The organism is Novosphingobium sp., from assembly GCF_031417815.1.
In the GTDB taxonomy this organism is placed as follows: domain Bacteria; phylum Pseudomonadota; class Alphaproteobacteria; order Sphingomonadales; family Sphingomonadaceae; genus Novosphingobium.
Window position 1 is genome coordinate 110769 of record NZ_JANOWI010000001.1, and the last position, 56013, is coordinate 166781.

Below are 56013 nucleotides of genomic sequence, written 5' to 3' on the forward strand. Positions count from 1 at the left end.
CGAAATCGGCGAGGCGATGAAGGGCTGGCTGGCCATGCCGCCGCCCAGCATGCGCGAGGCGCTGACCGAATGGGCCGAGGCGCGCGGCATGGAAATCGATTGAAGACCTGCGCCGAAGCACTCGCCTGAAATCCGGCCCGCCTTGTCGCAGACGCCCGCAAAATCGCCAATTTGCGTTGACTTTGCCGCCTTTCCCGGCACTGATCGACGCGGAACAGGGTAAAAGCCCACATAACCATTGGCTGGGGTCGGCATGTCGGATGAAATTACGGAGGCGGCGGCGGTAGAGCTGCCGCTGGAAACGGTTGGTTCGAGATTGCGCCGAACGCGCGAAGCCGCCGGGCTGAGCCTGGCTCAGGTGGCGGCCGAAACCCGCATCGGCGAACGCCAGCTCAAAGCGATCGAAGACGGCAACTATGCCGCGCTGCCGGGGCGCACTTATGCGATCGGCTTTTCGCGCGCCTTTGCAAGGATGCTTGGCCTGAACGAGATCGAGGTGACCGATGCGGTGCGGCGCGAGCTGGCCGAACACCTGGCCGATGAACCCCGCCGCCACGTCCAGACTTTCGAGCCCGGTGATCCGGCACGGCTGCCGTCTGCGCGGCTGGCCTGGCTGGCGGCGGGCCTGATTGTGCTGGCGGTGATCAGCGCGCTGTTCGTCTGGCCGACGATCTTTGCCCCCGCTGGCGATCTGGGCACGCAGGAAACCGAAGCGGCGCCCGCCACCGCTGCCGCCGCCGATGCGGCAGGCGCGGCGGTAGCTGTGCCGCAAGGGCCGGTGGTCTTTGCCGCGCTGGTCCCGGCGGTCTGGGTCAAGTTAACCGACGATGCGGGCAATCAGGTGTTCCAGAAGGAACTGGCCCAGGGCGAAACCTTCACCGTCCCGACCGACAAGGGTGAGGTGTATCTGCGCACCGCCCGGCCCGAAGCGCTGGCGATCACCATCGGCGGCCAGCCGGTGCCCAAGATTTCTGACCTGCAGCAGACCGTCAGCCAGGTGCCGGTCAGCGCTGCTGCTCTGCTCGCGCGGGGCAGCGGTGCCGCGCCGGCCAGCCCTGCTGCGGTGATCGCCGACGCGCCCACCGGATCGACCAATGCCGCTGCTGCTACGCGACCGCAGCCGCGCCGCAGCGCCGCGCCGCGCGATACCCAGCGGACCCCGCGCCCGCGCGTGGAAGCGTCCCCTGCGCCGGCCGATCTGCCGGTCAACGCGCCGGCCACGTCGGCAACGGCCCCGGCACCCGGCGCTACCTGATCTGCGAAAAACCTTTCAGCGCCGCTCGACAGGCTGGTCCGCGCCGCGCTATTTGCATGGTTAAGCGAAGGTTATGCTTGGGCTTGGCAAAGCTGAGCCAACCATCTGGATGGAAATGCGAAACATGAAGCACCTCTTTTCGAACAAGCGTTCGCTGGCCGCTGCCATCGCACTGGTTATCGCTGCCCCGGCGCTGGCGCAGACCACGCCCGATACCGATGCCCGGCTGCGCAAGCTGGAAGCCGAAGTGGCGGCGCTGCAGCGTCAGGTTTTCCCGGGCGGCGATCCGCGCTTTTTCCCGCAGCTGCAACCCGGCCAGCCCGCCTCCAGCGCGCCGGGCACCCCGGCCACCACCCCGGGGGCCGATATGCTGACCCGGATGGATGCGCTCGAAGGCCAGATCGCGCGGCTGACCGCGACGGTTGAGGAGCAGCAGAACCGGCTTGAAAAGATGGAAGCGCGGCTGGCCGTGCTGGAAGCAGGCAGCAAGCCGGTTGCCGCCCCGGCCACCGGCAGCGCCAACCAGACCAACCTCACGGCCATGAACGGCACGGCTGCTCCTGCGCCAGCCTCGACAACGGCCCCCACGGTCACCCGCGGCGCTGCGCCCAAGCCGGTCGCCACTGGCAGCGATGCCGCAGCCAAACGCGTGGCGGCGGTGCGGGCGATCGAAAAGCCCAAATCGAACGATCCGGGGGAAGACGAATACAGTTATGGCTATCGCTTGTTTGACGCCAAACTCTTTCCCGAAAGCCAGCAACAGCTGAAACTGTTCCTGCAGAAATACCCCAAGCACAAGCGCAGCAGCTATGCCCGCAACCTTTTGGGCCGCGCCTATATGGAAGATGGCAACCCGCGTGAGGCGGCGGGCTGGTTCCTGCAGAATTACAAGACCGCGCCGAAGGGCGATCGCGCGCCCGACAGCCTGCTCAATCTGGCCGAATCGATGCGCCAGCTGAACGACAACGACCGGGCCTGTGTGGCGCTCGATTCGTTTGCACGTGAATATCCGGCTGAAGCGGCGGGGCGGCTCAAGACCCAGTACGACGGCACCCGCGCCCGGCTGAAGTGCAATTGATAGGCCGCCGCCGCCAGAATTGATCGAGCGGTTTTCCGCCGCGCTGGCTGCGCTGCGCTTCGGCGAGGGACGGCTGGGGCTGGCGGTTTCGGGCGGGCCAGACAGTCTCGCGCTGCTGCTGCTGGCCCACGCTTTGCTTCCCGGGCGAATTGCGGCTGCTACGGTCGATCACGGACTGCGGCCTGAAAGCGCGGGCGAGGCGGAGCACGTCGCGCGGCTCTGCGGCGGGCTGGATGTGCCGCATGCAACGCTCGCCGTCGTGGTCGATCCCGGCAATGTGCAAAGCGCCGCGCGGGCCGCGCGCTATGCCGCGCTGGGCGATTGGATCCAGCGCGAAGGAATTGTCGCGCTTGCCACCGCGCATCATGCCGATGATCAGGCCGAAACGCTGCTTATGCGGCTGGGCCGCGCCAGCGGGGTGGCCGGGCTGGCCGGGGTGCGCGCACGTGGGACGCTGCCGGGAACGCGGCTGGCGCTGCTGCGTCCGCTGCTCGGCTTTCGCCGGGCTGAGCTGGCTGCGGTGGTGGCCGCAGCCGGGTGGCAGGCGGTCGACGATCCATCGAACCGTGACGACCGGTTTGATCGCGCGCGAGTCAGAAAGGCGCTGGCCGGGGCCGACTGGCTTGATGTGCCAGCGCTCGCCGCCAGCGCGGCGCACCTCGGCGATGCCGATGCCGCGATCGATTGGGCGGCGGCGCGCGAATGGCAGGACTGCGTGGTCAAAGCACCGCTGGGCCTGATCTATCGCCCCCAGGCGCCCCGCGCTGTGGCGCTGCGCGTGATTGCCCGGATCGTGGCTGAACTGGACGGCGAGGAGCCGCGCGGCGGCGCCGTGGCGCGGGTGTTCGAGGCGTTGCTGGCGGGGCAACCGGCCTCGATCGGAAACCTGGTGGCGCGGGCCGGGCCCGATGGGTGGAGTTTTACGAAAGCGCCGGCGCGGCGGTCTTAACGCCCAACCATCCCCTTTTGCTGCATCCGCCAGACCAGCTGGCCATAGCGGTCCTGGCCGAAAAACGGCTCGCCATCATAGACCATCAGCGGCACGCCATAGTGGCCGCCGGCGCGCTGGTCGGCCTCGTTTTGGGTGATCGCCGCGTCGAGCCGATCGGCCTCGGCGGCCTGCACCGTGTCCATTTCGGCCAGATCGCAGCCCACTGCCGCGAAAGCCTGCGCCAGGTGATCGCCCTCGTGCCAGCCATCGACCTCGCCCGACCAGATCAGGTGGCTGACGGCGCGCAAAATGCCAAGGCCGTGGCCGCGTTCAGCGGCCAGTTGGCCAAGCCGGGTCAGGCGGTGGATATGCGGCTGGTCTTTGGGATTGGTCCGCGCGGCGAAATCCATCACCACCGGATCAGGCCGCGGCCAGCGCAGCGGCAGCCCGGCGAATTCTGCGCTGCGCGCACAATCGCGCATCAGGTAGCTGAACCACAGCGGATCCGAATTGGCGAAGAATTCGGGCTGGCGCACCGCGATCGGCAGCACCGGTTTGACGTTCACCTTCGCATCGAAATCACGCTCCAGCTCAAGCAGCCGGGGCACCACGATATAGGAATAGGGGCTGCGGAAGCTCCAGTAGAGATCGACGCTGTGGGTCACAGCGTGGCCATATCGATCACGAAGCGGTATTTCACGTCGGCTTTCTCCATGCGTTCGTAAGCGTGATTGATTTCATCGATCCGGATCATTTCGATCTCCGAGACGATCCCCTTCTCGGCGCAGAAATCGAGCATTTCCTGCGTTTGCGCGATCCCGCCCACGCCCGATCCGGCGACCGCCTTCTGTCCGCCCAGCAGCAGTCCTGAATGGAACCCTGGCACCATGTCGATCATGCCCACCAGGCACAGCACGCCCTTACGGTCGAGCAGGAACAGGTAAGGCGTAACATCGTGCTGCACCGGGATCGTATCGAGCAGGAAATCGAAGCTGCGCGTGGCGGCCTTCATCGCTGCCTTGTCGGTCGAAACCAGCACATGATCGGCACCCAGTTTCTTCGCGTCATCGCCTTTGGCGGGCGAGGTGGTGATCATGGTCACTTCCGCGCCCAGCGCTTTGGCAAATTTGACCCCCATGTGGCCAAGACCGCCGAGGCCGACCACGCCAACCTTGCTGCCCGGCCCGACGTTCCAGTTCTTGAGCGGCGACCAGGTGGTGATCCCGGCGCACAGCAGCGGCGCGGCGGCGGCCATGTCAAGACTGTCAGGCAGGCGCAGCACATAGGGTTCGGCCACCACGATGCTGGCGCAATAGCCGCCATAGGTCGGGCTGCCATCGATCCGGTCTTTGCTGTTGTAGGTGCCGGTCACCCCTTCGCGGCAGTAGTTCTCTTCACCGTCCTCGCATGCATCGCACGTGCGGCAGCTGTCGACCACGGTGCCGATCGCCACCCGGTCACCCACCTTGAACCGCGTTACACCCTTGCCGACATCGCGCACCGTGCCGACAATCTCGTGCCCCGGAACGAACGGATAGCTGCTGCGGCCCCAGTCGTTGCGCGCCACGTGAAGGTCCGAATGGCACACCCCGCAATAGGCGATATCGATCGCCACGTCCTCGTCGCGCAGATCGCGCCGATCGATTGAGAGCAGGTTCAGGCCCGAATCGGGGGCAGTTGCACCCCAGGCTGCAGTTGCGGTCATGACTTCTCTCCCGTCGTGTTCGCACCATGCTGGAATTGTGCTTGCCGCTGGTCAAGCCTCGCGGCATTAATCGCGCGATTAAAAATGGGAGAGCGCGCCATGAAGATCGATTCGTCCACCGCCGCCGTGGTCACTGGCGGCGCATCGGGGCTGGGGCAGGCCACGGCCGAGGCGCTGGCCGCAGCCGGGGTCAAAGTGGCGATTTTCGATGTCAACGAAGCCAAAGGACAGGAGGTCGCGAGCGCGATCGGCGGGCTATTCTGCAACGTCGATATCACGGCTGAGGAATCGGTGGTGGCCGGCTTTGCCAAGGCGCGCGCGGCGCATGGGACCGAACGCATCACGGTGCACTGCGCGATGACCAGCCGCCGCGGCAAGACGCTGGCCTATGACAAGGAAGCTGGCGGGCTCAAGCGGCTCTCGACCGAGGATTATATTTACGGGGTGCAGGGCATCCTGGTCGCCAGCTATCGGATTGCCTCGCTTTCGGCGGAAGGGATGGCGAGCCTTGAACCGCTCGAAGATGGCGAACGCGGCTGCATTACGCTGACCGCTTCGGTCGCGGCGCAAGACGGCCAGATCGGCCAGATCATCTATGGCTCGGCCAAGGCCGGGGTCAACGGACTGGTGCTGCCGATGGCGCGCGATCTGTCGGACCTCGGCATCCGGGTCAATGCGATTATGCCGGGGATCTTTGCCACCCCGCTGATGCTGGGGGCCAAGCCGCAAGTGCTCGAAAGTCTGGCCGCTTCGGTGCCGTTCCCCAAGCGGCTCGGCAAGCCGGAAGAATTTGGCAGCCTGGCGATGGAGCTTGCCCGCAATTCCTATTTCAACGGCCAGTGCATCCGCCTCGACGGCGCGATCCGCATGGCCCCGCGTTAGAAACGATCCTCCCCAGTTTTGGCGAAGGCCACAGCTGGGGAGGTGGATGGGCCACCAGGCCCAGACGGAGGGGTTTTGGACCCTTGCGTCATCACCCCTCCGTCAGTTCCTTTGGAACTGCCACCTCCCCATTTGGCTTCGCAAAATGGAGAGGATCTAAGAAAGGACTAGTATGACCCAATCCCCATTCCGTGACGGCCTGTTCGAAGGCAAGGTCGTGTTCGTGGCTGGCGGCACCAGCGGCATCAATCTGGGCATCGCCAAGCGCTTTGCCGCACTCGGCGCGAAAGTGGCAGTGCTTGGCCGCAATCCCGAAAAGGCCGCCAACGCCGCCGCCGAGATCGGCCATGACGCGATCGGCCTGACCGCCGATGTCCGCGACTATGGCGCGATTGTCGCCGCCATGACGCAGACGCGCGACAAATTCGGTCCGCTCGATGTGGTGGTTTCGGGCGCGGCGGGCAATTTCCTCGCCCCAGTGCTGGGGATGAGCGCAAATGCGTTCAAGACCGTGGTCGATATCGACCTCCTCGGCACGTTCAACGTGTTCCGCGGCTGCCATGATCTGTTGGCTGCAAACGCCTCGCTGATCGCGATCACTGCGGGGCAGGCGGTCAACCCGATGCAGCTGCAGGCTCACGCCTGCGCGGCCAAGGCCGGGATCAACCAGCTGGTCCGCGTGCTCGCGCTGGAATGGGGGCCGCAAGTTCGGGTCAACGGCATTTCGCCCGGCCCGATCGAGGGCACCGAAGGCATGGCCCGGCTGGCCCCCGATGCCTCGACCAAGCAGAAGCATTTCGAACGGATCGCGATGAAGCGCTGGGGCTTTATCGACGAGATTGCCGAAGGCGCGGTGTTCCTGTGCTCGGATGCTGCGAAATATGTCACCGGCACGATCCTCGATATCGACGGCGGCAGCTCGCTGGGCGATGCCACGCAGCGTCAGTTGGACAAGGGGCTGGCGTGATTTGATCCTCTCCATTTTTGGCGAATGCCACAAATGGGGAGGTGGCATTTGCGCCAGCAAATGACGGAGGGGTCTCTGCCCTTGCGCCATTACCCCTCCGTCAGTCGCTGCGCGACTGCCACCTCCCCTTTTGCGCTACGCGAAAAAGGAGAGGACCTCTATCCTACCAGACTGTCCCCGTGCTTCGCGGTCTTGCCGCGGGTCACGTAAACCTTGGTGCCCACCGGCACGATTGCGAAGACCTTCTTCGCGAACGGCGTCGGCACGCCGATGCAGCCGTGGCTGGCATAGCCCTTTTCCACCGTGGTGCCGTGGATCGCGACGCCGTCCTCGGTCAGGTTCATGGTGAAGGGCATCGGTGCCCGATCATAGGTTGAGGAAAAGTGCACGGCGTCCTTCCACTTGACCGGGAAGACGCCCAGCGGGGTCGGCTTTTCGCTGGTCCCCAGCAGAACTGCGGTGGCGCCGATTTCATAGCCGCCCTTGAAGACCGACAGCACCCGTGCATCAAGATCGACGGTGATCACCATCGGTCCATCGGGCACGCCCTGTTCGTTCCAGTGCCATTCCCCGTACTTGATCGGCCCGGTGATCGGCAGGATCCGCTTGATCACGAAGCGCTCATCCTTGGGCGGCGCAGGCAGCGCTGCCGGGCGCGCGTCAGCTGCAGGCTTGGCCACCAATTCGGGATCGGGGCCGGGCAGCAGCGCATTGCGCGCGGTCTCCGGCGCGGCCAGCAACAGCGCCCCGCCGCCCAGCAATCCTGCGCCGAACAGCCCGCCAAGGAGGAACAAGGGGTTGAAAGTCATCGCTTCACGTCCACCAGATTTCGCGTTCAGCCTTGCATGCCAAGCACTTGACCTCAAGACCAGCGCCCATTTGCACGCGTTTCGCTGCGGGACTGCCTAGCAGCGAAAGGTTAAGGCAGCGATTTAGCCGTGCGCGCCGAACAGGTTGGCGACGGCGGTGGCAATGCGCAGCGCCAGCGCCTGGGCCTCGGCAATCGGCTCGATGCTGTCGTGGTGGATCGCCTGATAGCCGACCGCGGCCTCGTCCGGGTAATCGCTCGGCGCGGTGACGCTGAAATCATCCAGCCTGGGCAGGCTGACCGGGAAAGCGCGGCGCAATTGCGCCAGCGCCTCATCGATCCGCAGCGTGAAGACCATTTCCAGCACGTCTTCGCGCGCGATATCGTTTGCGCGGCTGAACGCCGGCACTGATACCGCGCGCAGGAACATGTGCTGAAACAGGGCCAGACGCAGCGCCTGCATGATGCCCAGCAAACGCCGGGTATGCTCGCGGCCTTCAAGCGGGGCCGCGTCGGGGACCAGATCGAGCAGGCGGTGCAGCTTGAGGGCATCGACCCTGAGGCGTGAGGCCATGCGGCGGAACACGCCGGTGCGGTCATCGGTGGTCAGATGTTCTGCCAGGGCCAGGCAGGCGTCGGCAATCCCGGCCTCGCCCCCGCGATAAGGCCGGCTGGCCCAATAGGCCGAGTTGAACAGCTCGCCGAACGCGGCCACCGTCTTGATCGAGGCGAGCGCGTTCGAGGCGCGGACCAGCCGTACCAGCTGCTGCCCGCGCGCGCTGGTGCTGAGCAGTTCGGCCAAGGCCTCGTAATTGCCTTCGGCTGCGGTGCCAAACCCGCCGATCACGTTGACCGGATAGCCCAGCTGCTGCAGCACCGCATTGTGCGGGATCGCGCGGATCTGGCGCAGGCTCATTTCACGGTCGGCGGCGAGATCGCTCTGGCGGCGGCTCTTGCGGCTGCCAGTATCGTTGAGCATGCCCAGGCCGAACGCGGTGACCGCACGCGGATAAGTCCGGCTGGCCAGCTGGGCGGCCTGAAAGCGCCGGATCGCGCGGTAGAAATCAAGGCTCAGATCGGTCCGGCGATAGAACGGATCAGTCGGTGCATCGGTGTCGGCCTCGGCCGGGCGCACTTCGGCAAAGCGGGTCAGCGTTGCGAGCGCCAGCTCGGGCGTGCCGAAGAACAGGTAGCCATCGCCGCCCTGAAAGCTGACTTCGGGTTCCAGCCTGATCCCCGCGCGCACAAACCGTCGCCGCGCCCAGGGCGAAAGCGGCCATTCGGTGCGGTCGGCAAAGCTCGATGGATGTGCGCCGCGGCCCATGCCTTCGCCGTGGGTGTTGAACACCAGCGCCGAGACATCACCAAGCCCGTTTGCGGCCATGGCTTCGGCAAGGCGGCCCTGCAGCCGCTCGATCGCCAGGGCCGCCGGGATCTGGCCAACGAACCGCCCGGCGTCGGAAAAGCCGGTCTGGATCGCCACGCGGCCACGCTGACGGGCGTAATCGCGGTAGGCTTCTTCGGCCAGTAGCGCATCAAGGAACCGCCCGCCGTGTTCGAGCGCAGACTCGGTTTCGAACAGCGGCGAGACATCGACCTTGTGCTCGATCCCGAACAGTTTGGCGAAATAGAGCGCGGCCAGCATGGTGGTCGGCTGTTCGCATTCGGCCACCAGCATGCGGATTGGCGCGTCGGCATCGACATGCTCAAGGATCTGCACCATCGCCAGGAACTGGCGCACCGCAGTGCTGCTTTCGATCGCCAGCGCGGCCATGTTGGCGCGCAGCGGCCGAACTTCGGCGAGCAGCTCGCGCATCCGCACCAGCGCTGCCTGGCTGGCAAGATCGAGCTTGCCGTCTGGATCGATCCGGCGGCGAATCGCGTTCTGCAGCTGGCTGGCGTTCACCCGGAAATGGATCCAGCCCATGCCAAGTCCGTCGGCGCGCATTGCCGCCAGCGCGGTCAGCAAGGTTTCGGCGGTGGCATCGTCGGCAGCGGTGGCCAGCACCTCAAGCGCGGCAATCACCGGGGTCAGGCTGATCAGCTTGAACGGATGATCGGCGGCAAGGGCGTTGGCGGTGATCGACAGCGCGGCGGGATCGGCCGGATCAGTGGCTTCGAGGCGTTCTGCCTGCAACGCGGCATAGTCCGCCGCCGCGCGCAGGGTTCCGGCCTGATCGGGCGCCGCCGCAGCCAGCGCGGCGGCATAGGAGCGCAGCCGCTCGGCCTTTTCGCCCAGCCGGTAACTGAGCGAGGTGACCCACGAGATATCGGTGCGCCCGTCCATGTCATAACCGACCCAGCTGGCAAAGCGCAGCGGCAGCGGGGCGAGTTCGCGCCACCGATCAGGCCAGCGCTTGCGCGCCTCGGCATAAAGTGCACGGACCATCAGGTCGCGCGCGGCCTGCCCCCGTGCAATTGCGGCCATGGCATCGGCGTGTTCGCTGTCCAAGGTGATCGGATCGCGTTCGTGCGGGGCGATGCACGCGGTTCCGGCTTCGATCGTGCCTTGGGTGGCTGCAGCTGCAACAGCCTGCGCTTGGCGCCGGGTGAGCAGAAACGTAGGGTGCGCGGTGAACACCACGTGGAGCAGCGGATTGCGCCAGCGCGCCGCAAATGCCTCGAAGCTATCGGCATTGTCTGCGACGAGACTGGTCAGGTTGGCTTCTGGATCAAGCGGGGCGACCAGCCGTTCAAGCCGCTCGGCGCGGGCCAGCAGGCCGTCGCATTCCAGCTCGGCGACCAGATTGGCGACCGCGCTCAGTGGCAGTTCGCCGCTTTCGATCTGCCGTGACAGCTCGAGGCTGAGCTGGAACACCGGGTTGAACAGCGGGGTTTCGGCGGTGTGCTGGTGCAGCGCGTTAAGACGGGCGTCAAGGTCTGCGAGCAGGGTCATCCCGCCAGTGCCTTGGCAGCGCGCGCCGCTGCCTCAATTGCGGCCAGATCGGGCGTGCCCTTCCCCACCAGCCACGAACCACCGCAGCACAGCACCGCGTCAAGCGCGAGCCAGGCGGGCGCGGAGGCCTGGGTAATCCCGCCGGTCGGGCAGAACCGCGCCATGCCGAACGGCGCGGCGATAGCCTTCAGCGCGGGGATCCCGCCATTGGCTTCGGCGGGGAAGAACTTGAACCGGTCAAGCCCCAGATCAAGCCCGCGCATCACGTCGCTGGCGGTGGCAATACCGGGCAGCAGCGGCGCATCAAGCGTGCGGGCGGCCTTGACCAGACTGTCGGTCAGCCCGGGTGAGACAATGAATTCGCTGCCCGCTTCCAGCGCATCGTCGAGCGCAAGTTCGTTGAGCACGGTGCCCGCGCCGACAATCGCGCCGGGGACCTGCTTCATCTCGCGGATCACATCGAGCGCGGCGGCGGTGCGCAGCGTGACTTCCAGCACGGGCAGCCCGCCCGCAACCAGCGCTGCGGCAATCGGCGCGGCGTGGGCGGCGTCTTCGATCACCAGCACCGGGATCACCGGGGCCATGCGCATGATGTCTTCAATACGGCTCACGACAGATGTTCCTTGGCAAATGCCGCCGCGGCCCCGAACAGGCCCGGCTGGGGATGGGTGATAAGCTTGACCGGCAGGCTGCCCATCAGTTCGGCAAAGCGGCCCTTGGCGGTGAAGCGGTTGGCAAAGCCAGACTTCAGCAGCGTGTCCTTGATCCGCAGGCCAAGCCCCCCGGCGATCACCACGCCGCTGCCGCCCTGGGCCAGCGCGACATCGCCCGCGAAAGAACCCAGCGAGAGGCAGAACCGGTCAACCGCGGCGGCGGCCAGGCTGTCTTCACCGCTGGTGCCGCGCTGCCACAGCACCTTGTCGTCGACCGGATGGATCGCGCGTCCTTCGAGCAGCGCTAGGGCTTCGTAGATATCGACCAGCCCCGGGCCCGAAACCACCCGCTCGGCCGAAACCCGGCGATAGCGCTGGCGCAGCCGGGCAAGGATCGCGTCCTCGATGGTATCGAGCGGGGCATAGTCGACATGCCCGCCTTCAGTCGCTTGCACGCGGTAATCGCCCACGCCGCTGCGCCAGACATGCGCCACGCCAAGGCCTGTGCCGGGGCCGACCAGGCTGATCGTGCCAGAGGGTGGGAGCGGTACGTCGGGTCCGGCCAGGTGGATGAAATGTTCGGTCCCCGCACAGGCCACCGCATGACCCACCGCGCCGAAATCGTTGATCACGGTGTAGCGGCTGGCGCCAAGCTTTTCGGGGATCAGCGCCGGGCGGATCACCCACGGGTTGTTGGTGAAGCGGATCACATCTCCGCCGACCGGGCCGGCCATCGCGATCGCGACCGCATCGGGCAGCACGCCGCCCTGCATCTGCGCAAAATCTTCCCATGCGGTCTGGAAGCTGGCGTGATCCATGGTGTGGAGCGTGGCCGGTTCGCCCAGCGTGATCGCGCCGTCATCTGCGATTTGAGCCAGCGCAAACCGGGCGTGAGTGCCGCCGATATCGACGGTGACAAGCGCGGTGCTCACAGTCCGCCCTCCGCCAGCATTGCTGATCCGCCCTGTTCGGCGCCATCGGCGTGGCGACGCAGCATGGCGAACAGTTCGCGGCCCATACCTTGCATGGATTCGCTCTGCTGCGCCGGGGTGCGGCCAGCCAGATCGGCCTTCACTTCGAGCAGGCCCTGTTCGGCGCAAAGTTTGATCACATCGCCGTCCTGCACCATGGCCAGCGGACCGCCGCCCAGCGCTTCGGGGGTGACGTGGATCGCGGCGGGAACCTTGCCCGATGCGCCGCTCATCCGCCCGTCGGTAACCAGCGCGACCTTGAATCCCTTGTCCTGCAGCACACCCAAAGGCGGGGTCAGCTTATGCAGTTCGGGCATGCCGTTGGCGCGGGGTCCCTGGAACCGCACCACCACGATCACATCGCGGTCAAGCTCGCCCGCCTTGAACGCGGCCTGCACCGCTTCCTGGCTTTCGAACACGCGGGCCGGAGCCTCGATCGCATAGCGTTCGGGATCGACCGCGCTGGTCTTGAAGGTACCGCGGCCGAGGTTGCCCTCGACCAGCCGCATCCCGCCATCGGGATGGAACGGCGCGGTTACCGGGGCGAGGATCGCGGGGTCGAGGCTGGTTGTGGGCGCGGCCTGCCAGACAAGCGCAGCGCCATCCAGCGCAGGCTCCTGCGCAAAGGCCCGCATTCCGCCATCGGCGATGGTCAGCACGTCTTCGTGCGCCAGCCCGGCATCGAGCAGTTCGCGCACCACATAGCCGATGCCCCCGGCGGCGTGGAAATGGTTCACATCGGCCGCGCCGTTTGGATAGACCCGCGCGATCAGCGGCACTGCCGCGCTGAGTTCGTCAAGATCCTGCCAGTCGATGCTGATGCCGGCGGCGCGGGCCATGGCCGGGATGTGGATCGCATGGTTGGTCGAACCACCCGTGGCGAGCAGGCCCACCGCGGCATTGATGATTGCCTTTTCATCCACCACCCGCGCCATCGGGCGATAGTCCCCGCCGTCACGCCCGATTTCGGCCAGGCGGTGCACCGCCTTGCGGGTCAGCGCGCTGCGCAGCGGGGTGTTTGGCGGCACAAAGGCCGCGCCGGGCACGTGCAGCCCCATCATTTCCATCATCATCTGGTTGGAATTGGCGGTGCCATAGAAGGTGCAGGTGCCGGGCGAATGATAACTGGCGCTTTCGCTTTCGAGCAGATCGGCGCGGGTCGCCTTGCCCTCTGCGTAAAGCTGGCGGACCTTCTGCTTTTCCTTGTTGGCCAGCCCCGAAGGCATCGGCCCCGAGGGGATGAAAATCGCTGGCAGATAGCCAAAGCGCAACGCGCCGATCACGAGGCCCGGGACGATCTTGTCGCAAATGCCGAGCAGCGCCATCCCGTCGAACATCGCGTGGCTCATCGCGATCGCGGTGCTGAGCGCGATCACGTCGCGGCTGAACAGCGATAGCTCCATGCCGTCCTGCCCCTGGGTCACCCCGTCGCACATCGCCGGGACGCCGCCCGCGACCTGCGCGGTGGCACCCACTTCGCGGGCGTAGAGCTTCATCGCTTCGGGATAACGGGCATAGGGCTGATGCGCCGAAAGCATGTCGTTGTAGGCGGTGACCAGCGCAAGGTTGGCGCTGCGGCCGCTTTTGATCGCGCTCTTGTCTTCCAGTGCAGCAGCAAAACCGTGAGCCAGATTGCTGCACGACAGCGCATTGCGGTTGGGAAAGCGCTCCGCCTCGCGCTCCATCAGATCGAGATAGCGGCGGCGGCTGTCCCGCGATCTATCGATGATCCGCTGGGTGACGCGTTCGACGGTGGGGTTAAGGCTGGTCATTTCGGCCCCTCATTGTAGTCGGCGAAAGACCCACCCCCGGCCCCTCCCGCAAGCGGGAGGGGGGAGCAAGGCGCAACACGGTCTCCCTCCCGCTTGCGGGAGGGGTTAGGGGTGGGCCAGTGTGCGATTTCAATCATGCCACGAAGCTCCATCGCGTTCGGTCAATGCAATCGCCGCCGATGGCCCCCATGATCCAGCGGTGTAGCGTTTGGGGGTCTGGCCGTGTTCGGCCCAGCCGGCCCGGATTGCATCGATCCAGGTCCACTGTGCTTCCACTTCGTCGCGGCGCACGAACAGGGTCTGTTCGCCTTCGATCAGATCGAGCAGCAGGCGTTCATAGGCGATCCGCTTTTTAGGCCCGGCAAAGGCATCGTCCATCGCGATGTCGAGCGGCACCGGGCGCAGGCGGATCCCGTCGCGGTCCAGCCCCGGCACCTTGGCCATCAGCGAAAGCTGGATGTTTTCTTCGGGCTGGATCCCTATCACCAGCCGGTTGGCCACCGCCTTGGCCCCGCGTGAGGCAAAGATCGAATGCGGAACGGCACGGAACTGGATGACGATTTCGGTCTTGCGTCCGGGCATCCGCTTGCCGGTGCGCAAGTAGAACGGCACCCCCTGCCAGCGCCAGTTATCAAGGTGGGCCTTGATCGCGACGAAGGTCTCGGTGTCGCTGTCATGGCCCAATTCATCGTCATAGCCGGGCACCGCTGCACCATCGATCGCGCCTTTGGCATATTGCCCGGTGACCGTTTCGGCCGGGGCAACAGTGCGCAGCGCGCGCAGCACTTTGACCTTTTCGTCGCGGATTGCGGTGGCATCGAAATTGGCGGGCGGCTCCATCGCCACCAGGGCCAGCAATTGCAGCATGTGGTTCTGCACCATGTCGCGCAGCGCCCCGGCGCCGTCATAATAACCGGCGCGGCTTTCCAGCCCGACCGTTTCGGCGATGGTAATCTGGACGTGCTCGATATGCGCCGCGTTCCACAGCGGTTCGAACATGATGTTGGCAAAGCGCAGCGCCAGCAGGTTCTGCACCGTCTCCTTGCCCAGATAATGATCGATCCGGTAAATCCGGTCTTCGGAAAACACCCGCGAGACCGCGACGTTGATTTCCTGGCTTGAGCCGAGCGAGGTGCCAAGCGGCTTTTCAAGCCCGATGCGGACCTTGTCGCCGGTCAGCCCGGCTTGCTCAAGCCCGGCAATCGTTGGTTCGAACAGGCTGGGTGCGGTCGACAGGAAAATCGCCATGCCTTGGTCGATGGTGCCGATCTCGTCGGCCAGGGTGACGAAATGATCGGGCTGGGTTGCATCGAGCGTCTGATACTTGAGCCGCCCGAGAAATCCGTCGATCGCGCCTTTGCGGATGTCCGGCAGGTACTTGTCCAGCGCTTCGCGCGCGAAATTGCGGTAGCTGTCGTCGTCAAAATCCGACCGCGCGGTGCCGATGATGGCCAGTCCGGGCGCGATCAGATGATCGTCGTGCAGCGCGCACAGCGAGGGCAGCAGCATCCGCTGGGACAGATCGCCGGTGGCGCCGAACAGCAGCAGGCGATCGGCAGTGAAGCTCATTAAGGCACTCCCAGCAGCGGATCGCCGTCAAAATCGGCAGTCCGGACCGGGAAAAGCTAGCAGCCGGGCCGGGTCCGCGCCAGCCCGGTGCAAACCAATTCAGGCGGTACTTCAGGCGCGTTTGCGCTTTGAATACGTCTGCGAAGGATGGCGGCTGCGAATGCTGCCGATCGTGGCAGAGCGGCGGCGCGGCTCGGGCAGTGTCGCGGCGGGGTGCCACACCTCGCTCGGCTCGGCCTTGCCGAACAGCCAGCCTTGCACCATCCGGCAGCCCTGTTCGCGCAAGGCATCCAGTTGTTCGCGTTCCTCAACCCCTTCGGCCAGCGTGCACATCCCCAGCCGGTTGGCGAGCGTGATCACCGATGCGACGATCGCCCGCGATTCCTCGCGCGTGCTGAGCCCTGCAACAAAGCTGCGGTCGATCTTGATCTTGTCGAACGGGAAGGTCAGCAGATAGTTGAGCGAGGCATAGCCGGTGCCGAAATCGTCGAGCGCGATCTTGAGGCCCAGCGACTGCATCCGGCACAGCATGTCGATATTGGCCTCCGAATTGTGGAGCAGCACGCCTTCGGTGATCTCGAATTCGACGCGGCCCGGTTCAAGCCCGCTGTCCCCCAGGGCATTGACGATCACTGGCAGCAGGTTGGGACAGGCAAATTGCAGCGGCGAGAGGTTGATCGCGATGGTTTCCTTACCCGGCCAGCGGGCGGCTTCGGCAAAGGCCTCGCGGATCACCCATTCGCCGATCTGCACGATCTGGCCGGTTTCCTCGGCAATCGGGATGAAGGTGTCGGGCGGGACCATGCCGCGCACCGGATGGTCCCAGCGCAGCAGCGCTTCGTATCCGGTCTTGGCTTCGCTGGCGACGTCAACCAGCGGCTGAAGGAACAGCTTCAATTCGCCGCGCGGGATCGCGTGGCGCAGATCGCGGGCCAGCGCGTGGCGGGCGTGGAGCGCCTCGTCCATGCCCGGTTCGAACATTTCCCACGTCCCGCGCCCGCCCTTCTTGGCGGCGGACAGGGCGATATCGGCATAGCTTTGCAACTGGCCCTGCTGCCCGGTGTGGTGCGGCGCCAGCGCGATGCCGAGGCTGATTGCACAGGGCAGCTCCAGCCCTTCGATCTCGATCGGATCGGCCAGCGCGATCACCAGCAATTCGGCCAGCCGCACCGCATGATCGCAGGCATCGCCGCCGCTGACCGCGATGGCGAATTCGTCGGACCCGAGCCGCGCGATGGTTGGCTGGGTGCCGCCCAGCCCGGTCATTGCCACGGCATGGCTCAGCCGCCTGGCGAAGGCCTTGAGAAAGCTATCGCCGACGGGGTGGCCGTGCATATCGTTGATGGTCTTGAAGTGATCGATATCCAGCAGCAGCAGGGCTAGCTGCTCTGACCCGCTGCGCCCGGCCAGCATCGCGCCCAGCGTCTGGTTGAAATTGGCGCGGTTGGGCAATTCGGTCAGCGCATCGAACAAGGCCATCTTGTGCGCGCGGTTTTCAGCCCGGCGCTGCTCGGTCACGTCAGAAATCACCCCGCGGTAGGAAACCCCGTCGCCGGCGTGGCTGGGCCGGCCGCTGATCGACCACCAGCGCGGTTCGCCCGCGCTGGTGCCGTCCAGCGCCACCACCTCGCCCCGCAAAGGGCGCCCGGCGCGCAGCGCGGCGGCAATCGCCCCGCGACCAGGATCTTCGGCAAACAGGCTTTCAAGGCAGCGACCGTTCAGCGTTTCGGCACCCTCGCCAGTCGCTTCGACAAAGCGCCTGGAGACCCCGACCAGGCGGTGCTGCGCGTCAAGTTCGAACAGCCAGTCCGCGCCGCTTTCCTCATAGGCATTGAGCAGCAATTTGACCGTGCGCGACGCCGTGCCAAGATCGCGGTCGGACATGATCCGGGTGACGAACAGATCGTGGGCGGTGTGCGCCATGTGAACCAGCAGCGCGCTGGCCACAGCCACCACCAGGATCGCGCCTTCGGCCGGCCGCGAGCCCAATTGCGCCAGTCCCAGTGACAGCCCCATCGCCTGCGCGGCAATATAGATCATCGCTGCTAGCGGCAGAGTGCGCACGGAGTATGCTGCCGAAGCGATCTGGCCGAACGCGGCGATCGCCAGCAGCAACTGGATACCGGGCGAAACCTGCGGCATGTGCACCGCCACGCAGACCCCCAAAGTCAAACCCAGCCACATTGAATTGAGCTGAAACGCCAGCTTCATCTTGCCAGCACGGCGGATCCGGCGGCCGCGTTCGATCCCTTCGGCCAGCCACAGCCGATGCAGGCATGCGGCCAGGGTCGAGGCGAGGAACAGCGCCGGAAGTTGCGAGGAAATTTCGGTGACGAGTGCCGCCGTTATCACGATCGCGTTGAGCAGGGTGCCCAGCACCAGCGCGCGGACCATGCGGATATGCGCCGAGACCAGCCGGTTATCGACCCAGTCGCGCAGCTCTGGCGGAACGGTGACGCGCAGCGCCGCCTGCTTGCTAACCATATGTGATTTGCGACCCCTCGCTTCCCGAACAGCACAGACATATTCACTGACCGGTTAATTTTCGGTTGGGACGGCGCTTGGCCATGGCGCGCAAGGCAGGCTAAGCATTGCCAAAGAGGAGATTCGCCGATGCGCCGCACCTATCCCATGCTTGCCCTTGCTCTTGCCGCTGGTGTTGCCGCGCCGCAGCTGATCGCCAAACCGGCCAAGCTTAAAGGCCATCCCGCCGCCGAAGCGCAGACGCTTGACCTTGCCAAACAGCTGATCGCGCTGCGCTCGGTCCAGGGGCCGGACAACAAGACCCCGCAAGCGCTGGGGGTGATCAAGGGCGCGCTGCTGGCCGCCGGCTGGCAGGATAGCGCCGTGGAAATCACGCCATTCCGCGATACCGCCTATATGATCGCCACCTGGCCGGGCAGCGATCCCAGCCTCAAGCCGCTGGTCATTTCGGGCCACATGGACGTGGTTGAGGCCAAGCCTGAAGACTGGCAGCGCGATCCGTTCACCCCCGTGGTGGAAAATGGCTACCTGTTTGGCCGCGGCGCCAGCGACATGAAATTCGATGCTGCGCTCGCCACCTCGAGCCTGATCGAGCTGCGCCGCGCGGGCTACAAACCCAAGCGCACGATCATCCTGCAATTCTCGGGCGATGAAGAAACCACAATGGCCTCCAGCCGGGTGATTGCGCAGCGGCTCAGACACGCCGAACTGGTGATCAACATCGATGGCGGCGGCGGAACGCTCGACGAAGCCAGCGGCAAGCCGCTCTACTGGACCTGGCAAGGCGCCGAAAAGACCTATGACGATTACCAGCTCGAAGTGACCAATGCCGGCGGGCACAGCTCTGCCCCGCGGCCCGAAAACGCGATCGTGCAACTGGCCCAGGCGGTCGAAAAGGTCGGGGCCTATCACTTTCAGCCAGAACTGAGCCCTTTGACCAAGGCCTATTTCGAAAAGGCTGCAGCCTTTGAAAAGGATCCCAGGCTGGCCGCCGCGATGCGCGACTTTGCCGCCAATCCGAACGATGCCGAAGCCGCCGCGACGCTGCGCTCCAGCCCGGCCTATGTCGGCAAGATCGGCACGACTTGTGTGACCACGATGATCACCGGCGGCCATGCCCAGAACGCGCTGCCGCAGCGCGCCACCGCGAACGTCAATTGCCGCGTTTTCCCCGGCCACAGCCGCGAGGAGATCCGCCAGCAGCTGGTCCAGGTGATCGGCATGCCGATGATCAAGGTGACCGCGACCAGCGGCGAGGATTCGATTGCCGCCCCGGCATCGCCGATGCGGCCCGATTTCATCGGCGCGGCCGAAAAGGCGATGCACCTGATCAATCCGGGACTGGCGGTGTTCCCCAGCCAGGCTTCGGGGGCATCGGATTCGATGTGGTACCGCGCGCTTGGCGTGCCCAGCTATGGCGCCAGCCCGACCTTTTCGAAAGACAGCGAGGATTTCGCTCACGGCCTCAACGAACGCGTGCCACTGTCGAATATCGCGCCGGGGATCACGTATTACCTGAGCCTGTTTACCGATCTGTCTGCGCGCTGAGGGGGAATGGCGGCAACGCGGACGGGTTGACAGCAACCCGCGGACGAATCGGCGCTAGGCGCTGAGCAATCCCAGCCAGTTTTCCCCCAACACCGAGGCAAGCGGTACGCCTGACTGCGCATCGAGCGAGCGATAACGCGCCTGCAATTCGCGCAGGCATTTGATCTGGTATTTGAACGCGGCCTGTTCGTAGGGCAGCCCCATCGCTGTCATCCGGAACGTTGCCGCGCCAGCTTCGGCGGCCTCGGCATTCGCGCGCAGGAACGGCACGTAAACCTCTCCGGCGATCCGCACCAGTTCGGTTACCACGGGCGCGAAGCCTGGTTCCCAATCGCCCCCAAACCCGCTCATATCATCAACATGCGCCAGCCAGCGGTAGGTATAGGGATAGTCGGCGCGCATCATCACCTGCGCCGTGGGATCGGTGCCGAGCTGCGAAAGCTGGCCGAAGATCCCGAATTCGGCGAGGCTTGGCCGGGTGCCGAACAGCGAATGGCGGTTCACCACATGGGCTTCCAATGCGGCCAGCACCGCGCGGGTGCTGGCCTCGATCAGCGCGAAGTTTTCGGCGGTGCAGCCAACCAGCGCCATGCGCGAAACCTGACGCTGGCGAAACATCGCGGCAAATTTCTGGCTGGCTTCAAGCCCGCCGCCCTTAAGCGCGTCAAAGGCCAGCCAGCGGCTCATCTGGACCTGATCGACCTCTTCCAGCCAGCGATAGCCGAACATCGCCTTGGTCAGCCATTCGTCAGCGAAGTCCTCCAGCAGGTGCGCGATGAAGGCCTGCGCCGGATCGGGCGGGACCACTGATCGCTGGTCATGGCGCGCTTCAAGATCATAGATCAGCGGGGTCGAATCGTTGTCGAAATGCCCGTCAGGATATTGCAGCACCGGGATCACCGGCGCGCGGACCTGCGCGAGTGCTTCCCGGGCGGCGCTGCCATCGATCCACAGGTGCGGGATTCGGCGATAGCGCAGCAGCGCCCGCATCTTCATCGAATAGGGCGAACCGAGCGCCCCGTAGAGTTTATACATCACTGCACCCGTTCACAGCGGCTCGATCCGCACTGGGACTGAGGTGAAACCGTGCAGGAACGGGCTGGCCAGCCGCGTCGGTGTGCCTTGCGGGACCAACCTGATCTTGCGGTCAACGATCTCGCCGATCAAAGTGGCGAGCTGATCTTCGGCCAGCTTCGCGCCGACGCAGCGGTGGATGCCATGGCCAAAGCCCAGGTGACGGCGGGCGTTGGTCCGGCCGACATCGAAGCGTTCGGCATCAGCGAACACCTTTTCGTCGCGGTTGGCGCTGATGTACCACATCACCACCTTTTCGCCCGCCTTGATGGCCTGACCGCCAAGCTCGGTATCTGCCAGCGCGGTGCGGCGCATATGCGTCACCGGGCTCTGCCAGCGGACGATTTCCTGTGCGGCGTTGGGGATCAATTTGGGATCGGCGCGCAGCCGTTCGAGCTCTTCGGGATAGGTGTCGAACGCCTCCACCAAGGCCGACATCGAATTGCGGGTGGTATCGTTGCCGCCCACGATCAGCAGCGCGATATTGGCGATCCGTTCGATCGGTTCCATCTGGCCCATCGCCTCGGAATGGACCATCCGGCTGAGCAGATCGTCGGTCGGTTCCTTGCCCCGCCGGTCTTCCAGTTCGCGGTCGAACCGGGCCAGCATTTCGCCCATCTGCGCCATGAACTGGGCGAAATATTCCTCGTTGAGGTTGTCGGCCGAAACCCCGCTGGCCCAATCCGACCAGCGCTTGATATCGCGCCATTCCGCAAACGGCATGTCGAACAGGATGCACAGCATCCCCAGCGTCTGCGGGATCGAGACGCGTTCAACCCAGTCGAATGTTTCGCCGATCGGCAGCTCGTCCAGCAGCTCCCTGGTCCGGGCCTTGACCTGTTTGTCCAGCTTGAGCATCTGGCTGGGCGAGAAGGCCGGGGCGATTACCCGGCGCTGCGCGGTGTGGATCGGCTGGTCTTGCGCGATGAAATTGGGAAAGCCCTGGCCGTTGATTGATTCGGCGATGGTGATGTTGCCCTTGTCCCAGCGCGACGAAAACACATCGTGGCGCAGCTCGACCTCGGACACCAGATCGTGGCTTACCGCCGACCAATAGGGGCCGAACGGGCTTTCCTCGCGCCATGACAGCGGCATGGTGTCGCGCAGCATGGCAAAGGGTTCGCGCCAGCGGTTCTCGACATAAAGCGCGTCCTGACTGACATCGATCGGATTGAGCGGGCGGGTCATGCGGTCTCCAGTTGCTTGGCGGTCAGCGGCGGGTGATTGCCCGCAAATTTGGCGCGCTTGGCACCTTGCGCCAGTTCCTTGGTCAACGCGCGGACGTAGTGATCGAAATCGAGCTGGATGGTGTGGCGCCGCGCGGCGTAATATTGCCCGGTGTAATAGTCCTCGTCGGCCTTGATCACGCGTTCCATCTCGGGCGCAGGCGGGGGCAGATATTGCCCGGCCAGGAATGCCCCGACCAGTTTTGATTGCTGCTCGGCAAAGTTGACCAGCGTCGGCAGCGGCTGGGCCAGGCCCATGTAGAACAGGTCCGAAACGCCCGGCTTCATGATCCGTTTGTAAAGCGGCGGCGGGCGGTTGTCGGCATCGGCGAGGAAGGCCGGATCATTGAAGAACGGGAACGCAATATCATAGCCGGTGGCCCAGACGATCACGTCGATCGCCTCGCGGCTGCCATCGGCGAACACCACGTCCTGGCCGTCGAGCCGCTCGATCCCGCCTTTCATCGTGATATCGCCCGATCCGGCGCGGACCAGGAATTCGCCCGAGACGGTGCCGTGGCTTTCGAACGGGCCGATCTCGGGTTCGGGCAGGCCGTAATCGCTCATCTTGCCGACCAGCCCCTTGATCATCCGCGCGCCGAGCCACTGCTTGATACCTTTGGGCAGCCAGGCCGGGGCGGGGTTCTTGTCGAGCGGCTGGCCCTTGTAATACTTGGGGAAAATCCACACCCCGTGCCGCGCCGAGACGAACAGCTTGTCGGCGATCGGGCGCTGCGCAAGCTCGCTGGCGACATCCATCGCGCTATTGCCAAGGCCCACCACCAGTACCCGCTTTCCGATGCAATTCACCGGTTCGAACGGGCTGCGATAGTTGTGGCTGTGGATCTGCGTGCCATCGAAGTGCCCCGGATATTCCGGGATTCGCGCGGCCCAGTGGTGGCCGTTCGCCACGCACAGCGCGTCGTAATGCTTGACCTCGCCGGTCGAGAGCGTGATCGCCCAGCCGCCCTCGGCCTGCCGCTCGGCGTTTTCGACGCGGGTGTTGAAGCGGATGTGTTCGCGCAAGCCGAAGTGATCGACGTAATCGCGGAAATAGCCCAGCAGCAGCGAATGGTGCGGGTAATCGGGCCAGTCGGCCGGAACCGGATAGTCCTCGAACGCCAGCCGCCATTTGGACGTATCGATGTGCAGGCTTTGATAGCAGGCGCTCATCCCGTTGGGATTGCCGTAGTACCAGGTGCCGCCGATGTCGTCCGACGCCTCATAGACATCGAACGGGATGCCGTAGTCCTTGAGCCGCTTGGCGGTGGTGAACCCGCTGCAGCCCGCGCCGATGATGCAAACTTTGGGCTTGGCAGTCATTTGGGCCATCAGAATCGCCTCTCCCGCGTGTTGTCGCCGGACTATGTTTAACCGCGCGATTAATGTCCAGCGCTGATCATGACTGGACAAGCACACAACCCCGGCGCATTCTGGGCTTCGTCGATATCTACGGCCAGTTCTGGCTGCTCAGCCGGACCCACATGCACTGCGGTTAGGCCTGCTTGCGCGCGCAAGCGTCTGAGAGACAGTCACGCATGGTCCGCGCGATGCCAATACTTCCTATCGACAGCAGTCGCTACATGAGAGATAGTGAGGCAGGGAAATTCAGCGCTGGTGGAGACTGAGTTATGAACAAGCTGTTACTAGCATCGATCGCTACCTTTTCATTGTCCGTCTCGACCCCGATTTCGGCGGCGCCTATCAGTTGCGCGACAATGATAAGCGGGCACATCAGCTGGATGGCTGGCAATCCGCACCGGCGGATCGGTGCCAAATTTGCCAGAGTGAAGATCACTTCGGGCGGACCCGCAGCATCGGACACCAAGTGGGGTCACATCAGCGTCTCGGAGGGTGCGTTCGGCTGGCACGGAACCGACATGCAAGGCCGGTTCATGGTCGCGTTCAACGATCGCAATTTCGATGCCAACCGGCGTGACATTACCGACATCACATTATGGGCCGACGGGCGAGGTCAAATGATGCTGCGCAGTTGGGGCAATGCTGTTCTGCCGTTGGGTGATATGCGCTGCGACAGCGCAGGCTTCCTGACTGCGATCGAGCGCGAAGGCAATGGAGCCTCCATGATCACGCTCTCGTTTCGTCGCGAAACCTTCTAGACGTCCCGTATCCCTGGGCGCATAGCTGAGGACGAATAGGGCTGCACCAGCTCCTGCGCCCGGTCCCACCCGCCATTCAGCCATTGCCGCCACGCTTCGGGATCAGGCGGCAGGATCGCTGGCATCCGTTCTGCGCCAAGTCCGTGCAGGACAGCGTTGGGTTCGCAGGTCAGCAGCGCAAAGCTGGGCACTTCGCTATCCTTCCACACCCCGGCAAAGGCGAACAGTGGCTGGTCGGTGCAGGAAATCCAGCGTGGCACCCGCTTACCCGCGGCGTCCACTCCTTTGCTCCAGACCATGAATGCGGTTGCCGGAATCAGGCAGCGAAACTCGCTGTTGCGCAGATTGCCGATCCAGAATGGGCTTTCCAGATTACGCACCGATAGCACCGCCCCGCCGCGCTCACCCGCGCCGGGCGGCGGCGGCACACCCCACAGCCGCGGCACCATGCGGCGCGGCTGGTGCGGCTGGCGCGGCCCGGCAATCGCTTCGCGTCCGGCAGTGATCACCGGGGCGAACTGGCCGGGGCTGACCAGACCGCCGGCCCACGGATCGGTGCCCGCCGCCGCGCCAAACTGCGCGGCGATCTGCGCGGCGGGGTAATCGAGGCGGTAAACGACGGTCATGCGCACAGGCCTAACCGCAACTCAGCGCCGGGCCAAGCAGCGGGCATATTTGCGGCGATGTGATCACCGTCACACTCGGTTTGCCCGATCCGTGGTGGGATGGCCGCGCTGATCCTTGCCTCCGGGCCAGGATCGCAGGGTCGGCAACCGGGAGAAGCCACATGAAAATCAGGACCATGATCATAGCCGCGCTGTCCACCGCCGTGGTGCCCGTCGCGGTGCCGCTGCCGGCCTATACCGCGGCGGCCAATGCCAACCAGTGCATGGATCAGGACCAGCGGCTGGTGCAGGTCGTCAATCTCAACAAGCCGCCGCAAAGCGCCAGCACCATCGTCCAGCTGACCAATCTGCTTTATGTGCTGGATGCGGCACTCAGCACGCTTGACCGGCTGTGCGCGGACGAGCCCGATTTCCAGATGGTCCGCGGCGACTATCAGAACGTCCGCGACCAGACCTACAAGACCTGCACCCAGCTCGCGACGTCCGAATCGGTCTGCCGGCCGGTGCCTTACACGCAAGCCTATTGACCCGCGCGGTTCAGGCCACTGTCTGGACTGCCGTTCCGGGCCGGGAACCTCCATTCCCGGCCCGGCTTTGCGTGCAGACAAGTGGCTGGGCGCTGGACGGTGCAAAGCGCAAGCGCCATAGTGCCGCGCAAGGGCTTGAACGAAGGGATGAAAGCGGATGGCAGGGGCGCGCTGGTGGGTGGTTTTCATGGTCGGCATTCTGGGCCTGGCGCAGGCCGCGATGGCCGATGCTGAGTTCGAAGCCGCGCAAGCCGCCTTTGAGCGCGAGGATTATAAAGTCGCTGCCGACCTGTGGGAGAAAGCCTGCAACGGCGGTGATGGCCGCGCCTGTGCGCGCGCCGGCGATCTTTACTCTGATGGCCCCGGGGTGGCCAACGACGACGCGCGCGGAGCAGAATTCTATCGCCGCGGCTGTGTGCTCAAGGATGGCGGCGCTTGCGCGGCGCTGGGCTATTCGTATCAGAAGGGCGAAGGGCTGGAGGCGGATCTGACCAAGGCCGCGCAGTTCTACATCCGGTCCTGCGATCTCGGCAATGCGACCGGATGCTATGATCTGGGCCTGCTTTACGACAACGGCAATGGCGTGCCCAAGGATCAGGCGCGCGCCGCCGCATTCTATCGCCAGGGCTGCGATGGCGGCGAGGAATCGGCCTGTTTCAGCCTTGGCCTGCTGTATCAGGACGGCAGCGGGGTGGCCGCCGATCCGGGACGCGCCGCCGGGTTGTTCCGCAAAAGCTGCGATTTCGGCGAACATTCGGCCTGCGGCAATCTCGCTTACCTGTACGAGACCGGCACCGGCGTGGGCAAGGATCCGGCCCGCGCAGCCGAACTTTACGAGCTGGCCTGCGATGGGCGCGACTATGCCTTCTGCGGTAGTCTTGCCGGGCTCTACAGCGACGGGCTGGGGGTTGAAAAGAACCCCGAACGCGCCGCGCGCTATTATCGCCGCGGCTGCGATGGCGGTTCGATGAGCGCCTGCGTTGGCCTGGCGATCCTCTATGAAGACGGCAAGGGCGTGACCAAGGATGCGGCGCGCGCCGCCACGCTCTATCGCCGCGCCTGCGACAAGGACTATGCGCTGGGCTGCTACAATCTGGCGCTGCTGTACCGTGCGGGCACCGGGGTGGAAAAGGATAACGCCCGCGCCGCGCGGCTTTATCGCAAGGCCTGCACCGGGGGTGAGGCGGCGGCCTGCACCAACCTTGGCGTGCTGTACGAAAGCGGGATCGGCGTCGATATCGATCCGGCCGAGGCGGTGCGGTTCTATACCCGGGGCTGCGACGGTGCCAACACGCTGGGTTGCGCCAACCTTGGTTCGCTCTACGAAGAAGGCAAGGGCGTGACCAAGGACCTGCCCCGCGCCACTGCGCTCTACACCGCGGCCTGCGACAAGGGTGAGGGGCTGGGCTGCCACAACCTGGCGCTGCTTTTCGACAACGGTACCGGCGTGGCGGTGGACGATGCCAGGGCGCTGGTGCTGTACCAGAAGGCCTGCACACTGGGCGAAGCGCTGGCCTGCAACAATGCCGGGGTGATGTTCGATGACGGGGAAGGCGTGGCCGAAAACAATCCCCGCGCTGCCGACCTGTTCCGTCAGGCCTGCGACGGCGATAATGCCCTGGGCTGCACCAACCTCGCCACGCTGTACGAGAACGGCGAAGGCGTGGCCAAGGACACCGGCAAGGCGCTGACGCTTTACCGCAAGACGCTGACCCTCGATCCCGAAGCCAGGCTGCGCGACAAGGCGGTGGCCGCGATCGAACGGCTGAGCGCGAAGTAGTCAGCCGCGCCAGCCGGGCCCTCTGACAAACCGGCCCGGGGTGGCCCCGGTGTGTTCGCCGCCGCGCAGCACGGCCTTGCCGCCAACCAGCACCTCGGAAACCCCGGTTGCATACTGGTGCGGTTTGGCGAAAGTGGCGTGATCGGTGATAGCAGCCGGATCGAACACCACCACATCGGCGGCATAGTTCACCGCCAAGCGTCCGCGCTCCTTGAGCCCCATCTGCTGGATCGGAAGCGAGGTGAGGCGGCGGATGCCTTCCGCCAGCGGCATTACTTTTTCATCGCGGACATATTTGCCAAGGAACCGGGCAAAATTGCCATAGGCGCGCGGATGCGTGCTTTTGAGCAGGAACGTGCCTTCGGGCGCCATGCTCGCCGAATCCGAACCCAGCATGGTCCAGCCCCACTTCAGGTTCTTCTTTAGGTTCTCCTCGCTCATCAGGAAATAGGCGGTATCGACCCGGCTGCCGTCCTCGATCACCAGATCGATGATCGTGTCTTCGGGGCTGGTGCCGCGCATCGCCGATACTTCGGCCAGCGTCTTGCCGGTCAGCGGCTTGAGCGCGGGGTTATTGAACCCGATCAGCAACACGTTGTCGGGCGTTCCGGCGGCCTGATAAAGGCTTTCCCAACCGACCGCCGGGGCGCGCATTTCGGCCAGCACGCGGGCGCGGATCGCGGGGTCTTTCAGCCGTGCGATCCACGCATCGCGCCCGCCCTGCTGCACCCACAGCGGCATCGCCGCATCCAGTCCGGTGGCACCGGCGGTGTAGGTGTAGACGTTGGCCGAAACGTCGATTCCGCTTTTGCGCGCGGCATTCAATTTGGCGATCCCGGCGTCGGCCTTGTGCCAATTGGCCTGGCCGCCCGGCTTCATGTGATACATCTGCACCCGCGCCTTGGCCCGCCGCCCGATCTCGAGCAGTTCGTCGATCGCCTCAAGATAGCGGCCGCCCTCGCTGCGCATGTGGCTGATATAGCCGCCGCCGAATTCCGCTGCGGCCTGCGTCAGCGCAATCAGCTCGTCGGTATTGGCGAAATTATCAGGCGCGTAGATCAGCGACGATCCTATCCCCAGCGCCCCGCCGCGCATTTCGGTGCGGACAAGGTCCTGCATTGCCCGCAGCTGCGCCGGACTGGCGCGCACGTCGTCATAGCCCACTTCGTGCGCGCGCAAGGTGCCCGCGCCGATAAACGAGGCGACATTGCAGCTCACCCCTGTGTGCTCAAGAAAACCAAGGTATTCGGACAGCGACGTCCAGGTCACGGGGTAGTGGATATCGCCTTGTTCGCGCACCGTGCGCGCCTTCATCTCGGCGTTGAGCGGCCCCATCGAACTGCCTTCGCCCATCACCTCCAGCGTCACGCCCTGGCGGATATCGCCTTGCGAACGGCCATCCTCGATCAGGCTTTCGTTAGACCAGCTTAGCATGTTGACGAAGCCCGGGGCGACCGCCTTGCCCCGCGCGTCCACTTCCAGCGCGGCGCGCCGCCCCGCCAGCTTGCCGATCGCGGCGATCCGGCCCCCGGCGATCCCCACGTCGGCTTCGACCGGCGCATTGCCGAGCCCATCGAACACCATGCCGCCGCGCACGATCGCATCATAGCTGCCTGTGCGGCGGGCGAAGGCGACTTGCGGCGCCAAGGCGCTCGCGGCGATGCCGCCCAGAAAGGCGCGGCGGGTGGTGTTCATGGCCATGGGCTGGACTGTGCGAGGGGAGCAGCCTATTGTCCAGCCATCCCCGGGGAGTCTTGTGACTGAGAGGGGCTGGTAACGCAGCCCGACCCGTTGAACCTGAACCCGTTAGCACGGGCGGAGGGAGGGTCTGCCAAGGCGCCCCCGGTCCGTCCATCAAAGGACTTTGCGCACATGGCCGACATCAACAGCAAGCTCGAAATCGGCGTCACCACCGGGCCGATCCGGGGCTCCACCAAGGTCCATGTCGGCCCGTTCAAGGTGGCGATGCGCGAGATCAATCTTGAGCCTTCGTGCGGCGAGCCACCGGTGCGGGTCTATGACACTTCGGGCCCCTATACCGACGCTGCCATGCAGATCGATATCGCAGCTGGCCTGCCCGAACTGCGCAGCGAATGGATTCGCGGACGCGGTGATGTCGAGGAAGTCACCCAGCGCGAGGTACGGCCCGAAGACAACGGCCAGCTCGGCCCCGATCGCTCGGGCGGCGTCCCCGCCTTCCCCAACGTGCGGCGCACCGTGCTGCGCGCCAAGGCCGGGCAGAACGTCAGCCAGATGCACTACGCCCGCCAAGGCATCGTTACCCCCGAGATGGAATATGTCGCCACGCGCGAGAACCTCGGCCGCGAACAGATCATCGGCCACATTCGCGATGGGCAGGATTGGGGCGCGGAAATCCCCGATTACGTCACCGGTGAATGGGTCCGCCAGGAAGTGGCGCGCGGCCGGGCGATCATCCCCAACAACATCAACCACCCCGAGAGCGAGCCGATGGCAATCGGCCGCAATTTTCTCGTCAAGATCAACGCCAATATCGGCAACTCGGCAGTGGCATCGGACGTCGCGGCCGAAGTAGACAAGATGGTCTGGTCGATCCGCTGGGGCGCGGACACCGTGATGGACCTTTCGACCGGGCGCAACATCCACGACACCCGCGAATGGATCATCCGCAACAGCCCCGTGCCGATCGGCACCGTGCCGATCTATCAGGCGCTCGAAAAGGTTGGCGGGGTGGCCGAGGACCTGAGCTGGGAAGTGTTCCGCGATACCCTGATCGAACAGGCCGAACAGGGGGTCGATTACTTCACGATCCACGCCGGGGTGCGCCTGCCCTACATCCCGATGACCGCCAAACGCGTTACCGGGATCGTCAGCCGCGGCGGCAGCATCATGGCCAAATGGTGCCTCAGCCACCACAAGGAAAGCTTCCTCTACGAACGGTTCGACGAGATCACCGAGATCATGAAGGCCTATGACATCGCTTATTCACTGGGCGATGGCCTGCGCCCCGGATCGATCGCCGATGCCAACGACGAAGCCCAGTTCGCCGAGCTTTACACCTTGGGCGAGCTGACCAAGCGCGCCTGGGCACAGGACGTGCAGGTGATGATCGAGGGCCCCGGCCACGTGCCGATGCACAAGATCAAGGAGAACATGGACAAGCAGCTCAAAGCCTGCGGCGAAGCCCCGTTCTACACGCTCGGGCCCTTGGTGACCGACATTGCGCCGGGCTATGACCACATCACCAGCGGGATCGGCGCGGCGATGATCGGCTGGTTCGGCACGGCGATGCTGTGCTACGTCACCCCCAAGGAACACCTCGGCCTGCCCGACCGCGATGACGTCAAAGTCGGCGTGGTCACCTACAAGCTGGCCGCCCACGCCGCCGATCTGGCCAAGGGGCATCCAGCCGCCAAGGTCCGCGACGATGCGCTAAGCCGCGCCCGCTTCGAATTCCGCTGGCGCGACCAGTTCAACCTGTCTTTGGACCCGGACACGGCGGAGCAATACCACGACCAGACCTTGCCAGCCGAAGGCGCCAAAACCGCGCACTTCTGCTCAATGTGCGGCCCCAAGTTCTGCAGCATGAAGATCACTCAGGAAGTTCGCGATTTCGCGGCGAAGCAGAATGCCGGGGTGGAGACGTTTGTCGCCGCCGAGGACGCGGAAAAGGGGATGGAAGAAATGAGCCGGGTCTACAACGAAGGCGGGCGGGAGTTGTATATCGGGGCTGGGGACCGGGAGCACGATTGAACCGGAGCGGAGGCATCGGATATTGCCTTCTCGGCCTTGACGGCATACGTTACTAGTAACGGAGGCCAGAGATGGGCGTGCACGAAAACCTGACCGGAGCGCAGCGCGCCGCCCGCTACCGCGCCGCCAAGCGCGCGCAGGGGCTACGGCTCAAGCAGATATGGGTGCCCGATCTGCGCGATCCCAAGGTGCGCGAAGCGATTCGTCGTAGCGCGGCCGAAATCAACCGCCGTGACCATGCTGATGGAACGATGGACTATCTCGAATCGCTCTATGACGAAACGATGGATGGACTGCCTCGGGCTGGGTCTGGCGAAAACGCGGGTTCGTGAAGCGCGGCGAAGTCTGGACCCAGGCGGGCGGCCCCAGCTACGCGGGCAAACCGCGCCCCGCGCTGATCGTGCAATCGGACTTGCTGGCCGAAACGGACTCGGTCGTCACCTGTCTATTCACCACGCACGATAACACAGCGATCCCCTCACGCGTGGCCTTCACCGCCAGTGCAGACAACGGCTTGCTCGAGGATTCGGATCTGATGGCGGACAAGGTGATGGCCATCCCGCGGGGCAAGCTGGGCCGTCGGCTCGGTGCGATTGGCCCGTCAGACATGGCGCGGGTTGAGGCTGCGCTAACGCTGGTGCTGGGGTTTGAGGAGTGAGTTTGAGGATGTTTCGTCCGCCACTAGAATCCACCGTTGTTCCTCTCACAGTACTCCACAATTAGGAAATCGGGAGATCAAGATGAGTGACAAAATGAGTCAACGTCTAGCCCGCATCGTGAGTGAATTACGTGATCTCATGCCGCGCTTTGTGGCAGCCATCGCGCGATTCGATGAGAGGGCAAGGGCCGTCGAAGAATCGAAGGACATGGACGATCTGGAGCGAGGCGCGGATTTCTGGGTCGCTACCGCTTACCGCAACGCGCTGATCCGCCTCCGGTTGATTCTAGAGAACAATTTCTTCCACCTAGAAACGCTGAACGTGCTGGCCACCACACGCTATGTCTTCGAGACGCTGGTGTGGCTGCGATTAATGGACCGCGAGCCGGACTACGGACTGGTCTTCTATGGCAGAGTGATTTCGGGACAGCTCCAGCATTTCGAAGCTCTGAGGAAAAAGCTGGATGATGAAATCGAACTGTTCGAGGGACTAGGGAAGGAAGAATCCGCCCTACTTGAAAACAGCTTGAGGGAACTGTCGGAAAACGTGCAAAATCTTAGCTCCGATCACGTGGCGGCGGCGACTGCCTCGATCATGGACGAAATAGACCGCAAAGCCCGGCGCAATTTCAGCCTTTACGCCGAGGACGCCAAGCAAAATGGTTTCCAGATTCAGGCGCACCTGATTGGCAAACAGGCCATACCGCAGGTTAATGCGCAGATCAGAGAGTTGGAGGCAAATCAGAAAGCGCTTACCACGACCTGCGCGGCCTCAGTGTGCAAGAAACTCAAGGAGCATTGGAACTGGAAGGCGGAAGCCCAGCGCGTTGACATGCAGGCCCAGTATGAGTTCATCTATTCCTTCACCAGTCGCCTGCTGCATGCAACTCCGTCGAGCATCTTTACAGACCAGAAAAATCTGGAAGTCTCGGAAATGGTGATGTTTCTGGACTACGTCTACGTGTCGATGCTGGACGTGCTAGACCTTGCAAAGCGATGGGTTGGATCGGACGAGAAGCTGAACTAATTTGCGATTACTGTGACTGTGCACCAATTGCCGTTTCAGGCCCTCCCGGCACCAACCGCTCCACCAGCCGCTTCAACTCCGCCGGCGTCGTATGCCCCGCGACCACCTCGTGGTACCCGATCCCCGCCTTACGCAGCGCTTCCTTCTTCACCGCGTCCCTTGCCGCTGCTGCGCCGCCGGGCAGGTGATGTCCGGTGCCCTGGTATTCGAGGGCGTGGCGGACGTGGGCGTGCTCGTCCATCAGCGCGAAGTCGACGCGTTTGGAATTGACGGCGGCAAAGGCGTCGCTGTCCGTGCTGGCGAGGAACTCGCCCAGTGAGACCTGCGCCATCACTTGCCAGCCGGGGTTGCGGGCAATCACGGCGGCGTCGAGCGTCTTGAACACCGCTGCCTCGCTCTTGTTGAGCAGTGCGCGTTCGGTGAACTCTGCCTCCATCACACAGCGCAGCTGATCGGCTGCGGCGGCGGTGCGGGGCGCGGCTTTCTCGGTGGGGACTGGCAGGCCGGTGTTGCGCCGCCAAGGTGTAGGCTGAGACTTGCCGCCATGGCCTCGGCCGCGCCAGTATTCGCGGCGGCGCTGCTTTTCGATGTTCTCGGCCAGCCGTTCGATCGCCACACCGCAAATTGCGCCGACCGCCAGCACTGCCGCAAGCAGCAAGGGATTGTCGATCAAGGCGGCCAGTTCGGGTGGCATCAGGCAGTCTAGCCACAATGTGCCAGCCGCAGCAAGATGAAGCGCGCTGGCAGCCCGTCCGCTAGCTTTCTGCTGCGCTGCCTCCAAACTGCACCTTTAGCCCGCTGACCGGATCCGACGGATCGCAGTAGTTAGCGCAGTAATGAACGCCATCCCTTTCTATCCCCGCACGCTCGGCCTTGCAGGCCTGCTGCCGCAATTTGCCTGCCTCGCCGCGCTCACACTCGGGCCTCAGGAGTGGCGCTTTGCGGCGTTGGCGCTCGCCTGGGGCTATGCGGCGCTGATCTTCAGCTTTCTGGGCGGGCTGTGGTGGGGGATTGCCGCCACCCGCTTGCACAGCAAGGTGCCGGTGCCCGACTGGCTGTGGCTGGCGGCGATTGCGCCCAGTCTGATCGCATTTGTCACTTATGTGCCGTGGGTGTTTGCGGCGGAGTGGCCGCAGCCTTCGCTGGTGCTGCTGGGGCTGGGGCTGCTGGGCAGCCTGGCGGTGGACTGGCGGATCGCGCCGCTGTGCCCGCCGTGGTGGCTGCGCTTGCGGGTGCCGCTGTCGGTGGGACTGGGCGTTTCAACGCTGCTGATCGCGCTGGTCTGACGGCACTGGCAATTGCGGCTGGACCCGGTGGGCCGGGCGCGATAGCTCTTGGCCAAATTTGCAGAGAGAGCCGGCCATGACAGCATCCACGGACGAACCGGCGCGCGCCATCGGCGAAACGGGCACCGGATCACGCTGGGGGCTGCTGGCGCTGCTCACCGTGATCAACGTGCTCAACTTCGTTGACCGGCAATTGCTGCCCAGCTTCGCCAATTTCATCAAGCCCGAACTGGGGCTGAGCGATACCCAGTATGGTCTGCTGACGGGTCTGTTCTTCATCATCTTCTATGCCGTGGCCGGCCTTTTCATGGGCGTGCTGGCTGATCGGATGCATCGCGGCCGCCTGATTGCGGTGGCGATTGCGCTGTGGTCGTTGCTGACTGCGGCAAGCGGGGCGGCGCGCGGATTTGCCTCGATGGCGCTACCGCGCGCGCTGATCGGGGTGGGGGAATCGGCGCTGACCCCGTCTGCCGCTTCGCTGCTGGCTGACCGGTTCCCGCCGACGCGGCTGGGGCTGGCGATGGCGCTTTATTATATGGGCGTGCCGCTTGGCGCGGGGCTGAGCCTGCTGGTGGCGGGTTTCCTCGGCCCGGCGATCGGGTGGCGCAATTGCTTCTACCTGCTCGGCGCGGCGGGGCTAGTGCTGGCTGCGGTGATGCTGGCAGTGCGCGATCCGCGCGCGCCGCAGAGCCAGACCCACGCCCACGGGCCGGGCTGGCGCGGGCACCTGGCTGTGATCGGGGCGAGCCTGAAAGCCTCGCCCGCGCTGGCGATGATCATCGGCGGCGGGGTGGCGCTGCACATTGCCGTGGGCGCGGCCGCTTTCGACCAGCTGTGGTACGTGCAGGAACGCGGGTTCGAGCGTGCCGAAGTGGCCAAGATCACCGGTTCTGTCACCGTGTTGGCGGGGATCGCGGGCAACCTGTTTGGCGGATTTGTGGGCGATTGGTGGTACCGTACGCGCAAATCGGGCCGCGCGATGCTGTTGTTCTGGATGTTCCTGGCGCTGGCTCCGGTCACGCTGGCGTTCCGGATCGTGTCGCCCGAATCGCCGCTGTTCTATCTGGGCATGGGCAGCGGGATATTCCTGCTCTGCGCGTTCTATGGCCCATCGGTTTCGACCGTGCAGGAACTGTCCCCGCCCTCGGCCCGGGCCACGCTGGTGGCGTTCAACATCCTGTGCCTCAACGCGATTGGGCTGGGGGTGGGGATCACCGGCACCGGCTGGTTGATCGACATGTTCCGCACTGCCGGCGATCCGCAACCTTATACCAGCGCGATGCTGACCATGTCGCTGGTCTCGATGCTGGCGCTGCCGGCCTTCTTCCTCGCCGGGCACTGGTTCCACCGCGACAAGGCGCGCATCGCCGCAACTTAGCGCCTGCCGCAGCCCCCGCACGGCGTGGCGCTGGACGGATGCAGTATGCGCTTAACTGCGCCATGACGCGGCCTTAAGGGAGTCGCTCATGGTCAGATTTGCCGGTCCGCTTGTCGCGGGCCTTCTCTTGGCGGTGTCATTGGGCGCCGCGCCGATCACCGCCGCGCCGCGCTCCGAAGGCTCGATCGAAGCCCGGGTTCCGGTCGCCAAGGGGCGGCTTTTTGCCGTGTTGCTGGGGCCGGGGCAGGCGTGGAAGAAGGGCCAGCCGTTCAAGGGTCCGGGGCTTGATCAGCACCGCGCCTATTGGAAGGCATTGCTGGGCGAAGGGCGGATTGCCGCGGCCGGGCCGCTCGGCGATGGCTCGGGCCTGGCGTTGATCCGCGCGAAGAACCAGAAGGAGGCCGATGCGCTGCTGGCTGCCGATCCGGCGGTAAAGGCGCGGATTTTGCGCGGCGCGGCGCGCCCCTATGCCGCCGATCTGATGAGCGTGGCGGTGCTGGTCGGGCGCTAGCGCTGCGTGTGCTGGGGGAACCGGGCGGGCGGCGGTTCGTTGCACAGGCATGCATTATCAACGTCTCGCGTTTCGCGCGCTCGCTCCTGCCCTGGTCCTTACGCTCGCCGCCTGTTCGGATGCGGGCCCCGATCAGACCGCCACCCTCGAAAGCGAGACTGCCCTGCCCGGTGAAATTGTCCCGGCTGGCGCGGTTCCGGGGCTGGATGCGACGGGATCTCCGCTGCCGCAAGGCACGGTGGGTGATCATGTGCTGACGCTGGACGGGCTGGGCGCACTCAAGATCGGGCAGCCAGTTCCTGCGGGCGGAACCTGGGCCGAGCGCGGCGCGCAAGCATCGGACAGCTGCCGGCTGGTCTCCTCGCCAAAATACCCCGGGGTCTATGCGATTGCCGAGCAAGGCACAGTGCGGCGCATCTCGGTCAGCGAGCGATCGGATGTGCGGACGATCGAAGGGATCGGGTTCGGCTCGAGCCGCGCTCAGGTTGACGATGCCTTCCCCGGCTTCCGTCAGGAGCCGCACAAATATGTCGAAGGCGGCAAATACCTGACCGCTCCGGGCGCTGAAAACGGCAATGTCGCGGTGCGGTTCGAACTGGATCCGGCGGGCAAGGTTACCGCGATGCATGTCGGCACCATGCCGGTGCTGGGCTATATCGAGGGGTGTTCCTAAGCCCTCTTGCGGACGAATTCGGCCCGCAGCACCAAGCCCTTGATGCCGGGATAGCGGCAATCGATCTCTTGCGCATTGCCGGTCAGCCGGATCGAGGGAATGACAGTGCCTTGCTTGAGCGTTTGTCCGGCGCCCTTGACGGTAAGGTCCTTGATCAGGATCACCGCATCGCCATCGGCCAGCAGGTTGCCCACCGCATCGCGCACTTCGACGGCATTTTCGGCCGCCCTTTTGGCGGCCAGCTCGCTGGCGGGCAGCCATTCGCCGCTGTCTTCGTCATAGACGTAGTCGTCGTCGCTCATCGCCGGGCCTTTCACAGCATTGCGTCGGCGAGGATCCACGCCCAGATCAGCAAGGTGAGCGCGCCGCCCGCCAATGTCCAGCGGATTGCCCGGTTTGCTGCGCGGCTGGTCTCAGCGCACTTGTCTCGCCCTGCGCGAAGGCGCTATGCCGCTGCCAAGGACCGCGAGAGCCGGCCGCCGAACGAACGGGTGGGAGGACAAAGCATGCAGCTGCGAACCTGGATCGCGCTGGCCTTGTGCCTGTCGGCACCGCTGGCCGCGCCGCCGTTGTTGGCCGGGGAAGCGCGCAAGCTGGATCAAGGGCGCAACCTCGGCACTGGCATCGCCAGCTACTACGGGAACGAGTTCTCGGGCCGCCGCACCGCCAACGGCGAAACCTATCGCAGCACAGGCCTCACCGCCGCGCACCGCACCGCACCGTTTGGCAGCCGGATCAAGGTGCGTAACCTTGATAACGGGCGCGCGGTGGTGGTGCGGATCAACGATCGCGGCCCCTGGACCCGGGGACGGATCATCGACTTGTCGTTTGCCGCGGCAAAGGCGATCGGCCTGCATCGCAGCGGCACCGCGCGGGTCAGCCTGACCATGGTCAGCGACTGATCCGGCGGTCTTGACCGGGCCATAGCCATGCCCCAGAATTGCTGCGGAGGAGGGCCTGCCATGACCAAGACCGGTGGATGCCTGTGCGGGGCGGTGCGCTATGAAGTGAGCGGCGACCCGGCGATGCAGCTGGTGTGCCATTGCAGCCATTGCCAGAAACAGGCGGGCAGCGCCTTTTCGACGATAGCCGGCGTGCCCGAGCGCGCGATGACGGTGACGCTTGGCGCGCCAGTGACTTTCATCGACCACGGCGAAAGCGGCCAGCCGGTCGAGCGGCAATTTTGCGGCACTTGCGGCTCGCCGCTGTTCAGCAAGGTCATGGCCGCACCCGGCATGGTGTTCATCAAGACCGGGACGCTCGATGACAGCAGCTGGTTCAAACCTTCTGCCCACATCTGGACCAAATCGAAGCAGTCCTGGGTTGATTTGGGCGATGTGCCCGCATTCAAAACCAATCCGGGGTGATGGCGATGCGATTCTGGAAAGCTGTGCTGTGGGTCGCCGCCGCGTTCAACCTGCTGGTGGCGGTGCCCTCGTTCTTCGTGCCGGGTGCGGCGGTGAATGACCGGATCGTCGCTCTGCTGGTTGGCTGTTTTGGCCTGGTCTATGCGATGGTTGCGCGCGCGCCGGAGCGCCTGGGGCAGGTGCTGTGGGCCGGGGTGCTGGGCAAGATCGGGGTTGTGGCGCTGATCTGGCCCGAAGTTCAGGCGGGCCGCGCGCTGCCCGGTACTGGCTGGATCCTGCTGGGCGATATGGTGTTCACCGCGCTGTTCGTGGTGTTTCTGCTGCGCCGCCGGGCAGCTGCGGGTTAGCGCAACCAGCCCAGCGATTTGGCCATCAGCATGCCGAGCAGGACGATCAGCACGCCATAGACCGCCAGCCAGACCAACGGGCGTGCAACATGGGCCAGATCGGGGCGGCCGAACGGGTACGTCAGCTTCACTTTGGTGCCCAGCGGCGGCGCGGGGCTGCCGTGGAGCATCTCGTCAGCCACTTCGTGGACCGCGCCCTCGGCTGAAAAGCGATAGAGGGCGCCATAGCTGGTGCCGTTGTTGTCTCGGTTGATCCGGTGGCCGATCACTTCGGCTTCGGCCGTGCGGGTGATCGAGCGCAGCCGGACCCAGTCCTTGCGCGCGATCGCCCACAGGCTGACCAGGCACAGCGCCATCCCGCCACAAAGGAACCAGGCTTCGAACACGGCTTAGCCAGCCAGCCGCAACCCTTCGGCCTCGGCGCCAGCCGGCTTGGGCTGATCGAGCCAGATGCCGCGGGTGTCGTAAACCGTATGGCGCGCGCGTCCGGCCACGGGCACGGCCTTGAACTGGTCATGATCGACCAGTACGATCAGGATCTGCGTCTGTTCAAGCGCGGTGTCGATATCGATCAGTTCGGCCTCGGTCCCCGAAAAGTCGCGCGGCAGTTCGCTGGCATAGGGTTCGACCACCTTGACCCGGTCACCGAACTTGCGCGCCAGCGTGACCGCCACCAGCCGCGCCGGGCTTTCGCGGAAATCGTCGATGTTGGCTTTGAAGGCGAGGCCCAGGCAAGCGACTTTCGCGCCCGGATTGGCCGCGATCAGCGCTTCGGCGCGCTGGATCACGTGGTGGATCTTGCCATCGTTGACCCCGCGCGCAGTGCGGATCAGCGGGGTCTGTTCGGGCGCGCCGTGGACGATGAACCACGGATCGACCGCGATGCAATGCCCGCCCACGCCCGGCCCGGGGGTGAGGATGTTGACGCGCGGATGGCGATTGGCGAGCCGGATCACTTCCCACACATCAAGCCCCATGGTGTCGGCCACCATGCTCAATTCGTTGGCGAAGGCGATGTTGACGTCGCGGTAGGCATTCTCGACCAGCTTGGTCATTTCGGCGCTGCGGCTGTCGGTAACGACGCAGGTTCCGCGCACGAACAGCTTGTAAAAAGTCAGCGCCTTGCGGGCACAGCGCGGGGTGATCCCGCCGATCGAACGATCGTTGTTGGTCAGTTCCTCAAGGATTTTGCCCGGCAGCACCCGCTCGGGGCAATAGGCGACTGAAATGTCAGGGGTTTCGCTGGTCAGGCCGGGGCACTTCAGGTCTGGGCGACGATCGGCAATCAGATCGCGCAGCGCTTCGGTGGTTCCGACTGGCGAGGTCGATTCAAGGATCACCGTGTCACCCGCCTTGAGCACCTTGGCGACCGCTTCACCGGCGGCGAGGACATAGGAAATGTCGGGCGCATGGTTGGCATCGAACGGGGTTGGCACCGCGATCACGAAGACGTCGGCCGGGGCCATTTCGGTCGAGGCTGTCAGCAGCCCGCGCGCGACCACGCCGTGGACCAGACCATCAAGATCGACTTCCTCGATATGGATCTCGCCGCGGTTGATCGTATCGACGACAGATTGCGTCACGTCCACGCCCAGCACCTGGCAGCCCGACCGCGCGACCACCGCGGCGGTCGGCAGCCCGATGTAGCCCAAACCTACGACACAAACGTCTGGCTTAACGTCCGATTTCATTCCCGATCAGCTCCACGATTCGGCGTGCGGTCTGCCCGTCCCCGAAAGGATTGTGGGCGCGCGCCATGCTCTCGTAAGCAGCCTTATCGTCGAGAAGCTTAAACATTTCGGTAACGATAACCGTGGTTTCGGTGCCAACCAGCTTGGCAGTCCCGGCGGTTATGCCTTCGGGGCGTTCGGTGGTTTCGCGCATCACCAGCACCGGCTTGCCCAGCGCCGGGGCTTCTTCCTGCACCCCGCCGCTGTCGGTCAGCATGATCGCGGCGATCGCCAGCAGCCGGGCGAAATGCGGGTAATCGAGCGGTTCGATCAGCGCGACGTTTTCAAGCCCCGCCAGCGCGGAATTCATCACGGCACGAACGTTGGGATTGAGGTGGACCGGGAAGATCACCGCCACATCGCTCCGCGCCGCAATCTGGCGGATCGCCGCAGCAATGCTTTCCATGCCGCCGCCAAAGTTTTCGCGGCGGTGGCTGGTAACGCCGATGATGCGTTTGCCGGCGAACCGGGCTTCGAGATCGGCGAGGCCCGCGGCGAGTGATGGATCGGCTTCAATCCGCGCAGTTACCCAATAGAGCGCATCGATCACCGTGTTTCCGGTAACATGGACGCGCGCCGGATCGACCTGTTCGGCGGTCAGCGCCTTGGCCGAAAGATCGGTCGGGGCGAAATGCAGGCTGGCGATGGTGCCGATGATCTTGCGGTTCACCTCTTCGGGCCAGGGGTGATAGATGTTCCCCGATCGCAGCCCCGCCTCGACATGATCGACCGGAATCTTGCGGTAATAGGCGGCCAGTGCCCCGGCCATCGCAGTGGCGGTATCGCCTTGCACGATCACGCGGGCGGGCTGGACCTGATCCATCACCTTGCCGAGTTCCGTCAGCAGCGCGGCGGTGAGCCCATCGAGCGTCTGGTCGGGCTTCATCAGATCGAGATCGAAGTCCGGCAAGATCCCGGCGATATCGAGCACCTGATCGAGCATCTGGCGGTGCTGCGCCGAAACGCAGACCACCGGGGCAAAACGCGGATCGGCCTGCAGTGCGGCGACCACGGGGAACAGCTTGATCGCTTCGGGCCGGGTGCCGAACACGATCAGGATCTTGGCGGGATCAGTCATGCGATTTGCCCTAACACTGGTGGGTTAACCATGAAATAAGGTCAGCAGACTAAAGCCGCTCTTTGGTTAACTGATCTGCCGTTCAAATCCCCCTCCCCAACGGGGAGGGGTTAGGGGTGGGGGAGCGAGGCCGACAGGCCGCGCGTCAATGCTGGCGTCGAACCCCCACCCCCAGCCTCTCCCCGCCGGGGAGGGGAGAGCAGTTGGCTCTGTTTGGAAGGTTTTGAATGCGAGTTCTTGTCACCGGCGCGGCCGGCTTTATCGGATATGCCTTGGCCCAGCAGTTGCTGGCGCGCGGCGATGTGGTCATCGGGGTCGATAACCTCAACGATTACTACCAGGTTTCCTTGAAGCGCGATCGGCTGGCGGCGCTGAGCGCAGCGGGCGGCAACCGCTTCACCTTCCACGCGCTCGATTTTTCCGACATGACGGCGCTGAACGCGGCGCTGGAAAGCCAGCAGATCGACCGGATCGCGCATCTGGGCGCGCAAGCCGGGGTGCGCTATTCGATCGAGAACCCGCAGGCCTATGTCAGCTCGAACCTGGCGGGACACGTCAATCTGCTCGAACTGGCGCGGCACCGCGCGGTGGAGCACATGGTCTATGCCAGCTCCAGCTCGGTCTATGGCGGCAACACCAAGCTGCCGTTCGCGGTCGAGGACCGCACCGATCACCCGGTCTCGCTCTACGCCGCAACCAAGCGCGCCGACGAGCTGATGAGCGAAACCTACGCCCACCTGTTCCGCCTGCCGCTCACTGGTCTGCGTTTCTTCACCGTCTATGGCCCGTGGGGCCGGCCCGACATGATGCTGTGGAATTTCACCCGCCGGATCCTGGCGGGTGAGCCGATCCCGGTGTTCAACAATGGCGATATGTACCGCGATTTCACCTATATCGACGATATCGTCGCGGGCGTAGTGGCCTGCCTCGATAATCCCCCCGCCGATGACGAAACGGAAAAGGCCGGCGGTTCGATCAAGCCGCACGCGCTCTACAACATCGGCAACAGCCAGTGCGAGCCGCTGATGAAAGTGATCGGTCTGCTCGAACAGGCCTGCGGCAAAGAGGCCGTGATGGAAATGCTGCCGATGCAACCGGGTGACGTCTACAAGACCTATGCCGATATCAGCGCCATCCAGCGCGACCTTGGCTACGCCCCGACGACCAGCATCGACGTGGGTGTTCCGGCATTTGTCGAATGGTACCGCGCTTACCACGCGGCCTAGGCGTCAATCAGCGGGTTCGGCGTCACAGCGGAAGGTGATCGTCACCAGCGCGCCTTCGGCCGGCCATGCGCGGGTGATCGTGCCGGCGATCTGGCGCAGCACGGCAGCGGTCATCTTTGTCCCGAACCCGCCCGAGGTTTCTGCCGGTTGATGATTGGCGGGCGGAGGCGGGCCGCCCAGCTCGCGCCATTCCAGCGTGGTCAGCACGCCCGCCCCATCGGCTTGCGCACTGGACCAGCGGATTTCGACGCGCCCTTCGGGTACCGACAGCGCGCCGTATTTCGCGGCATTGGTCGCCAGCTCGTGCAGCACCAGCGCCAGTGGGGTGACCTGCCGGGCCACGATCCCGCAGGGTCCGCCGACCAGGGCGATGCGCGTCCCGGCCTCGTCCTGATAGGGTTCGATCATGCTGCCAAGCAACGCGGCAATATCGGTGACCGCGTCGGGCCCCGCGCCGAAAGCCAGCGCATGGGCGCGCGACAGGCCGTGGACCCGCGCGCTCAGCCCCGCCACCACGCTGGCGGTATCGCCTTTTGCGCGCGCGGCCATGCCGATCAGCGACAGCACCACGCTGAACAGGTTCTTGACCCGGTGGTTGAGTTCCTGCGCCAGCAGCAGGTTGCGTTCGTTGAGGTCACGCAGCCGCGCGGTATGGCTGGCGGCATTTTCGGCGCTGACCCGGCGGCGTTCAGAGCGCTGCGCCGCCCAGACCATCAGCAACAGCCCCAGCCACATGCCCAGCAGCAGCGGCACCTGCCAGCTCTCGGCGCGCTCGGCGGCGGCGAAAGCATCGCTGCGGCGCTGGCGCAGACCCACGGCGAGCGCGGCCAGGTGCAGGCGTAGCTGGTCCATGCTGACTTTGCCCGCATTGCTTCTGATCAGGATCATCGCCGCTTCAAGATTGCCGGTCCGGGCATAGCGAACCGTCTGGTCAAGCTCGGCCATCTTGGCCCGGCTCAACTGTGCGACGGTGCGCAGCCGGTCATCGGTTTGCGGATCGCCGGTTGAACCAAGCTTGATCTGGAGATCGTCAAGGCTTTTGCCGATCCGCGCCTGGGCGGCGTCATAGGGTTGCAGGTAGGCAGGATCCTGCGTCAACAGAAAGCCGCGCTGGCCGGTTTCGGCATCGAGCAGTGTCTGTTCGACCGTTTCCAGCGCAATTGCCGCATCGGCTTCGGCATTGGCGGTCTGGCGCGCGGTGCGCTGGGCAAACGACGACTGCACCAGCAGCAGGCCGATTGCGACCACCAGCACGGTAAGCGCCACCAGGATCACGGTTGGCGACAGATTTGCCACCCGGCCCAAGGCCGCATGCAGCCTGCCCGGACGATCGGGACGGATAGGAGGCTGGGGCATAGCGCCGACCTATCATAGCGTCCGCAGCGTTCAAGCGGCAATCGACTCCGGTGGACAAGCCGCCCGGCTCGCCTTGCCGCCGCTATCCGCCATGCGCCATCACCGCGCCATGGCGATTCTCTCAGATAAATGGATCCGCGAACAGGCTGGCGCAACCGGCATGATCGAACCTTTCGTGGAGCGGCAGCAGGCGGACGGCTGCATTTCCTATGGCCTGTCCAGCTATGGTTATGATGCACGCGTGGCGGACGAGTTCAAGGTGTTCACTAACGTCCATTCGGCGATTGTCGATCCCAAGAACTTCACCGACAACAGCTTTGTCGACATGAAGACCGATTGCTGCATCATCCCGCCGAACAGCTTCGCGCTGGCCCGCACGGTCGAATACTTCCGGATCCCGCGCGATGTGCTGGTGATCTGTCTGGGCAAAAGCACCTATGCGCGCTGCGGGATCATCGTCAACGTCACCCCGCTCGAGCCTGAATGGGAAGGCCACGTGACGCTGGAATTTTCGAACACCACCCCGCTTCCGGCCAAGATCTATGCCAATGAAGGCGCCTGCCAGTTCCTGTTCCTGGCTGGCAACGAGCCGTGCGAAATCAGCTATGGCGACCGCGCGGGCAAATACATGGGCCAGCGCGGGGTGACCCTGCCGAAGCTTTAGAAGGAGGCGCTGCCGTGGAAACGCCGTTGTTCGATCAGTGGCGCGCGCGTTCGCCGCATTACGATGAAAGCCACGAGGCGGTTTGCGATTCTGTTCGCGCGTTCGTTTCGCGTGAGATCATGCCGCATATCGATGCCTGGGAGGCGGCCGGTGAATTGCCGCGCGAATTGCACAAGAAAGCTGCCGCAGCGGGCGTGCTCGGCCTCAACTATCCCGAGGAATTTGGCGGCACCGGCACGGCTTTCAACCTGTTCCACGCCTTGGTCCAGACCGAGGAACTGGCGCGCCCCGGTGCGGGCGGGATCAGCGCCTCGCTGATGACTCACGGGATCGGCCTGCCGCCGGTGTTGGCGGCGGGTAGCGATGAACTGAAACGGCGGATCGCACCCGACGTACTGGCGGGTGAAAAGATCATCGCGCTGGGGATCACCGAACCCGGCGGCGGATCGGACGTGGCCAATCTTCGGACCAAAGCGGAGCGCAAGGGCGCGGCCTATGTGGTCAATGGCACCAAGACGCTGATCACCTCGGGCATGCGGGCGGATTATGTCACGCTGGCGGTGCGCACCGGCGGGGCGGGGATCGCGGGCGTATCGTTGCTGCTGGTCGAAACTGCCAGCCCCGGCGTGTCGCGCACCCGGCTCGACAAGATGGGCTGGCACTGCAGCGACACCGCGACGATCCATTTCGACGATGTCGAAGTGCCCGCCGAGAACCTGATCGGCCCCGAAAACGCCGGGTTCGGCGCGATCATGCGCAATTTCAATTCCGAGCGCCTCGGCATGGCGCAAGGCGCGGCGGCCTATGCCCGGATCTGCTATGAGGACGCGCTCGACTGGGCGCGGCAACGCGAAACCTTCGGCAAGCCATTGGTGACCAACCAGGCGATCCGCCACAAGCTGGCCGATATGGTCCGGCGGATCCACGCCACCCAGGCGTGGATCGATCATTGCGCGTGGCAGGTGCTGAACGGCAAGGCTTTCCCGGGCGATTTCGCGCTGCTCAAGGTTCAGGCGACGCAGACCATGGAGTTTTGCGCGCGCGAGGCCTGTCAGATCCTCGGCGGGGCAAGCTTCGTGCGCGGCAGCCGGGTCGAGCGGATCTACCGCGAAGTCCGGGTGATGGCGATCGGCGGCGGCAGCGAAGAAATCATGTACGATCTGGCGAGCCGCCAATATCGGTTTTAGAGAGTTTCATGGCCAAACCCGACAGCCCTTCCCCGGTGGAGAAGGGGGACATGAGTCAAGCTCATTGCAACTTGATATTACTTCGGCTTCAGCACCATCGTATCGCCCTGCATTTCGACCGAGCCGAGCTGCTTTAGCACTGATTGGCCAAGCAAGTTGATCGGCAGATCGCGCACCACTACCGCTTCGACATCGCGCAGTTCGAACCCGCCGATCTCGATCCGGTCAAGGTGCACCGGCGCGCTGTAGCCCACGCCCGATGCGGTCTGCATGTTGGGCTGGAAATCGTCGGGCATCATCATCAGACCAAGCTCGGCAGCCTGCGCTTCGGTCAGCGCGACCATGTTGGCCCCGGTATCGATCAGGAAGCTGACCGGCGCGCTGTTGATCTGCGCCTCGATGTGAAATTGCCCGGCGGCATCGGCCTTCAGCAGCATTTCGCGCCCGGTGCCGATCATCTCCTGCGTCGGCGTCTCGCTCGGGGCGTTAATGACCGGCACCGGCTTTTTGCCAGTGTGCGGGGTGATCATTGCCGCCGCCAGGCTCATCGAGCCGACCGCGGTGAGCGAAATGACATGAAGCCGGTTCAGCATAGCGTGCAGGATAACCCGCACGGGTTACCGAAAGCTTAGGCCGCTTTCCCGTGCGCCACGTCCATGCTGACCGATTGCCCGGCCTCGATCTCGGCCGCCTTCGCTTCAACGAGGCTGACGATGTGGCCGATCATGTCGGCGTCCTGCACGTGGTGGTCGGTCACGCCCGAGAGGTAGACCATGTGCTTGCCATTGCCGCCGCCAGTGATGCCGATATCGGTTTCGCGCGCTTCGCCCGGGCCGTTGACCACGCAGCCCAGCACCGACAGGCTCATCGGGGTCTTTATGTGCTGCAATGCGTCTTCGAGCTTTTCAACCGTGCGGATCACGTCAAAGCCTTGCCGCGCGCAACTGGGGCAGGAGACGACGCGGACACCGCGGGTGCGCAGGCCAAGGCTCTTGAGGATTTCATAGCCGACCCGCACTTCTTCCTCGGGCTCGGCCGAAAGCGAGACGCGGATCGTGTCCCCGATCCCGGCCCACAACAAGTTGCCGATCCCGATGCTCGATTTGACCGTCCCGCCGATCAGCCCGCCGGCCTCGGTGATGCCAAGGTGCAGCGGGCAATCGACCGCTTCGGCCAATTGCATGTAGGCGGCGACCGCGAGGAACACGTCGCTGGCCTTCACCGCCACCTTGTATTCGTGAAAATCGTGATCCTGCAGCAGCTTGATGTGATCGAGCGCGCTCTCGACCAGCGCCTCGGGGCAAGGCTCGCCGTACTTTTCGAGCAGGTCTCTCTCAAGGCTGCCGGCGTTTACCCCGATGCGGATCGCGCAGCCGTTGGCCTTTGCCGCGCGGACCACTTCGGCGACGCGATCGCTCGAGCCGATATTGCCGGGATTGATCCGCAGGCAGGCGGCGCCCGCGTCCGCTGCTTCAAGCGCGCGTTTGTAGTGGAAATGGATGTCGGCGACGATCGGCACTTCGGCCGCGCGGACGATTTCGCGCAGCGCCGCCGTGCTGGCTTCATCGGGGCAGGAGACGCGGATCAGGTCCACCCCGGCATCCTCGCAGCGCCTGATCTGGGCGATGGTTGCCGCCGCATCGCTGGTCAGCGTGTTGGTCATGGTCTGCACGGTGATCGGCGCAGTGCCGCCCACCGGCACCTTGCCGACCATGATCTGCCGGGATGTGCGCCGCGCGATATCGCGCCAGGGTCGGATCGAAGACATAGCGTGCGATATAGGGACAGCGGCGCTGCTGAGCAAATGGTCTAAACGTGCAGGCGGCCGCTTCAGGCGCGGCGGGCGAGCAGCGGTGCCGGGGCAGCCAGTGGAAGCTGCACCAGCGGAGCCGGTTCCTGTTGGCCCAGCAGCAATTGCTGGGCGGCGACAACCGGCATCGGGCGGCTGAACAGATAGCCTTGCGCCAGTGCCACTTCCAACTGCGCGAGCGCGGCGCGTTCGGCTTCGGTCTCCACGCCTTCGGCCACCAGTTTGCAGCCGATTTCACGCGCGAAACTGACCAGCGCATGGGCCAGCGCGCGGCGCGCGGGATCGGTATCGATCTGGCGGGTCAGGCTCATATCAAGCTTGAGGATGTCGGGCCGCAGATCGACGATATGCCGCAACCCGGCATAGCCCGAACCAACGTCGTCAATCGCGATTTGCGCGTGCGCGCGCAGCGGCTGCAATTCGGCAATCAGCGCGGCGTAGTTGGTAACCGCGCTATGCTCGGTCACTTCGATCACAAGACGCTCTGGCTTGCCGCCGCTGATAAGCCCGCGCAGGGCTCCGGCGATCACGGTTTCGGGCGAGACATTGATAGCAACATAACAGCCGGGCGGAACATGCGGGACAGTGCGCAAGGCGGCGCGCACGGCCAGCAATTCCAGTTCTTCGCCCAGACCCACAGTCGCCGCTTCGGCAAACCAGCGATCCGGCCCGCGTTCGCCAGCATCAGCAAACCGGGCAAGACATTCCACGCCAACCGGCGTGCCGCTGCGCAGATTGTGGATCGGCTGGTGCAGGATGGTCAGGGCGTCAGCCGAAAGCACGGCCGCAATCCGTTCGGTGATCGCGGTCTGGCTGCGTGCCGAAGTCAGCTCGCTTTCGATCTGCTGCGCGGCGAGTTGCGCAAAGGCGCGCAACGTGGCCATGTCGCGCTCGGTCAGGGTGCGATCGGGTGTTCTGCTGACGCAGCAGAAGGTGCCATAGACCTGGCCGTCGCTCAGCAGCAGCGGGACGTTGAGATGCGATCCGACCGGCAGCGCCAGCGTGATCGGCATCGACAGCGCAGCGTCGTGCTGCTGGGCATCGTGCATCAGCGCCGGCAAGCGGCCATCGAGCACGGCCTGGCACAAGGTCTGCTCAAGCGGTTCGGCAACCCCCGGGGCAACCGGCACCGGGCAATCCGCGCGGATATGCGTGAATTCGCGCACGCCGTCATAAATTTTCGAGGCAAAGGCGATTTCCATCCCCAGATGCGCGCGCACGGCATCAAGGATCCGGTCGATCGGAGACAAGGCATCGTCCCCGGAAAGTGCCGGATCGGCATGAAGGAAGCGGTGCAGCGGATCAGATAGAGGCGTTCCCATAGCGAGAACGTTTGGCAGCAGCCCGCTAAGATCGTGTTAAAGCCGCCTTAGCCAAGCAGCTTCGCAAACAGGAATTCGGGATCAAGCTGTTCGCCGACCTTGAAGGTGATGTCGGCCACCTTTTCGAAGCCGTAGCGTTCGTAGAAGCGGTGCGCGCCAAGGTTTTCGGAATAGACCGAGATCTGCGCCTCGTCGGCCCCGCGCGCTGCAAACTGGGCCATCGCCCAATCCATCAGCGCCCCGCCGATGCCCATGCCGGTGGCGTCGGCGGCGGTGTAGAGCTGTTTCAGCTCCATCGCCTTGTGGCCGCGGGCATGATCGGGAAAGCCGCAAGTGAGGCCGATCTTGGCAAAACCCATCAGCCGCCCGTCCACTTCGGCCAGCTGGTAAACGCGGGCGGGATTGGCCATTTCAGCCGCGACCGGTCCCTGCTCCAGCGCTTCGGCAAGGAAGGTGGCCAGATCTTCCGCGCTATAGAGCGCCGCGAACTTGGCCTTGAAGGCATCGATAGCGAGCGCGGACAGCGCGGGAATGTCGGCGGGGGTGGCGGCGCGCAGGATCGTTTCGGTCATAGTTGCAATGTCATACACATGCTGAAATCATCTTCAACGTAATCGCCAAACGCCGGACAGGGCACAAAGCCGTGGCTTTCATACAGCCGCCGCGCGGGCAGAAACATGTCGGGCTTGCCGGTTTCAAGACTGACCCGGGCATAGCCGCGATCCCGCGCCACCTGCAGCAGGTGGTGCAGCACCGCCTTGCCCGCACCGCGCCCGCGCCAGGCCGGATCGGCGCGCATTGATTTCAGCTCGCCGTGGGTATCGTCCAGGTGCTTGATCGCCCCGCAAGCGACCAGCTGGTCGCCGTCCCAGGCGGCGTAGAATGTGACATCGGCCTGGCGCAGCCGCTCAATCGGCATGGCGTGAACGCTTTGGGGCGGCGACCAGCTGTGCATTTCATCGAGATGCAGCCGCAGCAGCGCGGCGATCCCGGGGCCGGTCAAATCGTCATCGCGGATGGTGTATTCGCCCATGCCGCGCATCTGCGATGTTTTGCGGCCCATTTGCAACCCTGCGGTGGCCACGATCCAGCCTGGACTTCAAGCCGTTAACCTTGATTTGACTCGCCTCGCCAACTGGCATAGCTTTTTCCGCCTTGGTGCCGGCCTTATTGGGGTCGTCCGACTCCGAGCTTGCGGCACGCTTCGCGCAAATGGTTGCGCTGGCCTGCCCATCAGGAGGGTAACATATGAAAATGTTCCGTTACGCGGCCATTCTGGCTGCTCCGCTTGCGATTGCGTTGGTCAACCCGCTGGGTGCCCAGAACAACCCGATGACCGGCGGTGACTATGTCGAAGTCAGTCAGGTCACGATTGATGACGGGCATTTCGGCGACTATGCCAGCTTCCTGGCCGATACCTGGCGCAAACGGCAGGAATTCGCCAAGAAGCAGGGCTGGATCACTGGTTATGAAGTGCTGGGCAACGTCAACCCGCGCCCGGGCGAGCCCGACCTGATCCTGGTGGTGCGGATGCCTTCGCTGCCCACTGGCGCCGAGGGCGAAAAGCGCGGTGCCGCGATGCGCGATTTCTTCAAGCAGACCGATAACCAGATGGAAGCCGCATCGGCCGATCGTGCCAAGTATCGCCATGTGATCGGATCGACCTTGTGGCAGGTGATGAACTTCAAGTAACCTGACATGGCAATTTCGGCGGGATGAACTTGGCTTGGTTCGTCCCGCCGGATTTCAGGAATGCTTGCTGGCTTTGCGCCGCCCCATTCGCATGCCGCCTTCCAGCCGGCCGCGCAACTGGGTGTAATAGGCTTCGAGGAACGCGCGTTCATCGCCCGCGCCGGGGTTCCAGCCGATCTTGCGGCAGATCGCTTCGTGGACCGAAACCATCGCAGCGTGGCGGCCTTCGCGCAGCACGCGTTCGAGCGTCTGCAATTCGTACTCGCCATAAAGCGCAAGTTCGGCGTCGGAAAACCGGTAGCTGACCCCGGTGGTCTGGCTGGTACCGGTGGCGGCGGTCTGCCCGGTGGAGAGCACGGCTTCGAGCCGGCGGCGCGGCATCTCTACCACCCAGGTGCCCGCCACCAGATCGCCCGCGCGCAGCCGGTCGCGGTTGAACAGCGGCAGCGCCGCGAACAGCATCAGCCAGGCGAACAGCGCCCAGTCCGCCGCCTGTCCGCCCGGCAGGCTAAACAGCGCGGCCAGCGGCAGGAACAGTTCGATATCGCGCAGCAGGTTGCGGGCCAGCACCATCTCGGTAGTCAACCGCCCACCATCGCGCGCGGCCACACGGATACGGTTGATGCGCTTGCCCGGGGTTGCCCCGCGCGGACCCAGCTCGAACAGCAGGAAATAGCCGTGCCGGAACAGGAAGAAGAGCATCATCGCGGTGACGGTGAGCAGTTGCAGCAGCGGGCCGGGATCGCTCAGCGCTTTCTTGTCGAGCGCGCCAGACAGCGCGGCAACCACCCCGAGCAGCAGGTTAAGACCGATATAGCCCGCGACCATGATCAACAGGTCGATCACCAGCGCACCAAAGCGCGCACCGCGGCTGGCCAGACGCACCGGCAGCGCGATCCCTTCGGGGGTGATCATGGTGCGGCTGCGCACCCGCCAGCTTTGGGTGGCAGCGCTCATGCTGCCTCGCTCGAGGGGGGCACGCGCCGCAGCAGGAAGAAATAGCCGAGCCAGAAGGCCAGCATGCCGTATCCCACTGCCAGCCGCGCCGGGGTATTATCGATCAGCTGGCGGGCAAAGCCTTCGAGCAGGCCCGCCACCGCGAGCATGATCAGCACGCCTGCCATCACCACCGATGCGCGCTGCCCGGCCCGCGCTGCCGCATCAAGCACCGTCAGCTCGCCGGGGAACGCCATCGACCGGCCAATGTGCAGCCCCGCCGCGCCCGCCAGCAGGATCGCGAACAACTCGGTGGTGCCGTGGACCGAAAGCCACCCGACCATATCGAGCGTCAGCCCCTGCCCGTGATACAGCCACAGCATCGCGCCCAGCGTCGTGGTGTTCTGGATCAGCAGCAGCATCGGCGGCACGCCAAAGGCAAAGCCCAGCGCAAAGCAGGTGATCGCCACCCCCGAATTGTTGTTGAACAGGAAGGCGGCAAAGGTCGACAGCTGTTGCTGCTGGTGATTGCCGAACAGCGTGCCGAGCAGTACTTCGCGGCTGGCCCCGGGCTGGCGCGCATCAAGGAACTGGCCGGGGACCAGCGAATAGTACCACTGGTTGTCCGCCGCGCAGAGCAGCCAGCCGACCAGCGTGCCCGCCGCCATCAGCGCGAAAGCGACCAGAATTTCGCCCCGCAGCGCGCGGACGTTGCGGCTCCATTCGCCGCCGAAGAAGCGCCCCAGCCATCCGCCAAGGCTGGTGCGCGGGCCATAGACGAGGAACCAGGCGCGCTGGACCAGACTCTCCAGATAAGCCAGCGTCGCGGCATCGAGCGAGGTTTCGCGCGCCACCGACAGGCTCGAGGCAACCGTGCGGTAAAGCACCGGCAGATCGAGCAGATCTTCGTCGGACAGGCGCCGGATGCGGCCTTTCTCCATCTGGTCCAGGGTTTCCTCAAGCCGTTGCCAATCAGCCTCCCGTTCGATCCTGAAGCGGTCCGAACGCAGCGCCGCGGCGGCAATCGCGGCGCCGCCGCCCAGGTTGGCCGGCTGGTTCATCCAATTGCCCCGCGCCGTTTGATCTGCAGATAGCGATCGAGCAGCCGGGTGCCGATTTCAGCGTAAGGTGCCTCGATCACTTGCACCCCCATTTGTCGCAGCGTGACCAGCACCAGCGCGCGCTGGCGCAGCAGGCCATCGGCGCTGACCGCCATGGCGAGCTGGCCCACAGCGACCGGATCTTCGGCGGCGATACCGACCAGTTCCTCATCATTCATCGTCACGAACAGCACCAGATGCCGCGCGGTCAGTCGCCCGATCGATTCGATCATCAGCTGCGCGCTGGTCGGATCGGTGAAATCGGAAAAGACCACCACCATCGAGCGCCGCTTGAGCTGGCCCGCAAGCGTGGCGAGTGCGAGCGTAAAATTGGGCTCCTGCGGCTGATAGTCGAGCCCGGCCGCCGCCACCTGCAGGCGGTGAAACTGGCGGGCGTCGCTGGCAAAGGGGGTGAACAGCATCGGCTGCGCGGCAAAGCCGAACAGCGCCACCTTGTCACCGCTTTTGAGCGCGGCATAGGCGGTGGTGAGGCCTGCGGTCACCGCGCGGTCAATCCGCGCCTGCCCGTCCACCGGCTCGCACATCGCCTGACCGCAATCGAACGCGAAGACGATCTGGTTGTTGCGTTCGGCCTCGTATTCCTTGGCATAAAGGTGCGCGTGGCGGGCGCTCGATTTCCAGTCGATCCGGCGCTTGTCCATCCCCGGCTGGAATTCGGCCAAGGCCTCGAACATCGTGCCTTCGCCGCGGATGCGCCGCGCGATCAGGCCCACTTCGGCATTGCGCAGGAAGGCTTGCAGCGCGGGCGAGCGGACCGGAGCGAGATTGGGCCAGACCCGTACCGGACGTTCCATCACGCGGCTGGCCTGGCGCGCGCCAAGGCCCATCGGGCCGGTCCAGCGCAGCCAGACCTGCTCGATCTCGCCCATGCCGCGGCGCTGCGGGGTCAGCGCAATTTCGCCGGTCCAGGTCGCTGCGTCGGCAGGGCCCAGCGTGCCCAGCGCGCGTCCGGCGGGGAACAGCCGCGCTTCGCTGGCCAGCGCGCATTCCACCGCGCGTTGCAGCCCGCGTGAAAACCGCGCGACAATCCGCACCGGCTTTGGGGCACCCACTTCCATGTCCTCGGCCAGATCGAGGCTGACCGACCTGAGCGATCCCGCCAGCAGCGCATCGATCACGATCAGCACCAGCACTGCGGTGCCCAGCAGCGGCGCCATGGCCCAGCGGGCCGGCATCAGCACCGCAATCAGCAGCGCCAGCGGTGCCGCCGCCGCCATCAGTAGCGCGGCCCGGCCGGTTGGCACCAAGGCGGTGCGGATGTTCATGGACAGATCCTCTCCATTTTTGGCGAATGCCACAAATGGGGAGGTGGCATTTGCGCCAGCAAATGACGGAGGGGTCTCTGTCCTTGCGCCATTACCCCTCCGTCAGTCGCTGCGCGACTGCCACCTGCCCATTTGCGCTGCCGCGAAAATGGAGAGGATCTGAAGTCCTTTGCTTTCACCGCGGCGCCTCGGTCGCTTCGACCAGTTCGCCGACCAGCATTTCCACCTGCTTGCCTTCGATCTCGGCCGCGGGGGAAAGCAGCAGGCGGTGGCGCAGTACCGGCACGGCCAGCGCTTTCACATCATCGGGCAGGACATAATCGCGCGCATCGAGCGCGGCGCGGGCGCGGGCAGCGTTGGCCAGCAGCACGCCGGCGCGCGGGGAAGCTCCGGCGGCCAGATCGGGGCTTTCGCGGGTCGCGCGCAGCAGCCGGACGATGTAATCGATCACGCTTTCGGCCAGGGTGATGGTCTTGACTGCGGCGGCCGCCGCAGCAAGCGTCTTGCCATCGGTGACCTGGCCCACGCCAAGGTCGGCCGGCTTTTGCGGGCCGACCCGCTGGCCAAATGTGGCGATGATCTTTGCTTCTTCCGCCGCACTGGGATAGGGCACCAGCAGCTTGAACAGGAAGCGGTCGAGCTGTGCTTCGGGCAGCGGATAGACCCCCTGGTTCTCGATCGGGTTCTGCGTTGCCACCACCAGGAAATTGTCCGCCAGCGGATGCGCCGTCCCGTCCAGCGTGACGCGCCGTTCCTGCATCGCATACAACAGCGCGGCCTGGGTTTTGGGCGGGGTGCGGTTGATTTCATCCGCCAGCAGCAGTTCGCAGAAAATCGGCCCGCGCGTCAGCGTGAACTTGCTGGTCTGGAAGTTGAACAGGTTCGAACCCAGAATATCGCCGGGCATCAGATCGGGGGTGAACTGGATGCGCCCGAACTGGAGCCCCAGCGTGGCCGCGAAGGTCTGCGCCAGAAACGTCTTGGCGGTGCCCGGCGGCCCTTCCAGCAGCACGTGGCCCTGTGCCAGCAGCGCGACCAGCAGGGCATCGACGATGCCCGTTTGGCCGACCACGGCCTTGGCCACCTCGCCGCGGATCCGCGCGGCCAGGTGGCTGACTTCGGCCAATGTCATCGCGGGTTCGCTCATCGCATCAAGGTCCTTTCAAGCGCGTGGAGTTGCCGCGCGGCGGATACCAGATCGGCCGGACGGCGCGCCGCGCGCAGCCGCGCGGCAATGATGGAAAAGGGTTCGCTGCCGGGGGCTCGAACCAGCAGGGCGCGATCGATTGCGGTTTCGGTTCCAGCGGGATCGAGCCGCGCCGACAGTGCCAGCTTGCGCGCCAGCCGTTCGCGCGCGGCATCGGCATAAGGCGCGCCGAGCAGATGCAGCCGCCGCGCCCGCTGGATCAGCCCGGCAGCATTGGCGATCAGCGCGCGTTTGCCAAACGCGATCGAACGGGCCGCCAGCAGCGGCGGACCGAACCGGTGCAGCGCGCGCCAGAACAGCACCAGTGCGGTCAGGATCAGGCAGATCGTTGCGGCCAGAAACGGCGGGGTGAAGGCCTGCTTGATCAGGCTTGGCCCCTTGCGCGGCGGCTGGGCCACCGCGCCTTCGATCATCTGGTCCATGATGATTCGCCGCTCACCGCGCCCGGCAGTCAGCCGCACCATGTTTTCGGCCAGCCGCCCGCTTTCGATTTTGGCGAAGCCCCAGTTGTTGAGCAGATCGGGTTCGAACACCAGCACCAGCGGAAAGCGATTGGTCCGTTGGTATGGCTTGGATTCGGGTTCGTCATAGTCCGCTGCGTCGCGCAGCGCCGGATAGTCGCCATCGTCAAGATAGCCGGCCAGCACGCGGTCGGTTTCGGTGTCGGTGACCAGCGGGACCAGACCGTCGCCCTGCGCGGACTGGACCGCCTCGATTCCAGGCAGGTTGCCCGCCGCGCCCAACCCCGCCCAGCGTCCCTTGCTCGATTTGCTGGCCAGCGGATAGAGATCGATCGCCAGTTCATCGTGCCAGCCCAGCCAGCGCGGCACCGCGGCATCAAGCTGTTCGACGACCGTGCCCTTGTACTTGCCGTCCGGCACGCGCTGTACCACACCGCTGGACTTCCATTTGGGCAGGATCACCAAGACCGGGCCGTTGGCGCGGTGCAGCGCGATCACGCGCTCCATCTGCTGCAGATTGGCACCATGCGGCGGGGTGAGAACCAGCAGGCCGGGCTGCCCCGCCATGGCTTCGCTTTGCAGTGGATCGACCGTGTAGCCGCGCTTGCCAAGGAACTGCGCGAAGGCGGCATAGCCATCGAAGCCGCGCCCGCCGGTGCGCAGGGCCGGGGCGCCGCCTTGCTGGGGCTGGTCCATCTGGTTGCCCGCCGCCCACAGCGTGAACACAAACAGGACGATCCCGGCCAAGGCCAGCACCGCGCCGCCGCGCTTGCCAAACGGGCTGGCTGTGCGCGCGCTCATCGCGGTGGCCCCTGCGGCAAGGGTTCGAGCGCGAAATCGGCATAGGCGGCGCGGGCCGCCCGCCAGTCGCCCTCGTCCAGTCGGCGCAGCGCGAACAGGCTGCGCTCGACCCGCTGGGCGATCAGACCGAACGCGGTGCGGGCGGCAGGGGGCAGGCCCTCGATACCTGCGATTTCGCGAGTGGTGCTGGCGGGCAGCACCCAATCGGGCCGCGCTGCGGCGATGTGATCGACCGAGCGCTTGAGCAAGAGATGCGCCGCCTCGGCATATTTGCCTGCAGCGGCCAGCACATCGGCTTCGTCGAGC

The 56013-nt window shown here is 64.9% G+C and carries 56 protein-coding genes and 1 riboswitch (2 of these 57 running past the window's edge); of the genes, 25 read left to right on the forward strand and 31 right to left on the reverse strand.

The genetic code is table 11. The annotated features are described in order from the left end of the window. The 4 genes from ptsP to tilS form a co-directional block, all read left to right on the forward strand. Positions 1-103 carry the 3' portion of a phosphoenolpyruvate--protein phosphotransferase gene (gene ptsP / locus RMN99_RS00575; RefSeq protein WP_309621336.1) on the forward strand. It extends 2174 nt beyond the left edge of the window, so only the last 103 of its 2277 coding nucleotides appear in the window; its start codon lies off the left edge, out of view; its stop codon occupies positions 101-103. A gap of 150 nt (positions 104-253) precedes the next feature. Beyond that, positions 254-1255, forward strand: a complete 1002-nt coding sequence (locus RMN99_RS00580) for a RodZ domain-containing protein (RefSeq protein WP_309621337.1) — start codon at positions 254-256, stop codon at positions 1253-1255. 124 nt (positions 1256-1379) lie between these two features. Next, entirely contained in the window at positions 1380-2333 is a 954-nt protein-coding gene (locus RMN99_RS00585; protein WP_309621338.1) for a tetratricopeptide repeat protein, read from the forward strand. A gap of 19 nt (positions 2334-2352) precedes the next feature. After that, positions 2353-3282 (forward strand): tRNA lysidine(34) synthetase TilS, encoded by a 930-nt coding sequence (gene tilS, locus RMN99_RS00590; RefSeq protein ID WP_309621339.1) that lies wholly within the window; start codon positions 2353-2355, stop codon positions 3280-3282. Here tilS and RMN99_RS00595 read toward each other — a convergent pair. After that, on the reverse strand, positions 3279-3929 hold the full coding sequence (locus RMN99_RS00595; RefSeq protein ID WP_309621340.1) for a DsbA family protein: 651 nt from the start codon (positions 3927-3929) through the stop codon (positions 3279-3281). The genes tilS and RMN99_RS00595 overlap by 4 nt on opposite strands. Beyond that, positions 3926-4969: an NAD(P)-dependent alcohol dehydrogenase gene (locus RMN99_RS00600; protein ID WP_309621341.1), complete on the reverse strand. Its 1044-nt coding sequence runs from the start codon at positions 4967-4969 to the stop codon at positions 3926-3928. The genes RMN99_RS00595 and RMN99_RS00600 overlap by 4 nt, the downstream gene beginning before the upstream one ends. A 99-nt stretch (positions 4970-5068) precedes the next feature. Between RMN99_RS00600 and RMN99_RS00605 the strand changes: the two genes are divergently transcribed. After that, positions 5069-5851, forward strand: coding sequence for an SDR family oxidoreductase (locus RMN99_RS00605; RefSeq protein WP_309621342.1), 783 nt, complete (start codon positions 5069-5071; stop codon positions 5849-5851). 172 nt (positions 5852-6023) lie between these two features. Next, a complete protein-coding gene (locus RMN99_RS00610; protein ID WP_309621343.1) occupies positions 6024-6818 on the forward strand; it encodes an SDR family oxidoreductase in 795 nt (264 codons plus the stop codon). Between the two features lie 158 nt (positions 6819-6976). On the opposite strand, the gene RMN99_RS00615 is transcribed toward RMN99_RS00610, so the two are convergent. From RMN99_RS00615 to RMN99_RS00645, 7 genes are all read right to left on the reverse strand, one after another. Further along, positions 6977-7627: a L,D-transpeptidase family protein gene (locus RMN99_RS00615; RefSeq protein WP_309621344.1), complete on the reverse strand. Its 651-nt coding sequence runs from the start codon at positions 7625-7627 to the stop codon at positions 6977-6979. A gap of 123 nt (positions 7628-7750) precedes the next feature. Continuing rightward, on the reverse strand, positions 7751-10522 hold the full coding sequence (locus tag RMN99_RS00620; RefSeq protein ID WP_309621345.1) for a phosphoenolpyruvate carboxylase: 2772 nt from the start codon (positions 10520-10522) through the stop codon (positions 7751-7753). Then, complete coding sequence (gene eda, locus RMN99_RS00625) at positions 10519-11112, reverse strand: bifunctional 4-hydroxy-2-oxoglutarate aldolase/2-dehydro-3-deoxy-phosphogluconate aldolase (RefSeq protein ID WP_409035219.1); 594 nt, start codon at positions 11110-11112, stop codon at positions 10519-10521. Before eda ends, RMN99_RS00620 begins: the two co-directional genes overlap by 4 nt. Positions 11113-11129: 17 nt before the next feature. Continuing rightward, complete coding sequence (gene glk, locus RMN99_RS00630) at positions 11130-12107, reverse strand: glucokinase (protein WP_309621347.1); 978 nt, start codon at positions 12105-12107, stop codon at positions 11130-11132. Further along, on the reverse strand, positions 12104-13918 hold the full coding sequence (gene edd / locus RMN99_RS00635; RefSeq protein WP_309621348.1) for a phosphogluconate dehydratase: 1815 nt from the start codon (positions 13916-13918) through the stop codon (positions 12104-12106). Before edd ends, glk begins: the two co-directional genes overlap by 4 nt. A gap of 129 nt (positions 13919-14047) precedes the next feature. Then, positions 14048-15487, reverse strand: coding sequence for a glucose-6-phosphate dehydrogenase (zwf, locus tag RMN99_RS00640; protein WP_309621349.1), 1440 nt, complete (start codon positions 15485-15487; stop codon positions 14048-14050). Between the two features lie 111 nt (positions 15488-15598). Continuing rightward, the gene (locus RMN99_RS00645; protein ID WP_309621350.1) at positions 15599-17971 is read right to left on the reverse strand and encodes an EAL domain-containing protein; all 2373 of its coding nucleotides are present in this window, start codon (positions 17969-17971) and stop codon (positions 15599-15601) included. 129 nt (positions 17972-18100) lie between these two features. On the opposite strand from RMN99_RS00645, the gene RMN99_RS00650 reads away from it, so the two are divergent. Further along, positions 18101-19519, forward strand: a complete 1419-nt coding sequence (locus RMN99_RS00650) for a M20/M25/M40 family metallo-hydrolase (RefSeq protein ID WP_309621351.1) — start codon at positions 18101-18103, stop codon at positions 19517-19519. A gap of 54 nt (positions 19520-19573) precedes the next feature. Here RMN99_RS00650 and RMN99_RS00655 read toward each other — a convergent pair whose 3' ends face one another. The 3 genes from RMN99_RS00655 to RMN99_RS00665 are packed head-to-tail and all read right to left on the reverse strand — an operon-like array spanning position 19574 to position 23151. Then, positions 19574-20554: a glutathione S-transferase N-terminal domain-containing protein gene (locus tag RMN99_RS00655; protein WP_309621352.1), complete on the reverse strand. Its 981-nt coding sequence runs from the start codon at positions 20552-20554 to the stop codon at positions 19574-19576. 12 nt (positions 20555-20566) lie between these two features. Next, positions 20567-21781, reverse strand: a complete 1215-nt coding sequence (locus tag RMN99_RS00660) for a cytochrome P450 (RefSeq protein ID WP_309621353.1) — start codon at positions 21779-21781, stop codon at positions 20567-20569. Next, positions 21778-23151, reverse strand: coding sequence for an NAD(P)-binding domain-containing protein (locus RMN99_RS00665; protein WP_309621354.1), 1374 nt, complete (start codon positions 23149-23151; stop codon positions 21778-21780). The genes RMN99_RS00660 and RMN99_RS00665 overlap by 4 nt, the downstream gene beginning before the upstream one ends. A 299-nt stretch (positions 23152-23450) precedes the next feature. Between RMN99_RS00665 and RMN99_RS00670 the strand changes: the two genes are divergently transcribed. Beyond that, complete coding sequence (locus RMN99_RS00670; protein ID WP_309621355.1) at positions 23451-23939, forward strand: hypothetical protein; 489 nt, start codon at positions 23451-23453, stop codon at positions 23937-23939. On the opposite strand, the gene RMN99_RS00675 is transcribed toward RMN99_RS00670, so the two are convergent. Then, positions 23936-24565 (reverse strand): SOS response-associated peptidase family protein, encoded by a 630-nt coding sequence (locus RMN99_RS00675; protein WP_309621356.1) that lies wholly within the window; start codon positions 24563-24565, stop codon positions 23936-23938. The genes RMN99_RS00670 and RMN99_RS00675 overlap by 4 nt on opposite strands. A gap of 161 nt (positions 24566-24726) precedes the next feature. On the opposite strand from RMN99_RS00675, the gene RMN99_RS00680 reads away from it, so the two are divergent. Further along, on the forward strand, positions 24727-25092 hold the full coding sequence (locus tag RMN99_RS00680) for a hypothetical protein (protein ID WP_309621357.1): 366 nt from the start codon (positions 24727-24729) through the stop codon (positions 25090-25092). A 157-nt stretch (positions 25093-25249) separates the two neighbouring features. Next, the gene (locus tag RMN99_RS00685) at positions 25250-26872 is read left to right on the forward strand and encodes an SEL1-like repeat protein (RefSeq protein ID WP_309621358.1); all 1623 of its coding nucleotides are present in this window, start codon (positions 25250-25252) and stop codon (positions 26870-26872) included. Here RMN99_RS00685 and RMN99_RS00690 read toward each other — a convergent pair whose 3' ends face one another. Continuing rightward, a complete protein-coding gene (locus RMN99_RS00690; RefSeq protein ID WP_309621359.1) occupies positions 26873-28573 on the reverse strand; it encodes a D-aminoacylase in 1701 nt (566 codons plus the stop codon). A 34-nt stretch (positions 28574-28607) separates the two neighbouring features. Next, positions 28608-28713, forward strand: a riboswitch (TPP riboswitch). A gap of 31 nt (positions 28714-28744) precedes the next feature. Here RMN99_RS00690 and thiC point away from each other — a divergent pair. From thiC to RMN99_RS00710, 4 genes are all read left to right on the forward strand, one after another. Continuing rightward, positions 28745-30604, forward strand: coding sequence for a phosphomethylpyrimidine synthase ThiC (thiC, locus tag RMN99_RS00695; protein ID WP_309621360.1), 1860 nt, complete (start codon positions 28745-28747; stop codon positions 30602-30604). Positions 30605-30675: 71 nt separating this feature from the next. Next, positions 30676-30936 (forward strand): antitoxin MazE-like protein, encoded by a 261-nt coding sequence (locus RMN99_RS00700; protein ID WP_309621361.1) that lies wholly within the window; start codon positions 30676-30678, stop codon positions 30934-30936. After that, complete coding sequence (locus RMN99_RS00705) at positions 30933-31262, forward strand: type II toxin-antitoxin system PemK/MazF family toxin (RefSeq protein ID WP_309621362.1); 330 nt, start codon at positions 30933-30935, stop codon at positions 31260-31262. The genes RMN99_RS00700 and RMN99_RS00705 overlap by 4 nt, the downstream gene beginning before the upstream one ends. Before the next feature lie 82 nt (positions 31263-31344). After that, positions 31345-32289 carry a hypothetical protein gene (locus tag RMN99_RS00710; protein ID WP_309621363.1) on the forward strand — a complete coding sequence of 315 codons (945 nt, stop codon included), beginning with the start codon at positions 31345-31347 and terminating at the stop codon, positions 32287-32289. A gap of 7 nt (positions 32290-32296) precedes the next feature. Here the strand turns inward: RMN99_RS00710 and RMN99_RS00715 are convergent, their stop codons facing one another. Further along, positions 32297-32983 (reverse strand): DUF2726 domain-containing protein, encoded by a 687-nt coding sequence (locus RMN99_RS00715; RefSeq protein ID WP_309621364.1) that lies wholly within the window; start codon positions 32981-32983, stop codon positions 32297-32299. A gap of 142 nt (positions 32984-33125) precedes the next feature. On the opposite strand from RMN99_RS00715, the gene RMN99_RS00720 reads away from it, so the two are divergent. From RMN99_RS00720 to RMN99_RS00735, 4 genes are all read left to right on the forward strand, one after another. Continuing rightward, positions 33126-33575 carry a DUF3429 domain-containing protein gene (locus RMN99_RS00720; protein ID WP_309621365.1) on the forward strand — a complete coding sequence of 150 codons (450 nt, stop codon included), beginning with the start codon at positions 33126-33128 and terminating at the stop codon, positions 33573-33575. 76 nt (positions 33576-33651) lie between these two features. Further along, positions 33652-34953, forward strand: a complete 1302-nt coding sequence (locus tag RMN99_RS00725; RefSeq protein ID WP_309621366.1) for an MFS transporter — start codon at positions 33652-33654, stop codon at positions 34951-34953. 88 nt (positions 34954-35041) lie between these two features. Further along, the gene (locus RMN99_RS00730) at positions 35042-35464 is read left to right on the forward strand and encodes a YciI family protein (protein WP_309621367.1); all 423 of its coding nucleotides are present in this window, start codon (positions 35042-35044) and stop codon (positions 35462-35464) included. 49 nt (positions 35465-35513) lie between these two features. After that, positions 35514-36137: a hypothetical protein gene (locus RMN99_RS00735; RefSeq protein ID WP_309621368.1), complete on the forward strand. Its 624-nt coding sequence runs from the start codon at positions 35514-35516 to the stop codon at positions 36135-36137. On the opposite strand, the gene RMN99_RS00740 is transcribed toward RMN99_RS00735, so the two are convergent. Further along, complete coding sequence (locus RMN99_RS00740) at positions 36134-36439, reverse strand: alkylphosphonate utilization protein (protein ID WP_309621369.1); 306 nt, start codon at positions 36437-36439, stop codon at positions 36134-36136. The genes RMN99_RS00735 and RMN99_RS00740 overlap by 4 nt on opposite strands. Before the next feature lie 54 nt (positions 36440-36493). Here RMN99_RS00740 and RMN99_RS00745 point away from each other — a divergent pair, with 54 nt between their 5' ends. From RMN99_RS00745 to RMN99_RS00755, 3 genes are read left to right on the forward strand one after another with little or no spacing between them, the layout of a single operon-like run. Next, positions 36494-37039 carry a septal ring lytic transglycosylase RlpA family protein gene (locus tag RMN99_RS00745; RefSeq protein WP_309621370.1) on the forward strand — a complete coding sequence of 182 codons (546 nt, stop codon included), beginning with the start codon at positions 36494-36496 and terminating at the stop codon, positions 37037-37039. A 60-nt stretch (positions 37040-37099) separates the two neighbouring features. Next, complete coding sequence (locus RMN99_RS00750; protein WP_309621371.1) at positions 37100-37504, forward strand: GFA family protein; 405 nt, start codon at positions 37100-37102, stop codon at positions 37502-37504. Then, on the forward strand, positions 37504-37851 hold the full coding sequence (locus tag RMN99_RS00755; RefSeq protein ID WP_309621372.1) for a hypothetical protein: 348 nt from the start codon (positions 37504-37506) through the stop codon (positions 37849-37851). Before RMN99_RS00750 ends, RMN99_RS00755 begins: the two co-directional genes overlap by 1 nt. On the opposite strand, the gene RMN99_RS00760 is transcribed toward RMN99_RS00755, so the two are convergent. Genes RMN99_RS00760 through wecB form a run of 3 tightly spaced genes read right to left on the reverse strand, consistent with a single transcriptional unit; the run spans position 37848 to position 40659 of the window. Continuing rightward, positions 37848-38237 carry a hypothetical protein gene (locus RMN99_RS00760; protein WP_309621373.1) on the reverse strand — a complete coding sequence of 130 codons (390 nt, stop codon included), beginning with the start codon at positions 38235-38237 and terminating at the stop codon, positions 37848-37850. The two genes, RMN99_RS00755 and RMN99_RS00760, sit on opposite strands and share 4 nt — an antisense overlap. A gap of 3 nt (positions 38238-38240) precedes the next feature. Then, entirely contained in the window at positions 38241-39542 is a 1302-nt protein-coding gene (gene wecC, locus RMN99_RS00765; protein WP_309621374.1) for a UDP-N-acetyl-D-mannosamine dehydrogenase, read from the reverse strand. Next, positions 39526-40659, reverse strand: a complete 1134-nt coding sequence (gene wecB / locus RMN99_RS00770) for a non-hydrolyzing UDP-N-acetylglucosamine 2-epimerase (RefSeq protein ID WP_309621375.1) — start codon at positions 40657-40659, stop codon at positions 39526-39528. Before wecB ends, wecC begins: the two co-directional genes overlap by 17 nt. A gap of 227 nt (positions 40660-40886) precedes the next feature. Here wecB and RMN99_RS00775 point away from each other — a divergent pair, with 227 nt between their 5' ends. Continuing rightward, positions 40887-41885 carry an NAD-dependent epimerase/dehydratase family protein gene (locus RMN99_RS00775; RefSeq protein WP_309621376.1) on the forward strand — a complete coding sequence of 333 codons (999 nt, stop codon included), beginning with the start codon at positions 40887-40889 and terminating at the stop codon, positions 41883-41885. 3 nt (positions 41886-41888) lie between these two features. Here the strand turns inward: RMN99_RS00775 and RMN99_RS00780 are convergent, their stop codons facing one another. Further along, on the reverse strand, positions 41889-43241 hold the full coding sequence (locus RMN99_RS00780; protein WP_309621377.1) for a CHASE3 domain-containing protein: 1353 nt from the start codon (positions 43239-43241) through the stop codon (positions 41889-41891). 109 nt (positions 43242-43350) lie between these two features. Between RMN99_RS00780 and dcd the strand changes: the two genes are divergently transcribed. Next, positions 43351-43905 (forward strand): dCTP deaminase, encoded by a 555-nt coding sequence (gene dcd / locus RMN99_RS00785; protein WP_309621378.1) that lies wholly within the window; start codon positions 43351-43353, stop codon positions 43903-43905. A 14-nt stretch (positions 43906-43919) separates the two neighbouring features. Then, positions 43920-45092 (forward strand): acyl-CoA dehydrogenase family protein, encoded by a 1173-nt coding sequence (locus RMN99_RS00790; protein ID WP_309621379.1) that lies wholly within the window; start codon positions 43920-43922, stop codon positions 45090-45092. A gap of 77 nt (positions 45093-45169) precedes the next feature. On the opposite strand, the gene RMN99_RS00795 is transcribed toward RMN99_RS00790, so the two are convergent. The 5 genes from RMN99_RS00795 to RMN99_RS00815 form a co-directional block, all read right to left on the reverse strand. After that, positions 45170-45685, reverse strand: coding sequence for a TIGR02281 family clan AA aspartic protease (locus RMN99_RS00795; RefSeq protein WP_309621380.1), 516 nt, complete (start codon positions 45683-45685; stop codon positions 45170-45172). Positions 45686-45720: 35 nt separating this feature from the next. After that, positions 45721-46860 (reverse strand): flavodoxin-dependent (E)-4-hydroxy-3-methylbut-2-enyl-diphosphate synthase, encoded by a 1140-nt coding sequence (gene ispG, locus RMN99_RS00800; RefSeq protein WP_309621381.1) that lies wholly within the window; start codon positions 46858-46860, stop codon positions 45721-45723. Positions 46861-46922: 62 nt separating this feature from the next. Continuing rightward, a complete protein-coding gene (locus RMN99_RS00805; protein WP_309621382.1) occupies positions 46923-48224 on the reverse strand; it encodes an EAL domain-containing protein in 1302 nt (433 codons plus the stop codon). Positions 48225-48271: 47 nt separating this feature from the next. Next, positions 48272-48796 (reverse strand): GNAT family N-acetyltransferase, encoded by a 525-nt coding sequence (locus RMN99_RS00810; protein ID WP_309621383.1) that lies wholly within the window; start codon positions 48794-48796, stop codon positions 48272-48274. Beyond that, positions 48793-49287 carry a GNAT family N-acetyltransferase gene (locus tag RMN99_RS00815; RefSeq protein WP_409035218.1) on the reverse strand — a complete coding sequence of 165 codons (495 nt, stop codon included), beginning with the start codon at positions 49285-49287 and terminating at the stop codon, positions 48793-48795. The genes RMN99_RS00810 and RMN99_RS00815 overlap by 4 nt, the downstream gene beginning before the upstream one ends. 185 nt (positions 49288-49472) lie before the next feature. Here RMN99_RS00815 and RMN99_RS00820 point away from each other — a divergent pair, with 185 nt between their 5' ends. Beyond that, the gene (locus tag RMN99_RS00820) at positions 49473-49916 is read left to right on the forward strand and encodes a hypothetical protein (RefSeq protein WP_309621385.1); all 444 of its coding nucleotides are present in this window, start codon (positions 49473-49475) and stop codon (positions 49914-49916) included. A gap of 54 nt (positions 49917-49970) precedes the next feature. Here RMN99_RS00820 and RMN99_RS00825 read toward each other — a convergent pair whose 3' ends face one another. The 6 genes from RMN99_RS00825 to RMN99_RS00850 form a co-directional block, all read right to left on the reverse strand. Continuing rightward, positions 49971-50873 carry an RDD family protein gene (locus RMN99_RS00825; protein ID WP_309621386.1) on the reverse strand — a complete coding sequence of 301 codons (903 nt, stop codon included), beginning with the start codon at positions 50871-50873 and terminating at the stop codon, positions 49971-49973. After that, complete coding sequence (locus tag RMN99_RS00830) at positions 50870-51913, reverse strand: stage II sporulation protein M (protein WP_309621387.1); 1044 nt, start codon at positions 51911-51913, stop codon at positions 50870-50872. The genes RMN99_RS00825 and RMN99_RS00830 overlap by 4 nt, the downstream gene beginning before the upstream one ends. Continuing rightward, positions 51910-53238, reverse strand: coding sequence for a DUF58 domain-containing protein (locus tag RMN99_RS00835; RefSeq protein WP_309621388.1), 1329 nt, complete (start codon positions 53236-53238; stop codon positions 51910-51912). The genes RMN99_RS00830 and RMN99_RS00835 overlap by 4 nt, the downstream gene beginning before the upstream one ends. Positions 53239-53413: 175 nt before the next feature. Beyond that, positions 53414-54370 (reverse strand): AAA family ATPase, encoded by a 957-nt coding sequence (locus RMN99_RS00840; protein WP_409035220.1) that lies wholly within the window; start codon positions 54368-54370, stop codon positions 53414-53416. 11 nt (positions 54371-54381) lie between these two features. Continuing rightward, positions 54382-55707, reverse strand: coding sequence for a DUF4350 domain-containing protein (locus RMN99_RS00845; RefSeq protein WP_309621390.1), 1326 nt, complete (start codon positions 55705-55707; stop codon positions 54382-54384). Beyond that, a protein-coding gene (locus RMN99_RS00850; RefSeq protein WP_309621391.1) for a hypothetical protein crosses the window boundary here: on the reverse strand, positions 55704-56013 show its 3' portion. 464 nt of this gene lie beyond the right edge of the window; only the last 310 of its 774 coding nucleotides appear in the window; its start codon lies off the right edge, out of view; the stop codon is at positions 55704-55706. The genes RMN99_RS00845 and RMN99_RS00850 overlap by 4 nt, the downstream gene beginning before the upstream one ends.

Coding starts and splice junctions, on each gene's coding strand:
- RMN99_RS00580 (WP_309621337.1), top strand. CDS start 254: ATGTCGGATGAAATTACGGAGGCGGCGGCGGTAGAGCTGCCGCTGGAA.
- RMN99_RS00585 (WP_309621338.1), top strand. CDS start 1,380: ATGAAGCACCTCTTTTCGAACAAGCGTTCGCTGGCCGCTGCCATCGCA.
- RMN99_RS00600 (WP_309621341.1), bottom strand. CDS start 4,969: ATGACCGCAACTGCAGCCTGGGGTGCAACTGCCCCCGATTCGGGCCTG.
- RMN99_RS00605 (WP_309621342.1), top strand. CDS start 5,069: ATGAAGATCGATTCGTCCACCGCCGCCGTGGTCACTGGCGGCGCATCG.
- RMN99_RS00610 (WP_309621343.1), top strand. CDS start 6,024: ATGACCCAATCCCCATTCCGTGACGGCCTGTTCGAAGGCAAGGTCGTG.
- RMN99_RS00615 (WP_309621344.1), bottom strand. CDS start 7,627: ATGACTTTCAACCCCTTGTTCCTCCTTGGCGGGCTGTTCGGCGCAGGA.
- RMN99_RS00620 (WP_309621345.1), bottom strand. CDS start 10,522: ATGACCCTGCTCGCAGACCTTGACGCCCGTCTTAACGCGCTGCACCAG.
- eda (WP_409035219.1), bottom strand. CDS start 11,112: ATGCGCATGGCCCCGGTGATCCCGGTGCTGGTGATCGAAGACGCCGCC.
- edd (WP_309621348.1), bottom strand. CDS start 13,918: ATGACCAGCCTTAACCCCACCGTCGAACGCGTCACCCAGCGGATCATC.
- zwf (WP_309621349.1), bottom strand. CDS start 15,487: ATGAGCTTCACTGCCGATCGCCTGCTGCTGTTCGGCGCCACCGGCGAT.
- RMN99_RS00645 (WP_309621350.1), bottom strand. CDS start 17,971: ATGGTTAGCAAGCAGGCGGCGCTGCGCGTCACCGTTCCGCCAGAGCTG.
- RMN99_RS00650 (WP_309621351.1), top strand. CDS start 18,101: ATGCGCCGCACCTATCCCATGCTTGCCCTTGCTCTTGCCGCTGGTGTT.
- RMN99_RS00655 (WP_309621352.1), bottom strand. CDS start 20,554: ATGTATAAACTCTACGGGGCGCTCGGTTCGCCCTATTCGATGAAGATG.
- RMN99_RS00660 (WP_309621353.1), bottom strand. CDS start 21,781: ATGACCCGCCCGCTCAATCCGATCGATGTCAGTCAGGACGCGCTTTAT.
- RMN99_RS00665 (WP_309621354.1), bottom strand. CDS start 23,151: ATGGCCCAAATGACTGCCAAGCCCAAAGTTTGCATCATCGGCGCGGGC.
- RMN99_RS00670 (WP_309621355.1), top strand. CDS start 23,451: ATGAACAAGCTGTTACTAGCATCGATCGCTACCTTTTCATTGTCCGTC.
- RMN99_RS00675 (WP_309621356.1), bottom strand. CDS start 24,565: ATGACCGTCGTTTACCGCCTCGATTACCCCGCCGCGCAGATCGCCGCG.
- RMN99_RS00680 (WP_309621357.1), top strand. CDS start 24,727: ATGAAAATCAGGACCATGATCATAGCCGCGCTGTCCACCGCCGTGGTG.
- RMN99_RS00685 (WP_309621358.1), top strand. CDS start 25,250: ATGGCAGGGGCGCGCTGGTGGGTGGTTTTCATGGTCGGCATTCTGGGC.
- RMN99_RS00690 (WP_309621359.1), bottom strand. CDS start 28,573: ATGGCCATGAACACCACCCGCCGCGCCTTTCTGGGCGGCATCGCCGCG.
- thiC (WP_309621360.1), top strand. CDS start 28,745: ATGGCCGACATCAACAGCAAGCTCGAAATCGGCGTCACCACCGGGCCG.
- RMN99_RS00700 (WP_309621361.1), top strand. CDS start 30,676: ATGGGCGTGCACGAAAACCTGACCGGAGCGCAGCGCGCCGCCCGCTAC.
- RMN99_RS00710 (WP_309621363.1), top strand. CDS start 31,345: ATGAGTGACAAAATGAGTCAACGTCTAGCCCGCATCGTGAGTGAATTA.
- RMN99_RS00715 (WP_309621364.1), bottom strand. CDS start 32,983: ATGCCACCCGAACTGGCCGCCTTGATCGACAATCCCTTGCTGCTTGCG.
- RMN99_RS00720 (WP_309621365.1), top strand. CDS start 33,126: ATGAACGCCATCCCTTTCTATCCCCGCACGCTCGGCCTTGCAGGCCTG.
- RMN99_RS00725 (WP_309621366.1), top strand. CDS start 33,652: ATGACAGCATCCACGGACGAACCGGCGCGCGCCATCGGCGAAACGGGC.
- RMN99_RS00730 (WP_309621367.1), top strand. CDS start 35,042: ATGGTCAGATTTGCCGGTCCGCTTGTCGCGGGCCTTCTCTTGGCGGTG.
- RMN99_RS00735 (WP_309621368.1), top strand. CDS start 35,514: ATGCATTATCAACGTCTCGCGTTTCGCGCGCTCGCTCCTGCCCTGGTC.
- RMN99_RS00740 (WP_309621369.1), bottom strand. CDS start 36,439: ATGAGCGACGACGACTACGTCTATGACGAAGACAGCGGCGAATGGCTG.
- RMN99_RS00750 (WP_309621371.1), top strand. CDS start 37,100: ATGACCAAGACCGGTGGATGCCTGTGCGGGGCGGTGCGCTATGAAGTG.
- RMN99_RS00755 (WP_309621372.1), top strand. CDS start 37,504: ATGGCGATGCGATTCTGGAAAGCTGTGCTGTGGGTCGCCGCCGCGTTC.
- wecC (WP_309621374.1), bottom strand. CDS start 39,542: ATGAAATCGGACGTTAAGCCAGACGTTTGTGTCGTAGGTTTGGGCTAC.
- wecB (WP_309621375.1), bottom strand. CDS start 40,659: ATGACTGATCCCGCCAAGATCCTGATCGTGTTCGGCACCCGGCCCGAA.
- RMN99_RS00775 (WP_309621376.1), top strand. CDS start 40,887: ATGCGAGTTCTTGTCACCGGCGCGGCCGGCTTTATCGGATATGCCTTG.
- RMN99_RS00780 (WP_309621377.1), bottom strand. CDS start 43,241: ATGCCCCAGCCTCCTATCCGTCCCGATCGTCCGGGCAGGCTGCATGCG.
- dcd (WP_309621378.1), top strand. CDS start 43,351: ATGGCGATTCTCTCAGATAAATGGATCCGCGAACAGGCTGGCGCAACC.
- RMN99_RS00795 (WP_309621380.1), bottom strand. CDS start 45,685: ATGCTGAACCGGCTTCATGTCATTTCGCTCACCGCGGTCGGCTCGATG.
- ispG (WP_309621381.1), bottom strand. CDS start 46,860: ATGTCTTCGATCCGACCCTGGCGCGATATCGCGCGGCGCACATCCCGG.
- RMN99_RS00805 (WP_309621382.1), bottom strand. CDS start 48,224: ATGGGAACGCCTCTATCTGATCCGCTGCACCGCTTCCTTCATGCCGAT.
- RMN99_RS00810 (WP_309621383.1), bottom strand. CDS start 48,796: ATGACCGAAACGATCCTGCGCGCCGCCACCCCCGCCGACATTCCCGCG.
- RMN99_RS00815 (WP_409035218.1), bottom strand. CDS start 49,287: ATGGGCCGCAAAACATCGCAGATGCGCGGCATGGGCGAATACACCATC.
- RMN99_RS00820 (WP_309621385.1), top strand. CDS start 49,473: ATGAAAATGTTCCGTTACGCGGCCATTCTGGCTGCTCCGCTTGCGATT.
- RMN99_RS00825 (WP_309621386.1), bottom strand. CDS start 50,873: ATGAGCGCTGCCACCCAAAGCTGGCGGGTGCGCAGCCGCACCATGATC.
- RMN99_RS00830 (WP_309621387.1), bottom strand. CDS start 51,913: ATGAACCAGCCGGCCAACCTGGGCGGCGGCGCCGCGATTGCCGCCGCG.
- RMN99_RS00835 (WP_309621388.1), bottom strand. CDS start 53,238: ATGAACATCCGCACCGCCTTGGTGCCAACCGGCCGGGCCGCGCTACTG.
- RMN99_RS00840 (WP_409035220.1), bottom strand. CDS start 54,370: ATGACATTGGCCGAAGTCAGCCACCTGGCCGCGCGGATCCGCGGCGAG.
- RMN99_RS00845 (WP_309621390.1), bottom strand. CDS start 55,707: ATGAGCGCGCGCACAGCCAGCCCGTTTGGCAAGCGCGGCGGCGCGGTG.